47 protein-coding genes (1 of these 47 running past the window's edge) are annotated in these 57671 nt (G+C 61.5%); 41 read left to right on the top strand and 6 right to left on the bottom strand.

Annotated elements, in window-relative coordinates:
• The 20 genes from ACUH78_RS13410 to ACUH78_RS13315 form a co-directional block, all read left to right on the top strand.
• Window positions 1-2493, top strand: partial view of an SDR family NAD(P)-dependent oxidoreductase gene (locus ACUH78_RS13410; protein WP_445333664.1) — the 3' portion only. 5049 nt of this gene lie to the left of the window's left edge; the window shows 2493 of its 7542 coding nt (coding positions 5050-7542); its start codon lies off the left edge, out of view; the stop codon is at window positions 2491-2493.
• Window positions 2490-3806 carry an aminotransferase class I/II-fold pyridoxal phosphate-dependent enzyme gene (locus tag ACUH78_RS13405; protein ID WP_445333665.1) on the top strand — a complete coding sequence of 439 codons (1317 nt, stop codon included), beginning with the start codon at window positions 2490-2492 and terminating at the stop codon, window positions 3804-3806. The genes ACUH78_RS13410 and ACUH78_RS13405 overlap by 4 nt, the downstream gene beginning before the upstream one ends.
• Before the next feature lie 34 nt (window positions 3807-3840).
• On the top strand, window positions 3841-4251 hold the full coding sequence (locus ACUH78_RS13400) for an RT0821/Lpp0805 family surface protein (protein WP_445333666.1): 411 nt from the start codon (window positions 3841-3843) through the stop codon (window positions 4249-4251).
• Window positions 4251-5963 carry a polysaccharide biosynthesis/export family protein gene (locus tag ACUH78_RS13395; protein ID WP_445333667.1) on the top strand — a complete coding sequence of 571 codons (1713 nt, stop codon included), beginning with the start codon at window positions 4251-4253 and terminating at the stop codon, window positions 5961-5963. Before ACUH78_RS13400 ends, ACUH78_RS13395 begins: the two co-directional genes overlap by 1 nt.
• Window positions 5964-5987: 24 nt before the next feature.
• Entirely contained in the window at window positions 5988-6803 is an 816-nt protein-coding gene (locus tag ACUH78_RS13390) for an ABC transporter permease (RefSeq protein WP_445333668.1), read from the top strand.
• Window positions 6800-7510, top strand: a complete 711-nt coding sequence (locus ACUH78_RS13385; protein WP_445333669.1) for an ABC transporter ATP-binding protein — start codon at window positions 6800-6802, stop codon at window positions 7508-7510. Before ACUH78_RS13390 ends, ACUH78_RS13385 begins: the two co-directional genes overlap by 4 nt.
• Before the next feature lie 10 nt (window positions 7511-7520).
• On the top strand, window positions 7521-8603 hold the full coding sequence (locus ACUH78_RS13380; RefSeq protein ID WP_445333670.1) for a KpsE/RkpR family capsule polysaccharide export protein: 1083 nt from the start codon (window positions 7521-7523) through the stop codon (window positions 8601-8603).
• A gap of 58 nt (window positions 8604-8661) precedes the next feature.
• Window positions 8662-10719 carry a coiled-coil domain-containing protein gene (locus ACUH78_RS13375; RefSeq protein WP_445333671.1) on the top strand — a complete coding sequence of 686 codons (2058 nt, stop codon included), beginning with the start codon at window positions 8662-8664 and terminating at the stop codon, window positions 10717-10719.
• Window positions 10716-12332: a coiled-coil domain-containing protein gene (locus ACUH78_RS13370; RefSeq protein ID WP_445333672.1), complete on the top strand. Its 1617-nt coding sequence runs from the start codon at window positions 10716-10718 to the stop codon at window positions 12330-12332. The genes ACUH78_RS13375 and ACUH78_RS13370 overlap by 4 nt, the downstream gene beginning before the upstream one ends.
• Before the next feature lie 12 nt (window positions 12333-12344).
• Window positions 12345-13931, top strand: coding sequence for an O-methyltransferase (locus tag ACUH78_RS13365; RefSeq protein WP_445333673.1), 1587 nt, complete (start codon window positions 12345-12347; stop codon window positions 13929-13931).
• A gap of 23 nt (window positions 13932-13954) precedes the next feature.
• Window positions 13955-14653 (top strand): hypothetical protein, encoded by a 699-nt coding sequence (locus tag ACUH78_RS13360; protein WP_445333674.1) that lies wholly within the window; start codon window positions 13955-13957, stop codon window positions 14651-14653.
• The gene (locus ACUH78_RS13355) at window positions 14650-16305 is read left to right on the top strand and encodes an MBL fold metallo-hydrolase (protein WP_445333675.1); all 1656 of its coding nucleotides are present in this window, start codon (window positions 14650-14652) and stop codon (window positions 16303-16305) included. The genes ACUH78_RS13360 and ACUH78_RS13355 overlap by 4 nt, the downstream gene beginning before the upstream one ends.
• 14 nt (window positions 16306-16319) lie before the next feature.
• On the top strand, window positions 16320-17024 hold the full coding sequence (locus tag ACUH78_RS13350; RefSeq protein ID WP_445333676.1) for an acylneuraminate cytidylyltransferase family protein: 705 nt from the start codon (window positions 16320-16322) through the stop codon (window positions 17022-17024).
• Window positions 17021-17959 carry a phosphoglycerate dehydrogenase gene (locus ACUH78_RS13345; RefSeq protein WP_445333677.1) on the top strand — a complete coding sequence of 313 codons (939 nt, stop codon included), beginning with the start codon at window positions 17021-17023 and terminating at the stop codon, window positions 17957-17959. The genes ACUH78_RS13350 and ACUH78_RS13345 overlap by 4 nt, the downstream gene beginning before the upstream one ends.
• 48 nt (window positions 17960-18007) lie before the next feature.
• Window positions 18008-18406: a hypothetical protein gene (locus tag ACUH78_RS13340; RefSeq protein WP_445333678.1), complete on the top strand. Its 399-nt coding sequence runs from the start codon at window positions 18008-18010 to the stop codon at window positions 18404-18406.
• The gene (locus ACUH78_RS13335; protein WP_445333679.1) at window positions 18403-19884 is read left to right on the top strand and encodes an ImmA/IrrE family metallo-endopeptidase; all 1482 of its coding nucleotides are present in this window, start codon (window positions 18403-18405) and stop codon (window positions 19882-19884) included. The genes ACUH78_RS13340 and ACUH78_RS13335 overlap by 4 nt, the downstream gene beginning before the upstream one ends.
• A 2-nt stretch (window positions 19885-19886) precedes the next feature.
• On the top strand, window positions 19887-20291 hold the full coding sequence (locus ACUH78_RS13330) for a nucleotidyltransferase domain-containing protein (protein ID WP_445333680.1): 405 nt from the start codon (window positions 19887-19889) through the stop codon (window positions 20289-20291).
• A 192-nt stretch (window positions 20292-20483) separates the two neighbouring features.
• The gene (locus ACUH78_RS13325) at window positions 20484-22292 is read left to right on the top strand and encodes an ATP-dependent nuclease (protein ID WP_445333681.1); all 1809 of its coding nucleotides are present in this window, start codon (window positions 20484-20486) and stop codon (window positions 22290-22292) included.
• Between the two features lie 52 nt (window positions 22293-22344).
• Window positions 22345-25641 carry a glycosyltransferase gene (locus tag ACUH78_RS13320; RefSeq protein WP_445333682.1) on the top strand — a complete coding sequence of 1099 codons (3297 nt, stop codon included), beginning with the start codon at window positions 22345-22347 and terminating at the stop codon, window positions 25639-25641.
• A 162-nt stretch (window positions 25642-25803) separates the two neighbouring features.
• Window positions 25804-26841: an IS5 family transposase gene (locus ACUH78_RS13315; protein ID WP_445333683.1), complete on the top strand. Its 1038-nt coding sequence runs from the start codon at window positions 25804-25806 to the stop codon at window positions 26839-26841.
• 116 nt (window positions 26842-26957) lie between these two features.
• Here the strand turns inward: ACUH78_RS13315 and ACUH78_RS13310 are convergent, their stop codons facing one another.
• On the bottom strand, window positions 26958-27200 hold the full coding sequence (locus ACUH78_RS13310) for a hypothetical protein (RefSeq protein ID WP_445333710.1): 243 nt from the start codon (window positions 27198-27200) through the stop codon (window positions 26958-26960).
• Between the two features lie 68 nt (window positions 27201-27268).
• On the opposite strand from ACUH78_RS13310, the gene gmd reads away from it, so the two are divergent.
• From gmd to ACUH78_RS13235, 15 genes are all read left to right on the top strand, one after another.
• Window positions 27269-28387, top strand: a complete 1119-nt coding sequence (gmd, locus tag ACUH78_RS13305; protein ID WP_445333684.1) for a GDP-mannose 4,6-dehydratase — start codon at window positions 27269-27271, stop codon at window positions 28385-28387.
• A gap of 60 nt (window positions 28388-28447) precedes the next feature.
• Window positions 28448-28702 carry a type II toxin-antitoxin system CcdA family antitoxin gene (locus tag ACUH78_RS13300; protein WP_445333685.1) on the top strand — a complete coding sequence of 85 codons (255 nt, stop codon included), beginning with the start codon at window positions 28448-28450 and terminating at the stop codon, window positions 28700-28702.
• The gene (locus ACUH78_RS13295; RefSeq protein WP_445333686.1) at window positions 28690-28980 is read left to right on the top strand and encodes a CcdB family protein; all 291 of its coding nucleotides are present in this window, start codon (window positions 28690-28692) and stop codon (window positions 28978-28980) included. Before ACUH78_RS13300 ends, ACUH78_RS13295 begins: the two co-directional genes overlap by 13 nt.
• A 5-nt stretch (window positions 28981-28985) precedes the next feature.
• Complete coding sequence (gene fcl / locus ACUH78_RS13290; RefSeq protein ID WP_445333687.1) at window positions 28986-29948, top strand: GDP-L-fucose synthase; 963 nt, start codon at window positions 28986-28988, stop codon at window positions 29946-29948.
• A complete protein-coding gene (locus ACUH78_RS13285) occupies window positions 29945-30415 on the top strand; it encodes a GDP-mannose mannosyl hydrolase (RefSeq protein ID WP_445333688.1) in 471 nt (156 codons plus the stop codon). The genes fcl and ACUH78_RS13285 overlap by 4 nt, the downstream gene beginning before the upstream one ends.
• A gap of 12 nt (window positions 30416-30427) precedes the next feature.
• Window positions 30428-31195, top strand: a complete 768-nt coding sequence (locus ACUH78_RS13280) for an SDR family NAD(P)-dependent oxidoreductase (protein ID WP_445333689.1) — start codon at window positions 30428-30430, stop codon at window positions 31193-31195.
• 91 nt (window positions 31196-31286) lie between these two features.
• Window positions 31287-32732 carry a mannose-1-phosphate guanylyltransferase/mannose-6-phosphate isomerase gene (locus tag ACUH78_RS13275; protein ID WP_445333690.1) on the top strand — a complete coding sequence of 482 codons (1446 nt, stop codon included), beginning with the start codon at window positions 31287-31289 and terminating at the stop codon, window positions 32730-32732.
• Window positions 32733-32800: 68 nt separating this feature from the next.
• Window positions 32801-33694 carry a glycosyltransferase family 2 protein gene (locus ACUH78_RS13270; RefSeq protein WP_445333691.1) on the top strand — a complete coding sequence of 298 codons (894 nt, stop codon included), beginning with the start codon at window positions 32801-32803 and terminating at the stop codon, window positions 33692-33694.
• A 63-nt stretch (window positions 33695-33757) separates the two neighbouring features.
• Window positions 33758-35206, top strand: coding sequence for a phosphomannomutase (locus tag ACUH78_RS13265; RefSeq protein ID WP_445333692.1), 1449 nt, complete (start codon window positions 33758-33760; stop codon window positions 35204-35206).
• The gene (locus ACUH78_RS13260) at window positions 35203-37146 is read left to right on the top strand and encodes a glycosyltransferase (RefSeq protein WP_445333693.1); all 1944 of its coding nucleotides are present in this window, start codon (window positions 35203-35205) and stop codon (window positions 37144-37146) included. The genes ACUH78_RS13265 and ACUH78_RS13260 overlap by 4 nt, the downstream gene beginning before the upstream one ends.
• Before the next feature lie 8 nt (window positions 37147-37154).
• On the top strand, window positions 37155-38528 hold the full coding sequence (locus tag ACUH78_RS13255) for an alpha/beta fold hydrolase (protein ID WP_445333694.1): 1374 nt from the start codon (window positions 37155-37157) through the stop codon (window positions 38526-38528).
• A 9-nt stretch (window positions 38529-38537) separates the two neighbouring features.
• On the top strand, window positions 38538-40799 hold the full coding sequence (locus tag ACUH78_RS13250; RefSeq protein WP_445333695.1) for a glycosyltransferase family 2 protein: 2262 nt from the start codon (window positions 38538-38540) through the stop codon (window positions 40797-40799).
• Window positions 40800-40889: 90 nt separating this feature from the next.
• On the top strand, window positions 40890-41138 hold the full coding sequence (locus tag ACUH78_RS13245; RefSeq protein WP_445333696.1) for a type II toxin-antitoxin system Phd/YefM family antitoxin: 249 nt from the start codon (window positions 40890-40892) through the stop codon (window positions 41136-41138).
• On the top strand, window positions 41135-41548 hold the full coding sequence (locus tag ACUH78_RS13240; protein WP_445333697.1) for a type II toxin-antitoxin system VapC family toxin: 414 nt from the start codon (window positions 41135-41137) through the stop codon (window positions 41546-41548). The genes ACUH78_RS13245 and ACUH78_RS13240 overlap by 4 nt, the downstream gene beginning before the upstream one ends.
• On the top strand, window positions 41536-42621 hold the full coding sequence (locus tag ACUH78_RS13235) for a glycosyltransferase family protein (RefSeq protein WP_445333698.1): 1086 nt from the start codon (window positions 41536-41538) through the stop codon (window positions 42619-42621). The genes ACUH78_RS13240 and ACUH78_RS13235 overlap by 13 nt, the downstream gene beginning before the upstream one ends.
• Before the next feature lie 10 nt (window positions 42622-42631).
• On the opposite strand, the gene ACUH78_RS13230 is transcribed toward ACUH78_RS13235, so the two are convergent.
• Complete coding sequence (locus ACUH78_RS13230; RefSeq protein WP_445333699.1) at window positions 42632-44188, bottom strand: PD-(D/E)XK nuclease domain-containing ATP-binding protein; 1557 nt, start codon at window positions 44186-44188, stop codon at window positions 42632-42634.
• Between the two features lie 66 nt (window positions 44189-44254).
• Complete coding sequence (locus ACUH78_RS13225) at window positions 44255-46288, bottom strand: capsule polysaccharide biogenesis protein (RefSeq protein WP_445333700.1); 2034 nt, start codon at window positions 46286-46288, stop codon at window positions 44255-44257.
• 199 nt (window positions 46289-46487) lie between these two features.
• On the opposite strand from ACUH78_RS13225, the gene ACUH78_RS13220 reads away from it, so the two are divergent.
• Genes ACUH78_RS13220 through ACUH78_RS13210 form a run of 3 tightly spaced genes read left to right on the top strand, consistent with a single transcriptional unit; the run spans window position 46488 to window position 49982 of the window.
• On the top strand, window positions 46488-47711 hold the full coding sequence (locus ACUH78_RS13220; RefSeq protein ID WP_445333701.1) for a capsule polysaccharide biogenesis protein: 1224 nt from the start codon (window positions 46488-46490) through the stop codon (window positions 47709-47711).
• Entirely contained in the window at window positions 47708-48475 is a 768-nt protein-coding gene (locus tag ACUH78_RS13215) for an SDR family NAD(P)-dependent oxidoreductase (protein WP_445333702.1), read from the top strand. Before ACUH78_RS13220 ends, ACUH78_RS13215 begins: the two co-directional genes overlap by 4 nt.
• Before the next feature lie 34 nt (window positions 48476-48509).
• Window positions 48510-49982, top strand: a complete 1473-nt coding sequence (locus ACUH78_RS13210) for an LTA synthase family protein (RefSeq protein ID WP_445333703.1) — start codon at window positions 48510-48512, stop codon at window positions 49980-49982.
• A gap of 21 nt (window positions 49983-50003) precedes the next feature.
• On the opposite strand, the gene ACUH78_RS13205 is transcribed toward ACUH78_RS13210, so the two are convergent.
• Window positions 50004-51734 (bottom strand): SLC13 family permease, encoded by a 1731-nt coding sequence (locus ACUH78_RS13205; protein WP_445333704.1) that lies wholly within the window; start codon window positions 51732-51734, stop codon window positions 50004-50006.
• Between the two features lie 63 nt (window positions 51735-51797).
• Entirely contained in the window at window positions 51798-52580 is a 783-nt protein-coding gene (cysQ, locus tag ACUH78_RS13200; protein WP_445333705.1) for a 3'(2'),5'-bisphosphate nucleotidase CysQ, read from the bottom strand.
• Between the two features lie 925 nt (window positions 52581-53505).
• On the opposite strand from cysQ, the gene cysD reads away from it, so the two are divergent.
• Together cysD and cysN are read left to right on the top strand one after the other, a co-directional pair.
• Entirely contained in the window at window positions 53506-54420 is a 915-nt protein-coding gene (cysD, locus tag ACUH78_RS13195; protein ID WP_445333709.1) for a sulfate adenylyltransferase subunit CysD, read from the top strand.
• A 1-nt stretch (window position 54421) separates the two neighbouring features.
• Window positions 54422-56326 (top strand): sulfate adenylyltransferase subunit CysN, encoded by a 1905-nt coding sequence (gene cysN / locus ACUH78_RS13190; protein ID WP_445333706.1) that lies wholly within the window; start codon window positions 54422-54424, stop codon window positions 56324-56326.
• A gap of 246 nt (window positions 56327-56572) precedes the next feature.
• Here cysN and ACUH78_RS13185 read toward each other — a convergent pair whose 3' ends face one another.
• Complete coding sequence (locus ACUH78_RS13185; protein WP_445333707.1) at window positions 56573-56848, bottom strand: H-NS histone family protein; 276 nt, start codon at window positions 56846-56848, stop codon at window positions 56573-56575.
• Between the two features lie 404 nt (window positions 56849-57252).
• On the opposite strand from ACUH78_RS13185, the gene ACUH78_RS13180 reads away from it, so the two are divergent.
• Window positions 57253-57621 carry a hypothetical protein gene (locus ACUH78_RS13180; protein ID WP_445333708.1) on the top strand — a complete coding sequence of 123 codons (369 nt, stop codon included), beginning with the start codon at window positions 57253-57255 and terminating at the stop codon, window positions 57619-57621.
• Window positions 57622-57671: the final 50 nt, after the last annotated feature.

Below are 57671 nucleotides of genomic sequence, written 5' to 3'. Positions count from 1 at the left end.
GCCGCGGTATGGGGCTTCGGGCGGGTCGTCATGAACGAACACCCCGCGCTCGGCTGCACGCTCGTTGATCTGCGATGCGCATGGGATGCAGGTTCCACGCCCGCCAGGCTTGCGAATGAGCTGCTGCGCCCGGATGGCGCCCAGGAAATCGTGCTCTCCGAGCACGCTCGGCATACGCTGGTCATGCGCGAGGATGCGGGGTGCGCGAGCTTTGATGAGCAGCACATCGACCGCTTCCAGCTCGACTTCCTCGTCCCTGGCCAGCTTCGCAACCTCCTCTGGCTGCCTCAGCCCGAGAAAGCCCTGCAAGCGGGCGAGGTCGAGGTGCGCACCCACGCCACCGGCCTCAACTTCCGCGACGTCATGTACCTCATGGGCCTGCTGCCCGATGAAGCGGTGGAAAACGGCTTTGCCGGCGCGAGTCTGGGGCTCGAGTTTGCCGGCGTCGTCAGTCGGGTCGGCCCCGGCGTCGACGACCTGCAGGCTGGCGACAAGGTCATGGGCTTCGGTTCGGCCTGCTTCGCCAGCCATGTGGTCACCCGCGCAGATGCGCTCGCGCGCATGCCCGAGCCCTGGTCCTTCGCAGCCGGGGCGACGGTGCCGACGGTCTTCCTCACCGTCTATTACGCGCTCAAGCAACTCGCGAACGTCGAACCCGGCGAGCGTGTGCTCATCCACGGTGCCGCTGGCGGGGTGGGACTTGCGGCGATCCAACTGGCAAAGCATCTCGGTGCCGAGGTTTTCGCCACCGCCGGCAGCGACGACAAGCGCGACTTCGTGCGCTTGCTCGGCGCCGATCACGTCTTCGACTCACGCAGCCTCGCCTTTGCCGACGACATCCTGGCCGTCACGGGCGGAGAAGGTGTCGACGTCATTCTCAACTCGCTCGCTGGCGAAGCCATTCGCCGGAACCTGCGGGTGCTGCGTCCGTTTGGTCGTTTCCTCGAGCTCGGCAAGCGCGACTTCTTCGAAAACACGCCCATCGGGCTGCGCCCGTTCAAGGACAACATCAGCTATTTCGGCATCGACGCTGACCAACTCCTCACCGGCCGCCCGCAACTGGCTGCGCGCATGTTTGCCGAAGTCATCGAGCTCTTCCGCGAGGGCGTGCTTGCCCCGCTGCCGCATCGCGTCTTCTCGGCTGATCGCGTTGTCGACGCCTTCCGCGTCATGCAGCAGGCACGCCACATCGGCAAGGTCGTGGTCCAGATGGACACGGCGCGACCGCAGGTCAGATCTCCGGCCCCCCTACGCCACACCCTACAACTGGCAACGCAAGGTACCTGGCTCATTACCGGCGGTTTGTCCGGCTTCGGCCTCGAGTCGGCGCGCTGGCTGGCGAGACAGGGTGTACGCCGTCTTGTGCTGGTGAGCCGCCGTGGTGCGGACGCGCCGGATGCGGCGCAGATCGTGGAAGAGTTTGAAGCGCGGGGTGTCCAAGTCCTGGCACTGGCCTGCGACATCACCGACGCGCACGCGGTGAAACAACTCATCGCGCAGATACACCGCAGCAGCACCCCGCTGGTCGGTGTGCTCCACGCCGCGATGGTCATCGACGACAAGCTCATCGGCAATCTCGATGCAGCCAGCATCGAAGCCGTGATGCAGCCCAAGCTCGTCGGCGCCTGGAACCTGCACCAGGCTACGCTCGATCTGGCGCTCGAACACTTCGTGCTGTACTCCTCGATCACCACCTATATCGGCAACCCGGGCCAAGCCAACTACGTTGCTGCCAACGCTGCGCTCGAGGGGTTTGCCGAGATGCGTCGCAGCATGGGGCTACCCGCCACCGCCATCGGTTGGGGGCCCATCGGCGATGCCGGCTACCTCACCCGCAACACCGCAGTGCGCGACAGCCTTGCACAACGCCTGGGCAAGCCCCCGCTGTCGGCCGAGCGGGCGCTGGCACAGCTCGACGCGGCCATGGCCGAAGGTGGCTGCATGGCCGTGGCGAATTTCGACTGGAACGTGCTCGCCCGACTGCTGCCATCTGCCGACTCACAGCGCTTCGCCATCCTCAACCGCAGCCGCAAGACGGCCAGCCTTGCCGACGAAGACACCGACTTCCGCGCGCTGATCGCAGGCAAGCCGCCCGACGAAGTCGCTACCCTCGTGCAGCAACTGGTCATCCAGGAGGTTGCCGAGATCCTCGCCATTGGCGCTGATCGCATCGACCCCGCGCGCTCGCTGCACGATCTCGGCCTCGACTCGCTCATGGCGGTTGAGCTTGCGCTTGGCCTCGAGCAGCGCCTGGGTATTCCGCTGCCGGTGATGATGCTCAACGAGTCGCCGACCGCCGAAAAGGTCACCCAGCGCATCCTCGACAAGCTTGTTGGCGAGACGGACCCCGACGCCAGCCCTGCAGGCAGCACCGCAGCGGTGGTACAGGATCTTGCCCGTCAGCACGGCGAGGCGATGGGCGAGGAGGAGGCCAAACAACTCGCCGAAGACGCACGGGCGCTGACCAAAAAGGGAGTGGGGCTCACGTCATGAGCAAAGAATCGCTCGGCAACAAGGCCAAGGCCCAGCTCATCGAACGCTTCTTGCGCAAAAAGGCGGGTGGAGAGGGCGCCCCAGCGCCATCGGCACTCAGCCGTGCCGTCCGCCGCAGCAGCGTGCCCGAGGCCTTCACCCGCTTCGACCGCCATCCGGATTACGAGCGCATGCTCGTCTCCAAGGCCGCAGCCGACCGTATTCGCCTGCGCAACCCCTTCTTCATCGCCCACGACGGCGTTGCCGGAGCCGTCACGTACATCGACGGGCGCGAGTACATCAACTTCTCGAGCTACAACTATCTGGGACTGGCCGGTCATCCCCGCGTCGACCAGGCGGCCAAGGACGCCATCGACCGCTACGGCACTTCAGCCTCTGCAAGTCGCCTCGTGGCGGGCGAGCGTCCCATCCAGCGCGAACTCGAGCGATCCCTCGCCGACAACTACGGCGTTGAAGACTGCCTGGTCTTCGTCAGCGGGCACGCCACCAACGTGTCGACCATTGCCACGCTGTTCGGCCCCAAGGATCTCGTCGTCCACGACGGCCTCGCGCACAACAGCATCATCGAGGGCATCAAGCTCTCGGGCGCAGCGCGGCGCAGTTTCCCTCACAACCACGCCGATGCGCTCGATACCCTGCTGGCTGAGGTCCGGGGGCAGTTCGAGCGGGTGCTCATCGTCATCGAAGGGCACTACAGCATGGACGGCGACATCCCCGACCTGCCTGCCTTCGTCGACATCAAGCGCCGCCATGGCTGCTTCCTCATGGTCGATGAGGCCCACTCGCTGGGTGTGCTCGGCGCCACCGGAAAGGGCATCCACGAGCACTACGGTGTCGCGGGCAAGGACGTCGACATCTGGATGGGCACGCTCAGCAAGACGCTCGCAGCATGCGGCGGATATGTCGCGGGCGAGCGCGCCTTGGTCGAACACCTCAAGTATTCGGCTCCGGGGTTCGTTTACAGTGTTGGCATCTCGCCGCCGGTGGCGGGTGCCGCACTCGAGGCGCTGCGCATCATGAACAGCGAGCCCGAGCGCGTCGCGCGCTTGCACCAGCGTGCACAGCGGCTGCTGGCTAGGGCGCGTGATGCCGGCATCGATACCGGGCATTCGCAAGGCTATGCAATCGTCCCGGCGCTTGCGGGCGGCTCGCTCAAGGCGACCAGATTGTCCAACCAGCTATTCGAGCACGGCATCAACGCGCAGCCGATCATCCACCCCGCCGTGGAAGAGAAAGCTGCACGGCTGCGCTTTTTCGTCAGTGCGGACCACACCGATGAACAGATCGAACGACTCATCGCAGCGCTGGCCTAGTGCCGCGAAGCGCCCGAATCCAGAGGATTTATCGATGCACCGTCACTCAAGGTTTTTCAGCACGCGCTCGGGCAGGCAGCTCGGGCTGTTGCTGTGTCTTGCCGCCATGCTTGGTGGTTGTACCCTCCCGATCCGGCCGGTCTCCGAGTCGTCCGGTGTCGTCGTTGGCGAGGGGGCGGGTGTGCAGCTCGATGCAGCGCTCGGCGGCTTCCTCTCGCAGGCGCCGGTCGGCGCGGTGTATTCGGTAGCCGACAGCCCTTGGGGCAGTCAGGTCGAAGTGATCGTCGAGGACGCCTACCTCGCAGCCAGCGGGCGCGAATGCCGCAAGTTGAAGGTTCTGCGCGCTGGCGCCGGCGGCGAGAGCCGTGAGCTCGCCTGCCAGAACGCCCAGGGTTGGGATACCCGCCGTCTCGTCACCGAGGTCGTCACCGGAGCGCAACGCTGATGAGCACCATCAAACAACACGCCGCACGAGCCCTCGCCGCGCTGGTTTTTAGCAGCTTCGCTGCACCGACGATGGCGCAGAGCCTCACGCTGCCTTCCACCATTACTACGCAGCAACAGCAACCCGAAACTGCCATTGACGACACGCCGCGCGCCAACTGGAACAACGCCAATTACGCGCCACCGTCTCAGCCGAAGACCAAGCCCAAGGCTGAAGCGAAGGTCGATGGGTTGCCTCCCTTTGGCGGCAACCTTTTCGAAGGCGGCTTTCGTGCTGCGATGGCCCAGGGCCTCAACCCGAGCTACAAAGTCAAGCCGGGTGACCAGATCACCCTGCGGGTGTGGGGTGCGGTCGAGATCGATAGCGTGCTCACTGTTGACGCCCAAGGCAACGTCTTCATCCCCGGCATCGGCCCCATGGCGGTTCAGGGGCAGAACAGCCAGCAGATCGACGGCACGCTTCGCAGCGCCATCCGCGCTGTCTATCCGGAAGAGGTGCAGGTGTACACCAACCTCCAGGGCGTGCAGCCAGTCGGTATCTACGTCACCGGCTACGTCAAAAACCCTGGCCGCTACGCCGGTACGCCCAGCGACTCGCTGCTCTACTTCCTCGATCAGGCAGGTGGCATCGACAAGGATCTCGGCAGCTACCGTCAGGTCCGCGTCGTGCGCGACGGCCGCACGGTAGCCACCGTCGACCTCTACAACTTCCTGCTTCACGGCGAGATCGCACGCCCGCAGTTCCGCGACGGCGACACCATCGTCGTGCAGGAGCGCGGCCCGGCCATCGCGGTCACCGGCGACGTGCATCGCGAGTATCGCTACGAGCTCATCGGCGACCGTCTGACCGGTGCAAAGGTCAGCGAGCTCGCCCGACTCAATAGCGGCGTGTCGCATGTGCTCTTGCGCGGCACCCGCGCTCAAGGCCCTGTCGCGCAGTACTTCACGTTGGACGAGTTTGCCAGGCAGCAAGTGCAAAGCGGCGACGAGCTCACCTACAGCGCAGACCAGCGCGGCGAAACCATCGTGGTGCAGATCGAAGGCAGCTACTACGGCCCCTCGCGCTACGCGCTGCCGCGCGATGCCCGCCTGGGCGAGTTGCTCGACGCCATCGCCGTACCCAAAGGCATGACCGCCGTGGAGAGCATCTCGATCCGCCGCGAAAGCGTGGCCATCCAGCAGGCCACCGCACTGCAGGACAGCCTCAACCGGCTCGAAACTGCATATCTCGGCGCCCAGTCCTCCACCAACGACGAAGCCCAGATCCGTGTGCGCGAAGCCGAGCTCATCCAGAAGTTCGTCGAGCGCGCGCGCCAGCTGCAGCCCAGCGGTCGCCTCGTCGTGGCCCACGACGACCGTATCAGCGACATCCGCCTGCAGGACGGCGACCTCATCACCATCCCCGAGGTCAGCGACTCCATCCTCATCAGCGGCGAGGTCGTCGTGCCGCAGGCCGTGGTCTTCAAGCCCGGTCTGAGCGCGAAGGACTACATCGAAGGCGCTGGCGGCTTCACCCAGCGTGCGGACGAAGATCACATTCTGGTGGTCCGCCAGAATGGCGCTGTGGTCAGCGCCAAGGATGTCGCGCTACGCACGGGCGACGAGATCCTGGTCATGCCCGAGGTGCCGACCAAGAACCTGCCGCTCGCTACCGCCATCAGCCAGATCCTGTTCCAGATCGCAGTGGCCACCAAGGTCGCGCTCGACCTCTAAGCCAGGTTGGTGGAGAACCGCCTCATGAGCCAAGCATCCAATCCGCCCCTGTCGAACGGTGTGCGCACCTCCTGGCAGGTCACGCGCAGCGTGTGGTACGCCATGTTCATGCGCGAGGCCATCTCGCGCACCATGGCCGACCGCATGGGCTGGTTCTGGATGATTGCCGAGCCGATGGCGTTCACGCTGATCATGCTGCTGCCACGCTCGTTTGCAGGTGGTGATGCATTGGTAGCCAATGCCGAGTTCATCCCCTGGATGATTACCGGGATGATGGGCTACTTCCTCGTCCGCGACGGCATGCTTCGGAGCATGGGAGCGGTGGACGCCAATAGTGCGTTGTTTGCCTATCGCCAAGTACAGCCCGTGGACCCCGTCCTGGTTCGAAACGCTGTGGAAGGGGTTCTGCACACCTTCATCTTCTTGCTGTTCGTTCTCGGGGCGCTGTTCTTCAATATCGATCTGGTTCCCGATAACGCGATAGCAGCCATTGGCTGGTGGATTGTGCTTTGGTGCGTTGGAGTGGCCTTGGGCCTGATCGCCTCTGTGGCCGGTACGCTGGTGCCCGAGCTTGCCACCGTGTTCCGTATGAGCACGATGCCGCTGATGATCCTCTCAGGGGTCATTCTCCCGCTCAATCATCTGCCCCACACAGTGCTCGAGTACCTCATGTACAACCCGCTCGTTCATGGCGTCGAGTTGCTGCGAGCAGGGTTTTTCGATGGCTACAAGGTCGTACATGGAACCAGCGCGATTTACTTTGGGCTGTTTACGCTTGCAACGCTCGCCCTGGGGCTGGTGATGCATGTGCGCTTCAAAGAAAAGCTGAAGACGCGATGATCGAAATCCGGGGGCTTTACAAACGCTACCACCGCCAGCACAGCGTGTCGGACTGGGTGCTGAGGGACATCAATCTCAGCATCCCAAAGGGCATGAGCGTTGGGTTGCTAGGACGTAACGGAGCCGGCAAGTCCACCCTGCTACGGCTCATCGCCGGCATGGACACACCCGACCGCGGCGAGGTGCAGCGCAACTGTCGCATGTCGTGGCCAATCGGCTTGTCCGGGGGCTTCCAGAGCAACATGACCGGCCGGCAGAACGTCAAATTCGTTGCCCGCGTGCATGGCGGGCAATACGCGGTCGAGCAGATCGTCAAAAAGGTGCAGGACTTTGCCGAGCTGGGCAGCGCGTTCGACGAGCCGATCAAAACGTATTCGAGCGGTATGCGTGCGCGGCTCAATTTCGGGCTCTCGCTCGCCTTTGATTTCGATGTCTATCTCTCCGACGAAGCCACTTCGGTCGGCGACCGCGGCTTTCGAGCCAAGGCGACCCAGGCATTCAAGGAACGCGTCGGTCGCGCCAGCCTGATCATGGTCAGCCACTCCGAGGGCATCCTCAAGGACTTATGCCAGGCTGGCATCTACCTCAAGGGTGGGCAGGCTACCTGGTACCACGACATCAACGAGGCCATCGCGGCCTATCACACCGAAACGGATGCGGCACCTGGCCGCACTCCAGCAAGCTCCACCACGGACGAGGACGACTAAGCGCCGCGCCATGAAACACTTCATCAAATCACAACCGCATTGGGCGCTGGCGTTCGCCGCCATCATCCTGGTCAGCTTCTATTGGCTCGTCCTCGCGCAAGACCGCTATCTGTCCCGTGCCATCGTCGTGCTGGAAAGCCCACAGATTGCCGCGCCCGAGATCAGCTTTGCCTCCATGCTCACCGGCTCGAAGAACGACCGCGATCTGCTGCTGTTGCGCGAGCACCTCCTTTCGGTCGACATGCTGCGCCAAGTGCAGGACAAGCTCGACTTCCGGCGGCATTACAGCGAAAACGGCGACCTCTTTGCCAGCTTGTTCGATGCCGAAGCGCCCATCGAAGATCTGCACGAGTACTACCTGAGCCGCGTCGAAGTCGAGATGGACGAGTACGCCGGCGTGCTCAATATCGAGGTGGAGGCGTTCACTCCAGAATTCGCGCGCGACATGGTCGCCCTGCTGCTCGAAGCCGGTGAAGCGCACATGAACGAGATGGGGCGCCGTCTTGCCGAAGAGCAGGTGCGCTTTCTCGAGCAGCAACTCCTGCGACTCGAAGAGCGTCTGGATCAGGCACGCGCAGACATGCTGGCGTTCCAGAACCGTGAAGGCCTGGTCTCCCCGACCGGCACGGTCGAGAGCCTGAATCACGTCGTGGCTGGACTGGAAGGTGAGCTCGCGCGGCTTCAGGCCCAGCGTCAGGCACTCGCCAGCTTCCAGAGCAATCAATCACCCGAGATGCGCAAGGTCCAGGCCGAGATCACCGCGCTGCGCGACCAGATCACCCGCCAGCGCGACCGCCTTGCCCAGGCAACCGGCAAATCGCTCAACCTCGTGTCGTCCGAATACCAGACGCTCGAGCTCAAGGCCCAGTTCGCGCAGGAGACCTACTCCCGCGCACTCGCCGCCCTCGAGAACACCCGGCTAGAGGCCGCACGCAAGCTCAAGCAGGTCAGCGTCCTGCAGAGTCCGCTGCTTCCGGAGTATTCCACCCGGCCCGAGCGCCTCTACAACACCGCGGTGTTCGCCATCGTCACCCTGTTCCTTGCGCTCATCCTCAGCATGTTGATCCTCATCGTCCGCGACCATCGCGATTGAGTCGTTTGCTACGTTCGTCCAACCGTTTTCTGTATCTACTCCGCTCGTTACTCACACCATGAAAATCCTCTGCATAGCCGGCGCACAAACGCCTGATTTCGAACGCATCAGCGCAGTCCTGTTCGCTGGCGGACTCGAGAAAGCGCGCCCGGTGAACCGAGAGGTCACCATCGACATGGAGGCGTGGCACCGCCACGTCGCGCCTCAACTGGCGCAGCAGCGGGCACCCGGCAGGTTGTGGGAGCAAGTTGCAGGGGATCTGCTGCTTGCCAACCTGCAGCAGGCACAGTGGGGCTGGGCTGGAAGCCACACGATTGCAGCGCTCGACTTCTGGGCCGATTTCGAGCCCGGCATCCACTTCCTGCTGCTCACCTGCGATCCCCAGGACTATCTGGCGTATCGCCTGCTTGGCGAAGAGGGGGATTCCATCGAGGACGAGACCGCTTACCTCAAGCAATGGCAGATCGAGCACGAGAAGATGCTCGCTTTCTACCTTGCAAATCCCGAGCGCTGCCTGCTTGTCAACGTCACGCAGGCCGCCGCCAACCCGACCGCGCTGGCCGACCGATTGGCCGAGCGCTGGCATTTCACCTTCGATACCCGCAAGGCTTCGTTCCCCGCACTTCCCGGCAACCATGCAGTTACGGACGTGGCGCCGGTCGTCCTGGCCCGCTATGTCGCTGCGCAGGCCTGGCAGCAGCACGCCAGCCCGCTCACGCCGCTCACGCAAGAGCTGCAGGCAGCGCAGCACCCTTTGCCGGAGCCCGAAACCCAGGTTGATGAAGAAGGCAACGTTTTCTCGACCGCCAGGCCTTCATTGATTTCGGTGCTCAAGGACTACCAGCGCCGCTGCGCGCAGGACCTCACCGAGAGCGAGCGCCAAGCCCTTTCAGCGCTCGAGCAGCAGAACGCACAACTGTTGCAGCAACTGCGTGATGTGCAGGAGGCGCTCGAGCAAAGCACCCACGAGCAGCGCCAACTCAAGCAGGCCCTGGAGGCAGCCAAGCGCCTGCCACCGCCCGAATACGAGCAGACGAAGGCCGCACTTGCCGAGAGTAAGGAGGAAGGCGAGCTGCTGCTGCTTCAACTGCACCAGGTGCAGGAAGAGCTCGAGAACGTTTTCCTGAAACACCAGGAGGGCGAGAAGACCATTGCTCACCTGAAGCAACAACATTCGACGGCCATCACCGAGCGCGATGCCGCGCGGCAGCAGGCAACAGCACTCACGCAAGAGCGCGACAAAGCGGGTCAGCAGATTGCGGCCCTGACTCAGGAGCGGGACAAGGCAGTACAGCAGATCACCGTGCTTACCCAGGAGCGTGACAAGCTTCGCAAGCAAGCGGACGAACAAGAAGGCAAACTCAAAGTGCTTATGTCGGAGCACGAGCAGGCCAAAAAGCTGAGCGAAGAGCAGGCGCGTGCGCTAAAGGAGAGCCAGGAAGAGGGCGAGCTGCTACTGCTTCAACTGCACCAAGTGCAGGAAGAGCTCGAGCACTACTTCCTGCAGAACCAGAAGCTCAACCAAGAGCTCGACCAACAGAAGCGCCAGAACCGCCAGCTCAAGCACCGATGCCGGCAACTGGAGCATCGACCCGTTGCACCAAACGGCTTGCTCGCGCGAGTCCTGGGTGCCAAGGAAAAGACAGCGTCGCCGCATCTCGACTTCGAGGGCCTGCAACTTCGCCAGGAAAAAGTGAACCCGGATTACGAACACCTCTGGATCACGCTGCAGTCACCCAGTTTCGGCGACAAGCTGGTCGACGAATGGCACTTCCGCCTCTCGTGCGCAGGTGTCAAACCGGGCCAGTTCGGCCAACAACCCAAGCTCGAGCTCCCCGAGCAGCAAGCGCAACTTTTAGAGGCCTGGTTCGCCGAAAGCGAGAGCGAGAGCGGCCGCAAGCTCGAGCTTCGCTTCGCGTTGCCGAGCGCCATGGACGCTGCGGTCTGGAAGCAGATCCAGACCGCGGACCAGGCATTCGTCTCCCAGTTGATCGAGCAACTACCGAGCATGCTCGACACCCTGAAAGGGCAGGGCGCGCGCATCTCGCGTGACTGGGCCGATTGGCAGCGCCTGGCCGCCGACATGCGCCGCATCCACCAGCTGAAAGCTAAATGACGACGATGCGCTACCGCACCCTCATCCACATCGGCTGCGGCGCCCAACCCGACCTGGCCGCCTACCGTCTTCTGGCCGACCAGGTTTGGCTGGTCGAGGCCGACGCCGACGCGGTGGCCGCGCTCGAGCCGCTCGTGCAGGACGATGGCCAGCTTCAGGTGCGCCACGCCGTAGTCGATGTTAGCGCCCGCGTCGTGCCCTTCTACCGCTACAGCCTGCCGTGGGCCAACGGGCTGGTGGCGCTGGACGAGGCGACGCAGCGCCTCTACCCCAGCCTGCGCTGCCTGACTGATGACGAGGTGAAGACCGAGGCAGTGGATGCGCTCGTCAGCGCCTGCTTGGGACAAGCCGCCAACGCGTCTCTGGGATCAGCGGAGGAGAGTGGGGCAGGGGAGGCCCACCTGCTGATTCTGGACGTCGGCGGCCACAACGCCGCACTGCTGCCGGCGCTAGAGCACAGTGGGGCGCTCGCCCGCTTCTCCACGGTGGTCATCATTCCCGCCCACCGACGCGATACTCAAATAGATGTGCCGCCTAGCTTGTACGGGCCGGTCGATACCCCGGCAGGCCTCAACCTGCCCGACAACACCCAAGTCCTGGCGCGGCATCCGCTCCTCAAGGCACTAAAACATGCTCAGGCCCATCTCGGGGCGCTGACCGCCGAACACCAGCAGCTCACCGCCACCCGCGACACGCTCACCAAAGAGAAGTCCGCGCTGACGGCCGAGCGCGACGGCCTTGCCAAGGAAAAGCAGGCGCTCAGTGCCGAGAAGCAAACGCTTACCACCGAGCGCGACACGCTCACCCAAGCCAAAGCCGCGGCCGAGCAGCTCGCCGCCGAGCGCCAGGCGCAGCTCGAGACGCTCACCGCCCAGCACCAGCAGCTCACCGCCCAGCACCAGCAGCTCACCGCCACCCGCGACGCACTCACCGAGGAGAAGTCCGCGCTGACAGCCGAGCGAGACGGTCTCGCCAAGGAAAAGCAGGTGCTCAGTGCCGAGAAGCAGACGCTCACCACCGAGCGCGACACGCTCACCCAAGCCAAAGCCGCCGCCGAGCAGCTCGCCGCCGAGCGCCAGACGCAGCTCGAGGCGCTGACCGCCGAGCGCCAGCAGCTCACCGCGGCCCGCGACACGCTCACCAAGGAGAAGTCCGCACTGGCGGCCGAGCGCGACGCCCTGGCCAAGGAAAAGCAGGCGCTCAGTGCCGAGAAGCAGACGCTCACCACTGAGCGCGACACGCTCGCCCACGCCAAAGCCGCCGCCGACAAGCTCGCCGCCGAGCGCCAGACGCAACTCGAGGCGCTGGCCGCCGAACGCCAGCAACTCACCGCCACCCGCGACACGCTCACCAAGGAGAAGTCCGATCTGACGGCCGAGCGCGACGGCCTGGCCAAGGAAAAGCAGGCGCTCAGTGCCGAGAAGCAGACGATCACCGCCACCCGGGACGTGCTCACCAAGGAGAAGTCCGCACTCACGGCCGAGCGCGACAAGCTCAAGCAAACCATCGCCGAAGGACAGCAACGGCAAGTCCTGTTGGAGGAAGAGCTCGTCAAAGCCAACGCACAGATCGAACTGATCAAGGACCTGCTGCTGCGGGAACCCGGGCTGTAACGGAGGCGCACGATGAAAAAACGACGCCGTTCATCCCTTCGCAAACCATCCCAGCTTCCGAGAACGGTGCAGCATTCGCCCGCGTTGAAACGAGAAGCGCCAAGCCAAGCGCTCGACCCCATGGACGACGGCGTCGCAAAGCTCGTCCCCTACGACGAAACCCTCCTCGACCGCGCCCGCACGCAATGGCAATTCGGCGACTGGAACAGCCTCGCCACCATCGACCGCGACACCCTGCAGCACCACCCCGACCGTGCCAAGCTCGCTCTGCTGGCTGGCGCGGGGCGGCTTCAAACCGGATTCGCCGACGAGGCCCGACAGTTTCTGAACCTTGCAAAGGACTGGGGCATCAGTAAAAAGCTCCTCAGCCAGGTGCTCATCGCCGGGGTCCACAGCAGCCTCGGTCGCGCGGCAGCCCTCAGCACACGACCAGACCGCGCTCAGCTGCACTTTGAAAAGGCCATCCAGATCGGCACGCCGGGTGCGGACGTTCGCTTGTTGGCACCCGCGCTGGCGCGGAATCAACTTCAACAGAATGCATGTCCTCGCTCGGCGGCCATTTCTAACCGCAGCGACACCGCCGAAAAGGCCATGGATGCGCAAGCGGACCAGCTGCTGCAGCGCTGCCTCGCAAGCCGAGACCTCCATGCTGCAACCGATGCCGTGCTCGATGACATCACGCTGCAGCCGGGCCTCCACTGCTTACTGATGTTGAAACTGGCTGAGACCTTTGCCGCAAAGAAAGACAATCTCACCGCTATTCACTACCTGAGGCAGGGGCGGCACTACTTCGATGGCGCTTCCATCACGACCCAGGTGCAATTTCTCAAGCTACTTGTGCGAATCGGTCGAGCCGACACCGCGGCGGATATCACCATGAGTCGCGCACTGCAGGGGCAATCGGCGGTGCCCGTCGATGACGCAACCGCGAAAGCGATCCAGCAAAGCTACGAGCAGGTACGCGCATTGCAGGAGAAGAAGTCCGAGCACGGCCATGATCTGCTGCTCGACTGGCTCCAGCACAACCTCTCCAAATTCGCACCAACCGACACCAAGAGGGTGGTGATCGAAATCGGCACCACCCGTGAGGATGTCCCGGGCCAGGGCTCGACGGCAAAGATCGCTGACTTCTGTGCCACGCACGGCCTCGACTTCATCACGGTGGACATGGACCCACACAATTCGCACATGGCGCAGGTGATGTTCGCCCGCAACGACATGCCGTTTACAGCAGTCACGCAAAAAGGTGAGGACTTCCTGCGCGCCTACACCGGACGAATGGATTTCGTGTTCCTTGACGCCTACGACTTCGATCACGGCAAGCATAGCGAGCTGCGCCAAAGCCGCTACGAGCGCTTCCTGGGGAGTCGTATCGATGAGCAGGCGTGCCACCAGATGCACCTCGATTGCGCGGAATCCGTACTGAAGAAGCTGGCAACGGATGGCATCGTATGCATTGACGACACCTGGCGCGACGAGCACCACCGATGGACAGCAAAAGGCACGCTCGCCATGCCCTACTTGCTCGACAACGCTTACACCCTGATCGAAGCCCGCAACCGCGCAGCCTTGTTAAAACCACCGGCCGTGCGTGCTTGATGCGCGCAGCCCTGGCAGCCCTCATGCCCTCCCGCCTCCAATCCCTCCACAACCGCCACCACGGAGAAACCGTCGTTCTTGTGGCGAATGGCCCGTCGCTCAATCGCATGGACCTCAGTCCCTTGCGGCGGGAGAACGTGATCGGCATGAACAAGATCTTCCTCGGGTTCAAGCGCTTCCGCTTCTATCCGCGCTATTACGTCGCGGTCAACGCCAAGGTCATCGAGCAGTCGGCCGAGCAGATCAAGGCATTGAACTGCGTCAAGTTCATCAGCAAGCGGCGTGGCGATCTGGTTCCCGAGGACGGACTCACTTATCACCTCGACACCAAGAATCCGCCCGCGCGCTTCTGCCATGACATTTCGCAAGGCCTGCACGAAGGCTGGACGGTAACCTACGCAGCGCTTCAGATAGCCTATTTTCTCGGCTTCACAAGGGTCGTCATCATCGGCATGGATCACCGCTTCAAGTACAGCGGTGCCCCCAATGAAGCGCGCGTAGTCGTTGGCCCCGATCCGAATCACTTCAGCCCGGATTACTTTGGTCACGGACAATCCTGGGACAACCCGGATCTTGTTCGGTCCGAGGAGTCCTATCGCGTCGCACGCACCGAGTTCGAGAAGGACGGCCGCAGAATCATCGATGCCACCCTCGACGGTGCCTGCACCATCTTCGAAAAAGCGGACTTCACCACCTTGTTCAAAACCCACGAAGCGTTATGAGAATTCCCGTAAGGATGCTCGGCCAGTCCGGCTGTCGTCTCGAGCTGGCAGGCCAGGTCCTCTACATCGACCCCTATCTGTCGCACTCTGTTGAAGCCCTCGACGCCCCCGATCTGGTGCGCAAGGTGCCGCTCAGCCTCAAACCGGAGCAGGTCACCGATGCCGACTGGGTGCTGCTCACCCACGAGCACATCGACCACTGCGACCCCCACACCCTCCCCAAGCTGGCCCAGGCCTCGCCGAATGCGCGCTTCGTGGGTCCGCAGCCCGTGCTCGACGCCTTGACCGGCTGGGGCATTGCGCCGGATCGGCTTGTAAAGGCGCCCCAGGGGTGGCAAGCGCTGGCCGAGGGGCTGGAGGTGATGTCTGTCCCCGCGGCACACCCCGAGCTGGATCGCTGTGAGGACGGCTCCTTCCGCTTCGTCGGCTACTTGCTCAAGACCCCGCGCGCCACGCTCTACATGGCGGGCGACACCCGCCTGTGCGACGAACTCATCGATGCCCTCAAGGCGGCTGGCCCCATCCACACTGCCTTCCTGCCGGTCAACGAGATCAACTACTTCCGCAACCGGCGCGGCATCATCGGCAACATGTCGGTCCGCGAAGCCTTCGGGCTGGCGCAAGAACTGGGTTTCGAGCAGGTCGTCGCGGTTCACTGGGACATGTTCGCCATCAACGAGGTGTACCCGGAAGAAATCCGCCTCGTGCATCAAAAGATGGGCTGCCGCTTCAACCTGCTGCTCAACCCTGCCTTCATCAACCTCGGGCACGCCAAGGCCAGCGTCGTCATCCGTACCCTGAACGAGGCCAAGTTCCTCGGCGAACTGCTCGAAGGTATCGGGAAACAGGAGATCAACGGCCTCGATTGCGAGGTCGTGCTGGTCGATTCCGGTTCCACGGATGGCACGCTCGAGATCGCCGAGCGCTACGGTTGCCGCATCCTGCACATCACCCGAGAGGAGTTCTCCTTCGGGCGCTCGCTCAACATGGGTTGCGAAGCCGCAGATGGCGATTTGCTGGTCATCACCAGTGGCCACTGCGTGCCCACCGACCCGCACTGGCTGCAGCGGCTGTGCCAGCCCATCATCGACGGGCACGCCCAATACAGCTATGGTCGGCAACTCGCCGGACCCGAGAGCCATTACAGCGAATCGCGAGTCTTCGAGAAGTATTTCCCGGGCCAATCCCGCATCCCGCAGGAGGGCTTCTACTGCAACAACGCCAACGCCGCGCTGCTCAAGCAGACCTGGGCCCGCTACCGCTTCGATGAAGAGCTCACCGGCCTCGAAGATATGGCCCTTGCCCAAAAGCTGGTGCAGGACGGTGGCAAGGTGGCCTACGTAGCGGATGCCGCGGTCTACCACCACCACGCCGAGACCTGGAAGCAGGTCAAGCGCCGATTCGAGCGCGAAGCCATCGCCTTGCAGCAGATCATGCCGCAGCTCCATGTTGGCCCGTTCGACACCGCCCGCTACATCACCCGCAGCATCTGGCGTGATGCCTGCGCCGCCGCCCACGATGGCGTGCTGGCCAGCAAGGCGGTCGAGATCGCCCGCTACCGCTTCTACCAATACACGGGCAGCTACTGGGGCAATCACCAGCACCGTAAGCTGTCCCACGCCGAAAAAGACAAGTACTTCTACCCTGCCTGAACAAGGACCCATTCATGCTTAACGGACAAAAGATCGTTGCCCTGCTGCCGATGAAGGCCAACAGTGTGCGCGTCAAGGGCAAAAACTTTCGCGACTTCTGCGGCAAGCCCCTGTTCCGCTGGATCCTCGATACCCTGCTTCAAGTCGAGGAGATCGACCAGATCATCATCAACACCGACGCCCGCCACATCCTCGCCGAGAACGGCCTGGTCGACACCGACCGCATCACCATCCGCGACCGCAAGCCCGAGATCTGCGGCGACCACGTGTCGATGAACCTGGTCCTGGCCGACGACGTGGCCAACGTGCCCGCCGATCTGTACTTGATGACGCATACCACCAACCCGCTGATGAGCGCCGACACCATCCGCAAGGCCATCGCCGCCTTCATTGATGCCAAAGCCGCCGGCACCGCCGACTCGCTGTTCACCGTTGACAAAGTGCAGACCCGCTTCTACCGCGCCGATTGCAGCCCGTTGAACCACGACCCGGACAACCTCATCCCCACGCAAAACCTCGAGCCCTGGTTCGAAGAGAACTCCAACCTCTACCTCTTCACCGCCGACAGCTTCGCCAAGACCAAGGCCCGCATCGGCAAGCAGCCCATGATGTACGAGGGCCCGTACTTCGAATCCATCGACATCGACACCCCTGCAGACTGGGACTTCGCCGTCGTCGCCGCCCGCTTCATGCAAGAACAACAGAAGGCCGCCCAATGAAGATCCTCGTCACTTGCCCCCCCATGCTGCGCATGATCGACAGCTTCCGCCCCCTGTTTGCGGAGCACGGCGCAGAGATCACCACCCCCGACGTCGTGCAGACGCTCAGCGTCGAGCAACTCAAAGAGCTCGTTCCCCAGCACGACGGCTGGATCATCGGCGACGACCCCGCGACGCGCGAAGTTTTCGAAGCCGGTAAAGCCGGCAAACTGCGCGCCGCCGTCAAATGGGGCATCGGTGTGGACAACGTCGACTTTGCCGCCTGCAAGGACCTCGACATCCCCATCACCAACACCCCCAACATGTTCGGAGGCGAAGTAGCGGACATCGCCGTCGGCTACGTCATCGCTCTTGCGCGCCAGACCTTCGAGATTGACCGTGGCGTGCGTGCCGGCGACTGGCCCAAGCCGCGCGGCATGTCGCTGGCCGGCAAAACCGTCGCATTGGTGGGCTATGGCGACATCGGCAGCAACGTCGCCCGCCGCCTGCTGGCAGCAGACATGAACATCATCGCCTACGACCCCTTCGCCCCCGATCAGCCCAGCATGCCGCAAGTGCAGCGTGCCGCCTGGCCCCAGCGCATCGGCGAAGCCGACTTCATCGTCATCAACTGCGCGCTCACGCCCAGCAGCCACCACATGCTCAACGCCGCAGTCCTGGCCAAGTGCAAGCCGGGCGTGCGCGTGGTCAACGTGGGCCGCGGCCCGGTCATCGACGAACCGGCACTCGAAGCCGCGTTGCAGAGTGGTCAGGTCTTCTCCGCCGCGCTGGATGTGTTTGAAGTCGAACCGCCTCCGATGAACAGCCCCATCCGCTCGCACCCGCGCTGCGTGCTGGGCTCGCATAACGCCAGCAACACGGCCGATGCGGTAGCGCGGACGAGTGAGATTGCCATTGGCAAGCTGATGGGCTATCTGCAAGCGCAGAAAAACTAAAGCTCATTACATTCCTCAGTCTTACGGCGCTGTCGCACAACCTTACCCATGGACACCTACCGCGGCTCTCCCAAGCACAAGAACCGCCCAGGCACCGGGCGCAAAGGCACGCTGTGTCCCGAGTGGACGCATGCGGCAGGTGACCTGGAATTCAGTGGTGACCCATTTGCTCACCCCTGGAAGGAGACCTGCGCCCACGCGCTGTTTGCCAAAGCTACCCCCACGGCCGACGACCGACGGTACGCGACGGCACGTGGCATTGCTTTCGAAGCGAAGCCGACCGGTGACGGTTCCTGGCACGGTTATCCAGTGCCTTGGGAAAGTGTGCCACCTGCGGTGGTTAATCAATGGCTAAGCGAGGGTAAGGTCACGCGCCGCGAGCTGCGCCTGAACCGGCGCCATGAGGCGTCAAACATTCACTGGGCCTTGGGAGCAGACGAGCCATGACAAACAGCCTCATCCCTTTTGGCGATCCGGCCCAGTTCGAGATTGCCGCCCGGTGGTCCTCAGACCCAGAAGTACGCGAGCGGTTGCCGCTGACCGAAGGCTGGTCAACGGGCGAGCTTCGCATCACGGTCTGCGGGCAGGTGCTGACCGCGCACCGGCTGCACGGCGAAGCGCACGATAGCCTGTCCTGGTATTTGTCACCGGTCGTGGATTGGCTGATCGGCAACTGGACATGGCTGCTGCATGAAGAGCGTTATGCTTGGCACGACAAATACGGGCAGCCCGCTGCGGTCGCCACACTTTCTGCCCTGGATCGTGCCCTCAGTGCTGCGGACCAAGGCGAAGGCAGCTATCCGGCGGTGCATGCCTGGTGGGCGCGGCATGCCTTGCGCGCAGCCGATGCCAGCGCGGTCTATCCAGATATCTACATCCGGCGTTTGGCGGACGACATCGAGATTTCATGGCTATCGCGCCAACCCGAGTTTGCGCCCAACGGATTTTCGCTGATGCTCGCGCCGGGCTGCGTGTTGCTGCCGGTCCACGCCGTGGCTCAGCCACTGTGGCAGTTCCTGGAGTGGGCCACACAAACCGCGCCTGCGGCCACGGAGGCCGACCGCCAGTACACTACCAAGCTTGCAACACGCTTCAGCACCTTGTGCGCAACCCCGCTGAGTCAACTCGAACAAGCCTATGTGGGCGAGTACGTGGAAAGCATGTTGGTAGAAGCGCGCACCCAGACTCACAACGCCAGCCACAGCGTTCTTTCTGAAGGCATACCAGCCATCGAATCGCTGGATTCTGCCGTGCTGATGTTTGGTGGGCTCAATGTCGACCTGGGCAAAGCCGATTTTGACCGCTTGTTGGGTTTTCTCAGCCAGCAAGGAGGTGGTGCCGATGCGCGCGTGCTGGCCGAGATGGTCCAGACCCCCGAGAGCGACGCATGGCTGCCGCCTTATGAGGAAGGCTACCGCCTTGCCGAAGAATGCCGCGAGGCGCTTGGAATTGCACCCGACCAGCTTCGGGTGGACATGGTGGCTGTGCTGGCCAAGCTGCAAATTCCAGTGCGCGAAGAAGCCCTCGACACCGCCACGATCCGCGGTGTGGCCGTCGCAGGCCAAGCCTACGCTCCAGCCATCCTGGTCAATACCCGCAGCGTGTTCAACAGCAACGACGTGGGGCGACGGTTCACGCTGGCCCATGAGCTGTGCCACATTCTTTACGATCGCACGCGGGCGCGGAAGCTGTCGCATTTGAGCGGACCATGGGCATCGGCGCGCACCGAAAAGCGTGCCAACGCCTTCGCCGCCATGTTCCTGGCACCGCCCTCAGCCATCAGGCGACGGCTGTCCGCAGTGACGCCCGATGCGGTTCGCAGTCTGGCAAGAGATGTAGGCATGGGCACGACGGCGCTGGTCGAGCATCTGTACAACGTCGATCTGATCAGCGACGCCGAGCGTGAAGCGCTGCGGCAAGGTTAACCATGCGCCTGACTCAACAACAAATTGCATCCATCAAGCAAACAGCACACGCCGTGCTGGGTGACGACGCAAGGGTCATTCTGTTTGGCTCGCGCGTGGATGATGCAAAAAAAGGCGGGGACATCGATCTGCTGTTTGAAACCGACCAACGGGTCAAAAACCGTTCCGCTGCTGTCGGGGCCATTTATGTGGCACTGATTCGCCAGTTGGGCGACCGCAAGATCGACATCCTGCTCAAAGACAGCGCCCCTCCCAGCCCCTGTGCTGGACATTGCACGACAAACCGGTATCCAGCTATGAGCCTCAAGTACCAGCCCGAACACACACAACCGGTCGGCACCGCAAGTTATCCACCGTCGCGCGCTCTGCCTGCGTATGAGGCGCCGCAGGCGCGCGCCCGTGGATAACTTGCTGCCGCAGTGCCCTTGATGGCGTCCATCAAACGGGGACAGCTTCACCAGACTTTTCTGGACAGCCTGCTGGCCGCACAACAAGCATGCGACATGTTTTTGAAGTCATTGAAAACGTTCAAGCCGAAGTCGTACGCCTTGGGCTACAACAGACCATGATGCACTCTGAACCCCGTGCCTAAGCCTCCCATGCACACCCTCACCGCCATACCCATCCGCAACTTCCGCTCCTGCGAGTCGGTCACGCTGGACCTGGCGCCCTACACCCCTTTTGTCGGCTACAACAACGCCGGCAAAAGCAACATCCTGTCGGCGATCCGCTGGCTGGTGGCCCCCTTTGCGCTCACGCCTGCTGACTATCTGCAGGCCGACCACCCCATCCAGGTCGATGGCACCATCAACGGCATCACCCCGGCGCTGCTCGACCGGCTGGACGCACGCCACCGCAGCAAGGTGCAGCCCTTCGTCACGGATGAATCCATCCAGATCCGGCGCGAACAAACCCAACCGGGTACCTCGAAAAACAGCACGCTCCACGTCTTCGACCCTAGCCAGCCCGCAGACCCCTGGCGCGTCAACCCTGCGGGCATCCCGGAAGCCCTCAAGGCGCTCTTCCCCGAGCCCATCGTCATCGGTGCGATGGAAGACGCGGTGGAAGACGCTGCCAAGGCTAAAACCACTACCACCATTGGCAAGCTACTGGCGGAATTCACCGGCGCGATCGAAGACGCCCACGCCCACGAAGTCAGCCAGGTACTGCAGCAACTGCGCGGCCGCTTCAGCGCCAACGGTGCGCAACGGTCTGCCGCGCTGCGACGCTTTGACGACGCAGCCTCCCGCCTGGTGCATGACTTCTTTCCCGGCGTGCGTCTGCACCTGGAAATCCCGGTGCCCGACATGAGCACGATGCTCAAGGGCGGCACCATCAAGGTCAGCGAACGTGAAGGGGCGGTGCGCGACTTCGAAACCCTGGGCCACGGCGCGCAGCGCAGCATCCAGATGGCCCTGGTGCGCTACTTGGCGGAAGTGCGCCGCACTGATGCGACCGATCAAGCCCCACCGGCACAACGCCTGCTGATCATCGACGAGCCCGAGCTCTACCTGCACCCGCAGGCCGTCGAGCAATTGCGCAGTGCCCTGAACGCACTGGCCAGCAACGGCTACCAGGTGCTCTTCAGCACCCACTCGCCGATGATGATCGGGCGCGACGCCATCTGCGACACCCGGCTGGTGCGCAAAAACGAGCACGGCATCACCCACATTGCACCCAGCGTGCAGCACACGCTGCAGCAGTTCAGCGACGACCCCAAAAGCCAGCTGAGCACCCTGCTGGAGTTGAAGAACGCCAGCGAATGGCTGTTTGCCGACCGCGTGCTGCTGGTGGAAGGCAAAACTGAGCGGCGCATTCTGCCGCGCTGGATCGAACACGCCACCGGTCAAAGCCTGGCGGCGCGAAAAATGGCGCTGGTGGAAATGCAAGGCGCTGGTGCCTTGCCCAAGTGCATAGCGGTGCTGAAGGCGCTGGGCATTCCAAGCTTTGCCATTGCTGACCTGGATTTTGCGCTGACCCATGCCGCGCACCTGCCCGAGCCCGAAGCCTTGGCGCCGTTGCTGCTGGAAGCCAAACAGCAACTGGCGGCACTGGCGCAAGCCGATCCGCTTGTGTTGCTGGGCGACAATGGCTTGCCCCGGAAACCACAAACCAACCTCACCCCGCGTGAACAAGGCTACAAGCCATCGGAAACCGTCAAGCGATGGGCGGCTACGCCTGCGGGCAAGGCAACCGCCCGGCAGTTGGTAGAAAGGCTGCGTGATCATGGCGTCTGGCTGTGGCCGGCGGGTGACATTGAAAGTAACTTTGGCTTGGACGACAAAGACGAGGCGGCCTGGCATCAGTTTGTGGCGCAGCTTGCAGAGGTAGATGACTGGCGTGCTTGTGTTACTGATGTTGAAACAGCAGACGCATTTCTAAGATGGCTTCAGAGCACTGCTGCGTAGAATAACCTATATTTTTTTTAAACTCACCCTAAAGCTTTACTTCAAAAAATCTATGGAACCTAAACTCTCCATTATCATCTGCACACACAATCGATCTGCACTGGTTGCCTCGCTGGTCAGTGAATTGGATTTGCAAAATTCAAATAACTCAATAGATACCGAAATTATAGTGGTTGCAAGCGGTTGCAACGATGACACTGTAGCTAAGCTTAAAGCCCTTCAGCCGACAATTCGGACGTCTTTGATCGTTATTGATGAACATGAGCCTGGGCTTAGCCTTGCGCGGAATCGTGGCTTAGAGATTGCACGCGGTCAATTTATAGCTTTCCTTGACGATGATATTCGCGTGTCTACCGGCTGGGCCGATGGCATTATCGGTGCTTTTCATCGACATAATTGCGATGTTGTTGGAGGCCGAATCGAACTCTGGTGGGATAAGATAATCGAGCCAGAGTGGATGCATTTCTATCATAAAAGATTACTTGGCTTCAATGAGCATGGGGAAAGTGAGAAAAGTATTGGGTCAGGGAATGTGTTTGGTGGGAATTTCGCTATTACAAGAAAAATTTTTGAAAAGGTTGGATATTTTTCTACAAACCTTGGCCGCCGCGGCGGTGAGCGCCTCGCAGGTGAAGAGGCTGACTATTTCCTTCGAGCACAGCGACACAATGCCAAGTTTTTTTACACCCCTCACGCTACTGTCGAGCACCTCGTCAATGCTGAACGGGCGACAATCGAATACTTAACACGGTCAGCCTATGGCGTCGGCCAATCCAGAGTCCTACTACCAGATCAGGTTCATAAGATAAATTTTCCATTTCTTTTTGAAAAATTATCTCGCTTGCTTCAGGAAACGCGTGCTGAGTATGAAAAAAAAGGAGGTTCAGCTGTCGATCACTCCTTTCACAAGACACGTAGATTCGATCTGCTTGGTGAATGCATTGGAGTTCTTCGTTATCTTTTTGGTGAAGTAGAGCACGCACCGTTGCTGACGTCTGATGTAGAAAAGCTTGGTCGATTTGAGAGCTTGGTTGACGAAGCGCACAAAAAGGCGATTAGTGTCTGGACGGCGAAGCCTCAAGATTCTGCAGGCAATAAGCAGCCAGCAGTTTTTTCTAAAATTTCAATTGTCATTCCAGTATTTAATGCCTGCAACCACATCGCCCAGGCACTTGAATCTATACTTTCTCAAGGCGTCGATTCCAGCACCTTCGAAATTATCTGTGTGGACGATTGCTCCACAGACAACTCTGCTCAAATTATTGAGCAGTACATGAGAGCGCACAACTGCGTGCGTTTGTATCGACAGCCACGCAATATGAAACAAGGTGCTGCGCGTAATGTTGGCATTCAGATGGCTAACGGTAGCCACATTCTTTTTCTTGATGCCGACGACAAACTCCGAGACGGTGCGCTCACCCTTGCGATAAAAGCTGCTCAGCGTGGCGGTCTATCTGTTTTTCAGCACATCAATTTCGATGCGAGTACTGGGCAAGAGCTAAAAAGGAGCCGTCGGCATATTACCGACAACGATGGCTTCTCATCGGCGCTACGTGGGACAATAGGCTGGTGGCCATTCGGTTTGATTATACCGCGCAGCTTACTTACTGAAAATAGCATTTTGTTTCAGGAGGGTGTTTTCTTCGAAGATATTGAGTTTGTTGTACGTCTTGCCAAAGTTGCGCCTCAAGTAAATGTCTATGATGAAGTACTCTACACTTACGTTGTACACGAAGCATCAACCGTCAACTCACTCGATGAAAAGAAACTTGTCGATTCTGTAGAAGCAGTACGACGTATCTTCCACTATATTCCAAAAACAAAGACGCAAGCTGAACACTGGCGAAGGGCTGCATCGAACTGGCTTATCTATCAGTTTCAGCGTATCGCAGAGCAGGCTAACAATCAAGAAAATAAAAATAAACTTTTTGATATTTTATTTTCTGAAATAAGTGCGCACAATCTTTGGTCAGACCTTGATAGCGATACGCTTCATAAAGTGTTTAGAAGACTCATTGATAGTGGTGCCGAAGGTGTACAAGAACCCGCCATTTTCGATTTAAATTCTGTAGATCAATTACGGATTGCCAATCAGTTGTTTCGCAAGAAACTGTTCGGTGCTTCTAATTTTTTGTATCGAAAATGCTCCCATAGCTCCCCATCCATTTCATTCAATATTGAAATTTCAAACAATAAAGCGCCGAACAGAATTTGGAGAAACCACTCTCAAGATAATACTCAAGACTACTGTTCTGTGGATTACCTATTTATCCCTCACAATCGCTACCATGCATTAACTTGCCTCAATCTTGCTAAGACTCTTGAGGCTGCGGGACTCCGCTGTGCCATTTTGCGGACGACACCACCACATCCTGATGAAGGCTCATACATTTGGCAGGATCGTAAGTATTACGTAGATTTAGAAGCCTTTTGCAACGGAGAAATTTTACCCAAAGGTGTTGTGTGTTTGAATGACTGGGAGCCGCACGTGGCAGCCCGCATTGTCCGCTGGGCTAACCGTCACGGTATTGCAACGTATGGCATCGTCGAGGGCGTTAACGACTTTTACGATGTTGATACAGGTCTTGACAGAAAAGCTTATCAGAGAGTAACCAATCTATTGCTTAATGGTGAATTTGATCGACGTTATTTTTCCAACTCTAAGCAACGCATTGAAGTTGTCGGCATTGAGCGCTTAGATGGATTATTTGAGCGCAGCAGAGCGATAACTGACCAGCCACGCCTCCGACGAATCATTATTAATTGCAATTTCACATATGGTGTACTCAACAAAGAAGCCAGTCAATGGATTAACTCTGTTGCGGAATGTTGCCAATCAATTGGTTGGGACTTTGCAATATCTAAACACCATGCAGACCGCACCGATGTCGGCGATCTGCCGCTCACCACGAGACCGCTTTATGATGAATTGCTTTCGTCAGAAATTTTCATCACGCGCTTTAGTGGTGCTGTGTTTGAAGCCATCATTGCAGGTGCCAAAGTCATTTACTTCAATCCTGGGGTAGAGCAGATCGATAAGTTTAAAGAGCCGCTGGGTGCCTATCTTTATGCGAGTTCAAAAGATGAGCTTGTCGCTGCGCTACGGAGAATTGAGGCCGGCTGGTCTCCTCAATCAAGGCAGTTCTTAGAGTTACACACCGGTTTCTCATATGAAAAAAATAGCTTGCCATCTGAATTATCATCTAATCGTACCCGTGAAATACTTTTGACCGACAGTGCTTTTAATAAGAAAAAGCAGGAAAAAGATATTGCTGGCGGCCACAAATACTTTGATCCTGATTTTAAGAAATGGACTGAAGATCTTATTCAAAAAATAAATCTAAAATAAAATACCAAACAATAAATCTACCAGCAACTAAAAATATAAACCATTGGAATCAAACCTCATGATAAAGCCTGCGCTCGTTATCATATATGGGCGCCACGAAAAACCTCCGCCTCGCCCGCCCTTGGTAAAATTACGACGTCCTGAACCCCGCAGCCTGCAACGATGAAACCGCGTAGCGCCATCAAGACCGACCTGTTCGCCGACGAGCATCACCGCAAGAAGATCGATTCGCTGGGCGACCCGCTGGCCGACATCGAGTTGCACATCGACTTTGCGGCGCTGGCCGCCGAGGTCGATCGGGTCGCACCGCGCACGGTCAGCGCGCAAGGCGGCCGTCCGCCTTACCCGACGGAGACGATGGTTCGGATCCTGGTGCTCAAGCGCCTGTACAACCTGTCGGACGAGCAGATGGAGTACCAGCTGCTCGACCGCATGAGCTACAAACGCTTCTGCGGGCTCGCGAACGCAGCCAATATTCCGGACCGCACCACGGTGTGGACCTTCGAGAACCGGATCGGTGAGCTTGGCGCGAAGGCGCTCTTCGAGGGCGTCTCGGCGCAGCTGCTCAAACGGGGCTTCATCGCGCGTGGCGGGCAGATCATCGACGCCACCTTGGTGCCTGCCCCCAAGCAGCACAACAGCCGAGGGGAGAAGGCGCTGATCGACCAAGGCGCGATGCCTGCCGACTGGAAGCCGGCCAAGCGCCGGCAGAAGGACGCCGACGCCACCTGGACGAAGAAACACGGCAAGAGCCACTTCGGCTACAAGCTCTCGATCAACGTCGACAAGAAATACAAGATCATTCGCCGAATCGAGACCGACACGGCGAGTACGCACGACAGCCAGCACTTCGACAACGTCTTCGATGCAGGCAACACGAGTCGGGACGTCTATGCCGACCGGGGCTACCCGTCCGAGGCGCGTGAAGCCTGGCTCAAAGAGAAGGGCTTCCGGAATCAGATCCAGAGGAAGGGCAAGCGTAACAAGCCGCTGTCGGAGTGCCAGCAGCGGCGTAACCAGCGCATCGCCAAAACGCGCGCCCGGGTCGAGCACGTGTTCGGTGCCCTCGAGCAGATGGGTGGCAAGTTGCTGCGCACCATCGGTCAGGCGCGGGCGAACTTTGCGATGACGATGATGGCGGCCTGCTACAACCTGAAGCGGCTGGTCTACTTCCGGAAGGCCGGAATCGAGGCCTTCTGACGCCCGAAATGGGCCGAATCGCCGCCGCCCGGGGCGACTCGAGGCAAGAACGGGGCAACTCCGCCGAGAAATGCGGTGGGTTGCCAGAGAAATTGGACCGAACGCGGTCGCCGTCATCATTGCGCGGTGGGATTCACTGAAAAGCTCGGGTTATTCGAGGTGCCCAGCAGGTAGTCGCCCGTCTTCGCAACGATCTGTTTGGCAGTGCTTTTCTGGCGGCCCATGGCGTCGATCGTGACCAGCAGGCCCTTGATCAGGGAAAGTGCATTCCGAGTCCGGAGGTCCTGCTCGTCACTACCGCACTTGGCCTGCAGCCGCCTTTGGGGGCCGAGCCGGGTATCTGGGCGTCCATGGTTCAAGCCTTAGTGCGCGCTCTTGATGGGGTGCCAAGTGTGAACCGGAACGTAGCGGGCAAATGAGGAAAGTTATGAAGAAAGTACTGGTCACTGGCATCACCGGTCAGGACGGTTCCTATCTGGCGGAGTTTCTGCTTGAAAAAGGCTACGAAGTCCACGGCATCAAGCGCCGTGCCTCGAGCTTCAACACCCAGCGGGTCGATCACATCTACGAAGACCCGCATGTATCCAATGCGCACTTCAAGCTGCATTACGGCGACCTGACGGATTCCAGCAACCTCACCCGCATCTTGCAGCAGGTGCAGCCCGACGAGGTGTACAACCTGGGCGCGCAAAGCCATGTCGCCGTGAGCTTTGAAGCCCCCGAATACACTGCCGATGTGGACGCTATCGGTACCCTGCGTCTGCTCGAAGCCATCCGCTTCCTGGGCCTGGAAAAGAAAACCCGCTTCTACCAGGCCTCCACCTCCGAGCTCTACGGCCTGGTGCAAGAGATCCCGCAGAAGGAGACCACCCCCTTCTACCCGCGCAGCCCCTACGCGGTGGCCAAGCTCTACGCCTACTGGATCACGGTGAACTACCGCGAGGCCTACGGCATGTACGCCTGCAACGGCATCCTGTTCAACCACGAGAGCCCGCGCCGCGGCGAGACCTTCGTTACACGCAAGATCACTCGCGGACTGGCCAACATCGCCCAGGGCCTGGAAGGGTGCCTCTACATGGGCAACATGGACGCACTTCGCGACTGGGGCCACGCCAAGGACTATGTGCGCATGCAGTGGATGATGCTGCAGCAGGACCAGCCCGAAGACTTCGTGATCGCCACCGGCGTGCAGTACAGCGTGCGCCAGTTCATCGAATGGTCGGCGGCGGAGCTGGGCATCACGCTGCGCTTTGAAGGGCAGGGCGTCGATGAGCACGCCGTGGTGGCGGCGATTGCGGGGGATAAAGCGCCGGCACTGAAGGTGGGCGATGTGATCGTGCGTGTGGACCCGCGCTACTTCCGCCCCGCCGAGGTGGAGACCCTGCTGGGCGACCCGTCCAAGGCCAAGCAGAAGCTGGGCTGGGTGCCGGAGATCACCGTGCAGGAGATGTGCGCCGAGATGGTGGCCGAAGACCTGAAGGTGGCGCAGCGGCATGCCTTGCTGAAGGCGCATGGGCATGATGTGGCGGTGTCGCAGGAGCGGTGAGCTGAAGCGCTCCGGCTTGAATGGCGGTATAGTTTTGCGGTATTCAAAAGGAGCGCTTTTATGGTATCCACAACGAAACGCAAAACATCTCTGACGCTCGACGCCGAAGTGCTTGATTGCGCAAAAGCCCTGGAGATCAACGTGTCTGCTGTGGCCGAGGCAGCGCTCAAGAAGGCGGTGGCCGAAGCCCGACGCATGCAGTGGCTCACCGAGAACGCCAGGGCCTTTGCTGCCCAAGCGGCCTGGCATGAGCGCCAGGGCCACCCGCTGGCCGACATCATCTGTGCGCCTGGAGGTTCGTCGTGGAACGCCTGACGCGTTATGACGTGGCGGAATACAGCGGGGTGAAGATGGTCGTGGTCGAAAGTGAGCTCTTGCCACCTGACCCGGCGATTGTTGTCATTCCTCTTCTTGCTGACTACCCGGCAGTGAAGGATTTGAATCCCGAAGTCATGCTCGATGGCGAGCGCTGGATTCTGGCAACCCGACTGATTGCTGCCGTGCGACGGTCAAGTTTGCGCCGCGCCGGTAGCGTGGCGGACCAGGGTGATCAAATTAATCGTGCCATCGATATTTTGATGGCGGGGGTGTAGTTGAAATGGCGCAAAGAATCTATGTGGCCGGCCACCGGGGGATGGTGGGGTCGGCCATTGTGCGGCGCTTGCAGCGCCTCGGGGGTGTGGAAATCGTCACCGCCACCCATGCCGAGCTGGACCTGACCAACCAGGCGGCGGTGCAGGCCTTTTTTGCCGCACAGCGCATCGACGCGGTGTATCTGGCCGCAGCCAAGGTGGGCGGCATTCATGCCAACAACACCTATCCGGCCGAGTTCATCTTCGAGAACCTGATGATCGAGGCCAACGTCATCAATGCGGCACACACGGCCGGGGTGCAGAAGCTGCTGTTCCTGGGTTCGAGCTGCATCTACCCCAAGCACGCCGCGCAACCGATGACCGAGTCCGCGCTGCTGACCGGCGTGCTGGAGCCCACCAACGAGCCCTATGCCATCGCCAAGATCGCCGGCATCAAGCTGTGCGAGAGCTACAACCGCCAGTACGGGCGCGACTACCGCAGCGTGATGCCCACCAACCTGTACGGCCCGCACGACAACTTCCACCCCGACAACAGCCACGTGATCCCGGCGCTGCTGCGGCGCTTTCACGAGGCGGTGCAGCGCGGTGACGGCGAGGTGGTGATCTGGGGCAGCGGCACGCCGATGCGTGAGTTCCTGCACGTGGACGACATGGCCGCCGCCAGCGTGCATGTGATGAACCTGGACGCCGACACCTACTGCGCCCAAACCCAGCCCATGCTGAGCCACATCAACGTGGGCACCGGCGTGGATTGCACCATCCGCGAGCTGGCCGAGACGGTGGCGCGGGTGACCGGGTTTTGCGGCCGGCTGGTGTTCGACGCCAGCAAGCCGGACGGCACGCCGCGCAAGCTGATGGACGTGTCGCGCCTGGCGGCGCTGGGGTGGAGGGCGAGCATTTCGCTGGAGGACGGGCTCCGGGATGCTTACGGGTGGTTTGTAAAGAATCAGGAGCGGTACCGGGGGTGAGCGCGACGCTGCTTGACGAGGCGACCTTCCGCACTGTGCTCGCTGCGACACCGCTGGTGTCCATCGACCTGGTGGTGCGGCGAGGGGATGGAAAGATTCTGCTGGGGCTGCGCAACAACCGCCCGGCGCAGGGGTTCTGGTTCGTGCCGGGAGGCCGCATTCGCAAGGGTGAAACGCTGGATGTGGCCTTTGCGCGCCTGACGCGAGCTGAGCTGGGGGTGGAGATTGCCCGCAGTGATTGCCGCTTGCTGGGCGTGTACGAGCATCTGTATGAAGACAGCGTGTTCGGTGAGGGTGATGGTGCACCCAGCACGCACTATGTGGTGCTGGGGTACGCGGTGCCTTATGTGCCCGCGGCAGAGCTGCCCTTGGAGCAGCACGCGCGGTACGTCTGGTTCGAGCCGGCAGAGGTGCTGCGCGCGGATGCGGTGCACCCGAACACCAAGGCGTATATGCAGGATTTGTGAGAGAGGTCCAATGTGATCGAGAATGGCCCCAAGGCTTTAAACCGAATTGCGGTGATTACGGGGGCGGCCGGCGGGATCGGTGCTGCGCTCGTGAAAGCCTTCACTGCGTGTGGCTATCGCGTCATTGCTTTGGACAACGCGCCGCAGCCCGCCAGCCTCGTCTGTTGGCAGTATTTGCAGACGGATCTGCAACGCCTGGTGGCGGACCCTGCGTGTGCGGCTGAAGCCCTATCCGCCATTTCCGGACTGGTCGCCGATGGCGGGCTGGGCGTGCTGGTCAATAACGCGGCCATCCAGGTGCTCGGCGGAGTGGAGTCGCTGAGCGTGGCGGACTGGCGCAGCACGCTGGATGTAAACCTGCTGGCCCCTTTCGTGCTCACTCAGGGTCTGCTGCCTCAACTCGAGGCGGCCGACGGGTGCGTGATCAACGTCAGCAGCATCCACGCCCGCCTCACCAAGGCAAACTTCGTGGCCTATGCCACCAGCAAGGCCGCGCTGAGCGGCATGACGCGCGCGATGGCGGTGGACCTGGGCGGGCGTGTGCGGGTGAATGCAATCGAGCCCGCGGCTATCGCCACGGAGATGCTCAAGGCCGGCTTTGCCAGCGAGCCCGAGCGCTATGAGCAATTGGAAGGCTGTCACCCACAAGGGCGCGTCGGCACCCCGGAAGAGGTGGCGGCGCTGGCCGTGTCGATCTCTGATGGCGCGCTGCGCTTCTTGCATGGGACGTGCATCGGGATGGATGGGGGGATCAGCGGGCGGCTGCATGATCCGGGATAAGGATTGATGAATTTGCTGTGGCAACAGGCGTGTCGGGTGAGGGCGTTGGTGCCGCAGGCACGCATGATCAGAGTTTTGGGCGAGGTTTGATGTGATTTTGCAGGCGGTGGTGTTGTGTGGGGGATCGGGGACGCGCTTATGGCCCTTGTCGCGTGAGGCGTTTCCGAAGCAGTTGCTCGCGCTCGACGGGGCGCAGTCCATGCTGCAGGTGACGGCGAAGCGCCTGGATGGCTTGGCGAACGAGGCAGCTGCGATCGAGGCCCCGATCCTGGTGGGGAACGAGGAGTACCGCTTCCTGATCGCCGAGCAGCTGCGTCAGGTGGGCGTCAAGCCAGCGGCTCTGGTGCTCGAGCCCTGCGGCCGCAATACGGCGCCGGCGCTGACGCTGGCTGCCCGGGTGGCGCGGGCCAAGGGTGCGGACCCGGTGCTGGTGGTGATGCCGGCCGACCATGTGATCAAGGACGGGGCGGTGTTCCAGCAGGCGGTGGCGCGTGCGGCCGAGCTGGCCGAGGCGGGCAAGCTGGTCACCTTCGGCATCGTGCCGCAGGGGGCCGAGACTGGGTACGGCTACATCCGTCTGGGCGAACGCCTGGGTGATGCCGCCAGCGTGGTGGAGCGCTTCGTCGAGAAGCCCGACCTGGAGACGGCAAAGGCCTATGTGGAGAGCGGGCAGTACCTGTGGAACAGCGGCATCTTTGTGATCAAGGCCTCGGTGTGGCTCGACAAGATCGCCCACTGCCGGCCGGACATTGCCACCGCGTGCGGGCAGGCGTTCGACGCAGCCACCCATGACGCCGACTTTTTGCGCCCGGGTCGTGAGGCTTTCGAAGCCTGCCCATCGGACTCCATCGACTACGCGGTGATGGAGCGGCTGACCGCAGATGGGGCGAACCACGGTGAGGTGGTCGTGGTGCCGCTGGATGCGAAGTGGTCGGATGTGGGGGCGTGGAGCGCCCTGTGGGAGATCGGCGACAAGGACGCGAGCGGTAACGTGCTTGCTGGCGACGTGATCGCGGTGGACACCGAGAACACCTATGTGCGCGGCGAGCGCCTGATTGCCACCGTGGGGCTGAAGGACACCGTGGTGGTCGAAACCGCCGACGCCATCCTGGTCGCCGACCGCAACCAGATCCAGAAGGTGAAGGACGTGGTTGGCCGCCTGCGGGCGGAGAACCGTACCGTGACCAACCTGCACCGCAAGGTGTATCGCCCCTGGGGTTGGTACGACTCCATCGACTTCGGGCCGCGATTTCAGGTAAAGCGCATCGTGGTGAATCCGGGCGGGGTGTTGTCGCTGCAGATGCACCACCACCGTGCCGAACACTGGATCGTGGTCTCCGGCACCGCGAGGGTGACCAAGGGCGATGAGAGCCTCCTGCTCGCGGAAAACGAGTCAACCTATATTCCCTTGGGTGTGACGCATCGCCTGGAGAACCCGGGCAAGCTTCCGCTGGAGCTGATCGAGGTGCAATCGGGGAGCTACTTGGGGGAAGACGACATTGTGCGGTTTGAGGATAACTACGGCAGGGCGAAGTAGTTGGGGTGGGTCGGCTGGCGCATCTCACGATACGGGCAGAGAACACGGTTAACGACTTGGTAGCCGACATGCAGAAAATCGCAGCGAGAATGCCCCTTGTCTCGGTCGTGATGCCTTCGCTCAACCAGGGGCGGTTCATCGAAGCGTCGGTCGACAGCGTGCTCGGCCAGGGCTATCGGCGACTCGAACTGATCGTTGCCGACGGCGGTTCCACGGATGGCACGCAGGCCACTCTGGTGCGCCTGCAGTCTGGTGATAGCCGACTTCGGTGGTTTTCCGAAGCGGATGATGGGCCTGCCGACGCCTTGAACAAGGCACTGCTGCGCACGCGGGGCACTCTGATAGGTTGGCTGAATTCGGATGACCTGTACGTGCCTGGCACGGTGGCGCGTGCGGTCGCTGCAATGGAGGGGGCACATTCGCCTGTGATGGTTTACGGGCATGGTCAGCATATTGACGAAGGCGGAACGGTTCTGGGCGCGTATCCGACGGAACGACCCGAGGGCGCCATCGAGCGCTTTCGAGATGGTTGCTTTATCTGCCAGCCGACGGTGTTTTTCAAGCGCACGCTCTGGCAACTGCTCGGTCCGCTCGACAGGACGCTTAAGACCGCGTTCGACTTCGACTACTGGGTGCGGGCTTTTCTAATGTTCCCGGGGCGTATTGGATTTGTCGATGCCTTACAGGCGTCGTCACGGCTGCACCATGGCTGCATCACCATGAAGATGCGTCGTACCGTGGCGATGGAGGGCGTGCGGGTAATTGCGAAACATCTGGGAAACGCGCCAGCCCACTGGGTGCTGACTTATGCGGATGAGCTGCTGCGGATGGATTCTGCATCGCGGCCCTTGCAAGACCTTCGAGCGCATCTTGAACAAACAGTCGCAGAGCTGGCGGATTGTTTTGGCGCGGATGAGCTGCAGCAACTCCATATCGCGATGCGTGCGGATCGTCGGTTCTGACGCGTAGCGAATCGATGCATGCCAATCGGGGAGGCATCAGCCCCTATTTCTTGGTTTTTGAACATGCAATTTTCCACTTCAATGCAGCAGTTGGCGTTTGAGTCTGGCGTCGCGTTTGGCACATCCGGGGCACGTGGTTTGGTATCGGCCCTGACCGAGGCGGTGTGCCAGGCATACACCACGGCATTCCTCAACGCAGTGGTGCCGCAGGCGCCGAGGATTGTGCTGGGCTGCGATTTGCGGCCCAGTAGCCCGAGCATTATGCGTGCGTGCGCGAAGGCGATTCACGCCGCGGGGCGCGAGGTGGTGTTTGCCGGTGCGTTGCCCACGCCTGCACTGGCTTTCTATAGTTTGCAGCAGGGTTTGCCGGCGGTGATGGTGACGGGCAGCCATATCCCCTTTGACCGCAACGGCATTAAGTTTTACCGCGCCGATGGCGAGATTTCGAAGGCGGACGAGGCGGCGATGATGGCGGCGACGGTGCCCGCCGAGACCTGGTCTGCGGCGGGTGATCTGGTGCCGGATGTTGAAGTGCTGGGAGCCTATCTGGCGCGCTACCGGGCGTTTTTCCCGGCGGGCTTTCTGGCTGGGCGCCGGATTGGCGTGTATGAGCACTCCAGCGTGGCGCGCGATGCGCTGGGCGAGCTGCTGCGCAGCTTTGGCGCCACGGTGGTGTCGCTGGGGCGGACCGACGCCTTTGTGCCGGTGGATACCGAGGCAGTAAGCGCCGCGGACCGGGCGCAGGGTCTGGCTTGGGCGGCACAACATAGGCTGGACGCCATCCTGTCGACCGACGGCGACGCCGACCGCCCCTTGATTGCCGACGAGCGCGGCCAGTGGCTGCGCGGCGACATCGTCGGGCTGCTGTGCGCGCGGTATCTGGGTGCGCGGGTGGTGGCGACCCCGGTGAGCTGCAACACTGCCATCGAGCGTTGCGGCGCGTTTGGCCAGGTGCTGCGAACGCGCATCGGCTCACCGTATGTGATTGCGGCGATGGAAGTCGCCCTGGCTGCGGGGGCAACTGGCGTGGTGGGCTTTGAGGCGAATGGTGGCTTTCTGCTGGGGGATGCAATCGAGCGCAATGGCCGCAACCTGGCCGCCCTGCCAACGCGCGACGCCGTGCTGCCGATGCTGGCCTTGCTGGCGATGGCGGCCGAGCGTGGCGTGTCGCTTTCCGCACTAAGCGCAGATCTGCCGGGCCGCTTCACAGCGAGCGACCGCGTTCAGAATTTTCCGGTTGAGCGCAGCCGGGCGCTGTTGTCAAAACTGCAGGGCAGCCGTGAGGCAATCGGGAGTTTGGTAGGCGCCATCTGCGGGGTGGTGGCGTCGGAGGATTTGACCGACGGATTGCGCTTGAGCTTTGAGAATGGCGAGATCGTTCATCTCCGGCCGAGCGGGAATGCGCCCGAGTTGCGCTGCTATGCAGAGGCCGACAGTGAGGCTTGGGCAGGGGAGCTTGTACGTAAGGTGCTGGGGCGGGTCACGGCGACCGGACAAGGAGTCCCTTTTTGAGCTCGCGCGCTGCCGTGCAAACTGGTGTGCGGGGAGGTCAGGGTTATTGCGCGCCGGTAGTGCTTCCGATCAACTTGCCGACCCGAATCTACGGCGGAATGCTGGTGGTGTGGCTGCTCCGGCCAGCGCTGCGGCGCCGTTTTCCGCTGCATCTGGGGCGCGAGAAAGACTTTTTAGATTTTCTCGCCTGGTGCGTTGCGGTCGGACGACGGCAGTACCGCTTGTTGCGCGAAATCGAGGCTTGGAATCAGGAGCTTGGTCGGCCCATGCCGATGCCTGCCGTTCCGGGCTGTCGCTGGCAGGGCAGCTTCAGCGTTGCCATGCATCTGGTGGGCTTGCATCGTGCGAAGTATTGGCGCGGCCAGCTCCTGTGCAATCGCAAGATGCGGCACCGTGCAGCACGCTGGTTTTTTCGGGATGGGCGCGCACTTCTTGGGTTGCCTCAATACCCTGATTGGCAACGGAGTGCATTGGCGGCGAGCTTTGATGGCCCGGAGTCTTTTGTGCAGGCCTTGCTGCTTCCTAAGGATCGGCAGCAAGCGGAGGGCGAGCAGCGGGTTCGCGACGGGGTGGGCGACTTGGTGGAGGGCTGGGGCTCTGCGATCAAGGAGCTGAAGACGGCGGATGAGATGACGCCACCCGCCGTTGGCCTTGCTCGTCGCGCCTTGGCGCGTATGTTGCCGGTGGAAGCGAACGAAGTTGTGTCTGCCTTGGCTGCGGCGAGACGCTATCTATTGCCCCCGCGTCGGGCAACGCTGGGTGAAATTGGTGCGCTTATGGAGGCGGTGTCGGTTCCTCATGGCAAATCGACCGGCGATGCGTGGCGGTCTCGTCCGTGGGGCGTCAACTTGATTGGCTACGCCCGCGGTGAGTTGGGAATCGGCGAAGACGTTCGCATGCTGGCGCGTTCGTTGGAGGCGGCCGGGGTGCCGTTCGGCATCGTCAATGTCGAGCTGGGGGCGAACGTGAGTCAGGCGGACCGCTCCGTCGAGCACTGGATATCGACAGAGCCGTTCTACGGCATCAACATCTTCTGCATGACGGGCATCGAGATGGCGCGCCTGACCTTGGAGCGGGGCGCTGGATGGCTGGAAGGCCACTACAACATCGGGCTGTGGCCTTGGGAGCTGCCCGCCTGGCCCAAGCCATGGGAGCATGCCTGGAGCCTGGTGGATGAACTGTGGGGGATCAGCCATTACACGGCTGCGGCGTATGGCAAGGCGCCGGTGCCAGTTGTGCCGATGCCGTTGCCGGTGATGCTCGGCCCCATCGCAAGCAAAAGCCGTGCGGACTGGGGCTTGCCGCAGGACGCCTATCTGTTCGTGTTTTCGTTCGACATGAACTCCACTTTGGCGCGCAAGAACCCGACGGCGGTGATCGCGGCGTTTCTCGAGGCCTTTGGTGCCGAGCCCGACGCGAAGGTGGGGCTGGTGATCAAGGTGAGCCACCTGAACGAGAAGGCACCGGCGTGGAAGGCGTTCAAGGCGATGATTCGGCGCGATGCCCGAGTGCATTTGATCGTGGGGGAACTGCGTCGTGATGAGGTATTGGCGCTCTATCGCGCCTGCGACTGTTATGTGTCGCTCCATCGCGCGGAAGGTTTCGGCCGAGGACTGGCCGAGGCGCAGTTGCTGGGCATCGACCTGATCGCGACGGGGTATTCGGGGAACATGGATTTTTGTGCAGACAATGCGACTCGCCTAGTCGACTATCGATTGGTTGCGGTCGAGGAAGGGGAGTACTTCTTCGGGACGGGGCAGCAGTGGGCCGATCCGGATGTGTTGCACGCGGCACGGCATATGCGGGCTTGCGTCGAGGGCGCGCCACGGACTGAGGCGCTGGACTATCCGGTGGAGCGGTTCTCGCTTGGGTTTTGTGGGCAGGCTTATAGCAAGCGGCTCGAGTCGCTTCGACGTGTTGATGGAGCGGCGGCCAACTGATGCTGGGGTTGAACAAGATTCTTGGGGGTGCGGCAGACGTCTTGTTGGGCCGGTGGCGACGAGAAAAAGGTGTTCTCGATAGTGGAGAGCAGGGCTTTGCCGGGTATGAGCTGAAGGTCCAGCCTGGGACGGGCAGCCGGCTGATCGTGGCGTTTTCGGGTGTTGGCGATGTCGCCAGGAATGAGGTCAGGTTCGAGTGGGGGAATTCGCTGGTCAACGCGTGTCCAGATGCCCATGTGATCTACGTGAAGGACAACCTGCGCCATTGGTACACGGACAAGCCTGGGCAGGCGCAGGTGGTCGCCTATCTGGAGGCGTACGTCGCGGAGCACGGGATCAATCGCTCCTTGGCCTTTGGTTTGAGCATGGGCGGCTATGGTGCCTTGGTGTTTGCGTCCTTGATGCGCTTCGATCATGTGGTTGCACTGGCTCCGCGCTCGTGCGTAGGCCGACATGCAGACTTCGACACGCGCAACAAGACGCTGATGAGCGAGATCGAAGACGGCGATTTATCGCGCATTGGTCCGGCGCTGATTCGCCCGGAGACGCGTTATACCTTCGTTGCGTCGCGTGACCAGATCAATGACCTCAAGCATATGAGCTTGCTGAGGAAGGCGTGTCCGGACGGTGATTTCTATTTCAGCAGGGGAGATCACAACATCGGGCACGAGATGGTCCTGCGCGGGGAGATGAGTTCATTCCTGCAATGGGTTGCGTCTGGTTGTGAAAACGCGCCTCCCGCGGGCGTGATGCGCGCTTATGAACCGCTCTTCGAGGTTCCGCAGCATTTTCTCGAGGAGGGGTTGCACGGTGTTGGGCAGAGGGCCTGGAAAGCGCGCTTTTCAGAGTTTCCGGTTGAGGAGCTGCCGATCTTTTTGCTTGAGCATAAGGTTCAGCAGTTGCTGAGTGAGAACTCCGCACTGTGCCACTATCCGTGCCCGCTCTTTACGTCGATTGGGCCTAATTGGATCAGGCACTACCTGGGGGCAGGGTGGTACGCACCGGACCAGAGTGGGGTGTGGTCGCAGGGGTTGCTGCACCAACTGCGTGGCGGATTGGTTGAGTTTGGCACCCCGGAATGTAGGTACGCGATACGTTTCGACGTGGAGTTGTACCCCGATGATCGAGACGATGAGCCGCTTTATCTTGAGTTTTTCCAGGGGCTGCAGCCGTCCAAGCGCGTTGCGCTGGATCGAAAACAGAAGGCTGCTCGGTTTTCGGTGCCCTTGTGCGTGGATGCAAAAGGGCACTTCGACCTGCTCATCAGCACGCCGTTCGCCTCGATGCCTGCAGCCAGGGGAAAGTCGGAAGACAGCCGGGAAATCGCGCTCTATCTGAAGAGCTTTATCGTGGTCTCGACAGACCAGGCCCCCAAGGTTTGATAACAAGAAATGGTCTTGCGCTGGCTTGGTTACGGCTTTGAGAAGACGCCGCTTGTATGGCGGACCAGTCGCCTGCAGCGCGAGCGGGTCACCTCTGCCGGTACTACGCCGGCTGTCGATGAAGTGGGTTTGGTCGATGACGCTGAGCTGACTCACTGGGTGCCGGCAGGGCGCTTGATGCTGCCCGGGTGGCACATGCTCGAGCTCGCAGTTACCCATGAGCGGGCGAGTTTGATGGTGTGCATGAGCCTGGATACTGGGTCGGGGTTTGTAGATGGACTGCGTATCCAGTTGCCGGTGAGGCAGGGCCGCGTGGCCAAGCGCCTCTTCTTCGTGCCCAAGCGCTTGCGTGCAATACGCTTCGACAAGATTGAAGGCGGCGCTGGTCTGACCGTGACGCACCTGAGGATCGCCTGGCTGACCCCTTGGTTTGCCCAAGACCGCTTGGTCCGGCGGCTGGTCAGCGTGCACCATCTCTGGCGTGATCGCGCCCACGGTGAGGTGCGTGCTGCCTTGAAACGGGAAGCGCGCGAGCAGGGGGTTAAGTGGCGGAGTCTGGCGCTGGCGCATTACGAGGCGACTTTCGAGCGACGCAGCGGTCAGCGTAACTACACGAAGTGGCTCGAGACGCGTAGAGAGTTGTCGCCTGATCACGTTGCAAAGGTGATCGGCATGCTGCCGCGCCATCCGAAGATTTCGTTGCTGCTATCCGTTGAGTCGGTCGGGGTCGAATGGCTGCGGGGGTGTCTGGACTCGGTGCTGGGGCAGCTATACGGGGATTGGGAGTTGTTTGGTCTTGCTGATGCAGCAAGGGCGCCGGATGCCTGGGGCCTCCTGCAGGCTTACGCAGCACGTGACGCACGCATCCGGCTTGTTGCGGGAGCCGCGTTATGTGAGGCGTTTGACCGGGTGAGCGGTGAGTTCGTCACTTTGATTGGTGCGGATGATGCGCTCTCGCCTCATGCACTGTTCCACGTGATCGAAGCGCTTCACCGCCATCCGGATGCCGGGTTGCTGTACGGGGATGAAGACCGGATCGATGGGCGAGGGGTGCGACGAGACCCGCACTTCAAGCCACAGTGGAATCCGGACCTGCTTCTGGCGCAGAACTACATCGGCCGGTTGGCGGTTTTCAGAACCGAGTTGCTGCGCGTACTGGGTGGTTTTGATGTCGAGGCTGGGCAGGTCTGGACGGAGCACGAACTGGCGCTGCGGGTAACTTCCAGATTGTCGGCGGCCCAGATTGTGCATATCCCTTTTGTGATGTATCACCGACGGATCGAAGCGGAGCAGGCTGCAGCGAAGCAGGGTGAAGACCGGCAGACGAGTCCGGGCCAACTGACGGTTGTCGGTGCGCACGTTCGCGCCCAAGTGCCGGAAGCCGAGGTGATGACCGGAACTCTGCCGCATACCTGCCGTGTGCGATGGCCCCTGCCAAGGCGCCTCCCGCTGGTGAGCCTGCTGATTCCCACACGTGATCGGGTGGAAATCCTGAAGCCTTGCGTGGATGTGATCCTCGAGCGTTCGGGGTATCCGAAGCTCGAGGTGCTGATTCTGGACAATCAGAGTGTGTGTGCCGAAACGCTTGCGTACATGCGCGAAGTGTCGGCCCGTGATGAGCGGGTGCGTGTGCTGCGCTGGGATAGGCCGTTCAACTACGCGGCGATCAATAACTTTGGCGCTTTGTACGCGAAGGGCGAGATCCTGGGCCTGGTGAACAACGACATCGAGCCCATCAATGCCGACTGGCTGGACGAGATGGTGCGCCACGCTTGTCGGCCGGAGATCGGCTGCGTAGGCGCCAAGCTGTATTACCCGAACGACACGATCCAGCATGCAGGGGTGATCCTGGGGATCGGCGGGGTGGCAGGGCATGCACATAAGCATTTCAACCGAAAGTCGCCGGGCTATTGCGGACGCTTGCAAGTGACGCACAACGTGTCTGCGGTGACCGGTGCCTGCATGCTGCTTCGTAGATCAGTGTTCGAGGAGGTTGGCGGGCTCAATGAGAAAAGTTTGGCTGTGACCTACAACGACGTGGATCTCTGCCTCAAAGTGCGTCAAGCGGGTTATCGCAACGTGTGGACGCCTTACGCGGAGCTTTATCACCACGAGTCGATGTCGCGAGGCACGGCGGACACTTCGGCCAAGCGTGGTCGCGCTAAAGCGGAGGCAGCGTACATGCGGCGCACCTGGGGGCGGCTACTCGACCACGACCCGGCCTACAACCCGAATCTGACGTTGGTGCATGAGGACTTCTCGTTGCGGTGAGGGCAGGCCTGCCTTTGCAAGGTTGGCTTGATGGACGGTTGGCTTGCTTCTAGACTACTGACTAGTCTGGTCAGAATAAGGATTCGAGTAATGCACACATGGCAAATGCAGGAAGCCAAGGCGCGCATGTCGGAGCTGGTCAAGCTTGCCCAAGCTCAACCGCAACAAATTACCTCGCACGGCAAGCCAGTGGCTGTAGTGCTGTCGCGCGAGAGCTTTGACCGTCTTTCGCAGGCTCAGGGCTCGTTGGTGGATTTCATGCGGCGTTCGCCGCTCTTTGGTGCGGACGACGTTGTCTTTGAGCGCGACTCGAGTCTGACGCGTGAGCTTGTGTTTTGAGCTACCTGATTGATACCAACGTTCTGTCCGAACTGCGGCGCAAAGCGGCCGACACGGGGGTGGTCGAGTGGTTCTCGGACCGGTCACCCGCGACGCTGCATCTTTCCGTGTTGACACTGGGCGAGATCCGCAAGGGCATCGAGGGTATCGGGAACGAAAGGCGCCGGCAGTCGCTGGTTGATTGGTTGGAAACTGATCTGCGGAGCTTCTTCACCGGGCGCATCTTGAGCGTCGATGAGAGCGTGGCAGATCGCTGGGGACGATTGGTTGCTCAAGCGCGGCGGCCGCTCCCTGCTATCGATAGCCTGCTCGCAGCGACGGCGCTTGAACACGACCTCGTTTTGGTCACCCGCAACGTCAAGGATTTTGCCGGTTTGCCTGTCCAGGTCTTCAATCCTTGGTCGCACTGAGCACCAACAGCCTTTCGCGCATGGGTGCGAGGCCTTCGTGGCTTGTGCTGAGCGATGGCGCGCGGCCGACTGAGGACATCTACTTTCTCGCGTCGGTTGAGCCGCTGCTGCGGCGCCAAGGTGCCGATGTGCGATGGTTGGACGTGCGCGGGTGGCGGTGGTTGTTTGCGCGGGGGGCACTCGCACGATGCACGGGGGCCAATCTGCTGCTGTGTCGCAGTCTGCCCGAGCGGGCACTGGCGTGGCTGGAGCGGTCGCGCGCTCGGTTCGGGCAGATCGTTTATCTGATCGACGATGATCTGGCCGCGGCCGCGGCTGACCCCACACTGCCTGCCGCATACCGTGCGCGCATGGCGCTTGCAGCGGGACGAGAGTCGCGGCTGCTGGCGGTGGCGGATGCGGTGGTGGCAAGCAGTGATGCGCTGGCAGCACGCTTTGACGGTGTGCACGGCGCGGTCTCGGTGATGACGCCGCCTTTGATTGCGCCACTGCCCGAGCGTGCTCACTTTGACGTAGCCCCATCGGTGCGGCAGCCCTGGCGGATAGGCTTTCATGGTACGCGGGCGCATCTGGCGGACTTGGTGCGGATTGCACCGGCGCTCGCTGCGGTGCAGCGGGGGCGTGACGACACCGAACTCGAGCTGATGCTGGGGGCGCATGTGCCAGAGATGCTCGCGGGGCTACCGCGTCTCTGTACGCCGGCGCCACTTCCTTGGGATCAGTTTCGCGCCTACCAGGCGAGCCGGCGGGTGCACATCGGCCTGGCGCCGCTGCTCGACACGCCCTTCAATCGGGGCAAGTCGTTCATCAAGTTTCTGGATATCGCGGCGATGGGCGGTGTGGGGGTGTATTCGCGGCGAGCGCCCTACACCGGCATCGTGGAGCACGGGGTGAATGGCTTGCTCGCGGGCGATGATCCGGCCGAATGGTATGACTGCTTGCGGCGCTTGCTGGATCGCCCGGATGAGGCTGCGCGGATGGCCGCGGCGGCGGCCGACAAGGCACGTGTGCTTGTGCTGCGCCGTGTTCCGGCCGTGTTCGATGTGAAGGCAGTGAAGCCGCCCGACACTTGAGTGGCGAGCATCAAGAGGCTTCGATGCTTTGCACCTCGAACCCCACGACGCTGCGGCTGTCTCGGCTGAACTCGATGCCGACCAGGTGGATGGGCTCGCCGCGCGCGCGGTATTTGTCTGCGTAGCCGCGGTCGCGAAGCTGCTGCAGGGCCTTGCCCTCGGGGGCGAGCTCGACGACCTTGAACTCGAATAGGTACACGTGGCCGTTGAAGAGCACCGTCATGTCGATGCGGCCCTTGTGGGTCGTGTCTTCGAGGCGGATGTCGAGCCCGAGCGCGGCGAAGTGGCTGTAGAAGACGCTGGCGTAGTAGCCCTCGTACTGGGCGATGGGGTTGTTGCGGTACCAGTCGTGGGGGATGCTGGCGAAGAAGGCGGTGAAAAGCCGCTGCAGGCCGGCGAAGTCGTTGGCGCGAAGCAGGCGGTGGAGTTGCCCGGTTTGTTGTGCTGGCACCGATGGATCGCCCGTCAAGCCCTCGAGCAGGGCACCGTTCAGGCTGGCTTGCACTTCGAGGTTGGGGTACTTGAGCGTGTATTCCACGCGCGCGCCCATCCTCATCAGGCTGTCGATGGTGAGATACCCGGTCTGGAACATCAGCGCCTCGACGGACATGCGGTCTACATCGAAGCTCGACAGCAATGTCTCCATGGCCGCAATGCGGCTCAGGTCGGGCGTGAAGATATGGCGCGCGACGAGCTGTTCGACGAGAAAGGTCGGCGTGCCAGTCTCGAACCAATAGGGGCGGAATTCTCGCTTGTCGAAGAGCAAGAGCAGATCGAAGGGGTTGTAGACCGAGGTGCCGGTCCAGTTATAGCCGTTGTACCAGTCGCGGATGGCCTGGCGATCCAGCCCGGTCAACTCGGGCGCGAAGACGGTGTCGACGTCCTCGTCGGTGTAGCCGCAGATGGCGGAGTAGCGGGCGTCGAGGGTGATGTCGTTGAGGTTGTTGAGGCCGGAGAAGATCGACACCTTGCTGAACTTGGAGACGCCGGTGAGGAAGGCGAACTTGATGTGGGCGTCCTGCCCCTTGATCACCGAATACAGGTCGCGCAGCCCGTCGCGCATCTGCCGCGCCACCTCTGGCCGGGTCAGGTTATCCAGGATCGGCTTGTCGTACTCGTCGACTAGCACCACCGCGCGCTGGCCGTGAAGCAGTCTCGCCTGTTCGATCAGCGTGCTGAAACGGCTGGAAACGGAGCCTTGAACGAGTTCGCCGATACCCAAGCGGTGCGCGTTGTGGGCGAGTAAATAGTCGATTCGCTCATCGAGCGCGGCCCGACTCTCCATCACCCCTTCGGCGAAGCTGATGCGGATCACCGGGTAGTTGGCCGTCCAGTCCCACTTGTCGTGCACAGCGAGGCCGCGGAACAGCGCTTCGTTACCCTCGAAGAGCTCGGCCAGCGTGTCGAGGAACAGGCTCTTGCCGAAGCGCCGCGGGCGCGAAAGGAAGTAGTACTTCCCTTCGTCGATCAGCCGCAAAGCGATGCCCGTCTTGTCGACGTAGTAGTGGTCTTCCTCGCGGATCTCGCGGAAGGTCTGAATGCCGATGGGGAGCTTCTTGCGGGACATGGAGGTGGATGCCTGAGCGTGACTCACGTGCCCGATTGTAGCCGCAGCGGCTGCTGTGAGTTGCCGTCAGCGCCGGCGAACGAAGGCGTTGCGGTACCAACGGTAAAGGCGGTGCTGGAGGCCGAGGCCTTTCCCGGCTTCGATTTGCTGTTCGAGCAAGCGCACTGCCGTCTCGACGTCGATGATCTGGCGGCTGCCTGGGGCGACGTAGGTAGGGTAGAGGATCAGCGTGCCCACAACCAGCTCGTCGATTGACAGTTTGCGTGTGCGCCGCGGACAGGGCGGGGCGTGGTCGCTGGTGAGGCCCCAGCCGGCGTAGAACGGGGTGCCCCACGTGTGCACCGAGACGCCGCGCAGCAGGGCCTCGAAGCCCGCCAAGGAGCTCATGGTGTGCAATTCGTCGACCTGCCCGAGCAGCGCGGTGATGCCGAGCGCGGTGACCTCCTGGTCGTAGAGCGTGCGAGCCGTGGTGTCGAGCTGTCCGACACGAGCGCCTGTGACGACATCGGGGTGGGGCTTGTAGAGGATGAAGGCGTCTGGATTTGCCTGCCGAACGTGGCGCAGGAGTTCGCTGTTGGTGGCAATGTGGGGTGCAGCATGCAGCACCGATGCGTCGGTCTCGACTTGGCCCACCACGAGCAGGATTGGTCTGTTCGTGGGAAGCGTGATCGCTTGCTGACCGCCGAGGTTGTATTTGGTGAGTCCGAGCTCGACGAGTTTTTGACGCAGGCGGCGCGCACGCGCCAGCAAGCCGGAGCTGAATTCGCTGCTTTCCAATAGATGCTCGAGATCGCTGGGGTGGCGCGGATCGTATTGGATGCCGCGGCTGTCGATGACGAGCGAGAGTGGGCGGACCAGGTCGACACCTAGGCCCACCGAGCGGATGAAGCCGTCTTCCATACGCCAGACGGGCGGGCAGTCGGGCACGGCCGCGAGGTCGTCGAGGACCTGCGCATTGCTCGACCAAGCGACGATGCGTGTGCCCGTGCCGGTGCCGACCGAGGGCTCGATGTCGCGGGGTGATTTCACGTGCCGGAGCTGGGCGCTGGTGCTCAGAAAGTCACCGATGAACCCGCGCTTCCAGCCCGAAAAGCCGACGCCAATCCAGTTGCCGGCCAGTTGGGTGTGGCGTCGCCGCTGTTCGACGATGAGGTTGATGGTGTCCTCCAGGCTGGAAGCCTCTCTCGTGTAGGGGTTCGCGTAGCGGCAATAGCGCAGGTAAGCGGCGGCGAACACTTGTTCGAGTGTGCGCGGACGGCCGCGGCGGTGGCACTGGATGCGGTCATCGGTGAGGCCCCAGCCAGCGTAGAAGGGCATGCCATGGCATACGACCCGCCGGCCGGCGAGAAGCGCCTCGAAGCCGAGTTGGCTGGTGACGACATGCACCGTGTCGACCGCGTCGAGCAGACTCCAGGGGTTGATGTTCTCGGTAATGACCCTGCAGCGTGGATGTGCTTTTGCGGAGTCGAGCAGATGCCCTTGCTTGTGGCCAGCGAGCACGTCGGGGTGAACTTTGACCAGAATTTCGGCATCGGGGTGTTCTGCAAGGGCTGCGTTGAGCATGTGCCGAAAGCGCGCGGCGTCGGCGAGGCCATGGCGAATCGAGGCATCCCCCGCGGTCTGGTCCACCACCAATACCAGAGGGCGATTGCTGCTTGGCAGGGGATGATCGGGGGCATGGTTGTACTTTGACAGCCGATGCTCCCGCAGCAGCGCCATGCACTGGCGGGCACGATGAAGTTCAGCCGCGGTGAAGTCGGCCGAGAGGATCAGGTTCTCGAGGTCCGACGGTCGGGACGCGTCGTAGTAGATCCCGCTGTGGTCCACGACCATGCTGTGCGGCTGATGGCCTTCCACGCCGAGCCCCCACGAGCGCAGGAAGCCGTCTTCCAGGCGGACATGCGGAATACCCCAGCGCCGGGCGCGTTGTTCTGCCTTCAGACTGGACGCCTTGAGTCCCCAGCCCAGGGTGACGTCCGGCCGCCGCCACAGTTGCAGCGGCGAAAATCCGCGGTACTCGGGGAGGATGGCAGGGAGAATCGCGAGGCGGGAGATGCCGCTTGTGGCACAGGCGGCGGTGAGATTCTTCGTATCTTGCAAGTTTTACAGGTGCTTATGGACGATTCGGGGGATCCGGACGCTTGGTTGGGAGACGATGTCATGCGTGCCGAATCAAGCGCTGTCCGCGATAATAGACGCTTTGCTATCGATCTCTCATCGGTGGCTTCCGCGCCAGCCCTCGAGATGAGCGTTAAGACTCTGCCGTCCCCCATTGCTAGTCACTGATAAAGGAAGCTGGATGCGTCGCAGTTTCCTGTTCCTGCAAGGCCCCTGTACTCCATTTTTTGCCCGCCTCGCTGACCGGCTCGCCGGGGTGGGGCACGCTGTGCACCGCGTGAATTTTTGCGCTGGGGATGCCGCCTACTGGCGTGGTCGGCCTGCGCATCGCTATGCGGGTGACGTCGCCGGGTTGCGCGATTATCTGGACGATTGCTACCGCCGCTGGGACATCACCGATCAGGTGCTGTTCGGTGACCGTAGGCCCGTGCATCGGCCGGCCGTTGCGCATGGTGAGGCTGCTGGTGTGCGCACGCATGTGTTCGAGGAGGGGTACTTCCGTCCTTTTTGGGTGACGCTCGAGCGGGAAGGCGTCAACGGTCACTCCTTGCTGCCCCGTGACGTCGACTGGTTTCGTGAGGCGTCCGAGCGGGTAGGGGCATTGGCGAAACCGGTGCGCTTTCGGTCGCCCTTCCGGGTCCGGGCTAAGCACGATGTGGCTTATCACGTGGCGGGCATCCTCAATCCACTTCTGTTTCCCCGCTATCGAACGCACGCGCCCATCGCGGCCCCAGTGGAGTATGCGGCTTATGTTCGGCGCTTTACGCGCTTGCGCTTGATCAGGAAGCGTGAACATGAGCGGGTCAAGATGTTGGTTGAGTCGGGCCGGCCTTACTTTGTGCTGCCCTTGCAGCTCAACTCGGATGCACAGATCCGTGACCATTCGCGCTTCGAGCACATGGGCGAAGTGATCGAGTACGTGCTCGAATCATTCGCACGCCATGCCCCGGGTGATGCACTGCTGGTGATCAAGAACCATCCGCTGGACATGGGGCTGATGGACTACACGCGCATCATCGCCGACTGTGAGAAGCGTCTTGGTTTGGCGGGACGAACGGTGTACCTGGAGGATGGAAATCTGGACACGCTTCTGAAGCACGCCTGTGGGCTGGTAAACGTGAACAGCACTACCGGGATGGTGGGACTGGATCTCGGGGTGCCGACCCTGGCGCTGAGTGATCCGATCTATAACCTGCCCGGGATGTCGGCGCAGGCGGGGATCGATGCGTTCTGGCGTGCTCCGGAGCCTCCGGATGGGGAGCTCTTCGAGTGTTTTCGGCGTGTTGTGATGTATGCGACGCAGATTAACGGGGGCTTCTACTGTGGAAAGGGCATCGAGCTGGCGGTGACGAATGCCAGCCGGGTGCTGACAGCGGATCGCTCGCCTCTGGAGCATCTCTTGTGACTGCGCCGCTCCGCGTTTTGATTACGGGTGCCACGGGCGCCATCGGTGGGGCGCTGGCGCTCGAGTACGCGCGGATGGGGAACAAGTTGGTGCTGATGGGACGCGCTTTGCCCCAGCTGGCGGCGCTGGCGGAACAATGCCGTGCGTTGGGGGCGGATGTCACAACGCACGAGCTGGACGTACGCGACCGCGCGGCGCTCCGAAAATGGTTGGCGCAGGTGTGTGTGGATGGGGTCCCGGACTTGCTGATCGCCAATGCTGGCGTGAACACCAACACCGGACCGGACCAGGCCGGCGAGCCTTGGGATGAGGCCGAGGCGGTAATCGAGGTCAACCTGCTTGCGGCAATGGCGATGGTCGACGTGGTGCTGCCGGCGATGCGCGCGCGCGGTAGTGGGCAGATTGCGCTTGTGAGCTCGCTCGCGGCGTATTTCGGTTTGCCCGTGACGCCGAGTTACTGCGCGAGCAAGGCAGGGTTGAAGGCGTACGGCGAGGGCTTGCGGGGCTGGCTCGGTCCAGAGGGGATCCAGGTGAGCGTGATCATGCCGGGCTACGTGAAATCGCCGATGTGCGATGGCATGCCGGGCCCCAAGCCTTTCCTGTGGTCACCTGAGCGTGCAGCGCGGGTGATTCGGCGCGGGCTTGAGCGGGACAAGGCGCGAATCAGTTTTCCGTTTCCCTTGAACTGGGGTACCTGGTGGCTGGCGGTACTGCCGGCTGCTGTGTCGGTGCGGATCGTTCGCTGGCTGGGTTATGGCGACTGAGGGCGCCTTTGTTGCCGTAGGCGTGGCAGCAGCGATGGGCCTTCTGCTCTCCGTGCTGATCGAGGGCTTGATGCGACCGCGTCCTGCATTTTTTCGCCCTTGGGCGGCGTGGGCTTTGCACGGTGGCTTGTGGCTGCTGGCTCACGGCGCACTGACACTTCTGCTGGGGCGGCCCTGGTTTGCTGCAGCAAGTGCTTCGGCTTTCTTGTTGATGCTTGTGCTGGTGAACAACGCCAAGTACAAGGCACTCCGCGAGCCCTTCGTGCTCCCGGATTTCGAATATTTCACCGATGCCATTCGGCACCCGCGTCTCTATATTCCTTTCCTGGGTTGGGTGAAATTTCTGCTGTCGGCCCTTGGCTTCGGGGCGGCGGTGGCTTTGGGCTTGTGGGGCGAGTCCGTGCCGGACGAGCGGCTCACGTGGCCGGGGCAGCTTGGTGCGCTCGTCGTGGAGGCCGTGCTGGCGGTCGCGCTGATCATTGCAGGCCAACGTGGGCGCTTGAGGGTCGACTTCGATGCCGAGCGTGATGTGTCGACGCTGGGGTTACTGGCCAGTTTATGGCGCTATGCCGCCGAGAGTCGCACCCTCCCGGCTGTGGGCTTGCCCGATGCTGTGCCCGCCGTGCCGTTTGCGCGCGAAGACTTACCGCACCTGGTCGCTGTGCAAAGCGAGTCATTCTTCGATGTGCGGGATTTGTTTGCGGGGATTCGTCCCGAGATCCTCGCGGCGTTCGACCAGCTAAAGGCGGAGGCGCTGTCGCACGGCAAGCTCGAGGTACCGGCCTGGGGGGCAAACACGGTGCGTAGCGAGTTCGCCTTTTTAAGCGGGCTGGGTGAGGCGGATCTGGGCGTGCATCGTTTCAACCCATACAGGGCCATCGCAAAAGGCTGGGGGGTGGCGAGTCTGGCGAGGCTGTTGAAGCAGTTGGGGTATCGCACCGTGGCGATTCATCCCTATCCGGCGAGCTTCTACCTGCGTGACCGGGTGTATCCGCGCTTGGGGTTCGACGAGTTTCTCGATATCGAGTCTTTTGCCGATGCACAGCGCGCGGGCCCGTATGTAAGCGATCTTGAGGTGGCGAGGAAGATCGATGAGATCATCGGGCGTGCCGATGGGCCAGTCTTTGCCTTTGCGGTGACCATGGAGAACCATGGGCCCTTGCATCTGGAGAAGTTGGTGGAGGGGGACGAAGCAGGGCTCTACGGTAGCGAGCCGCCGGCGGGCTGCGAGGATTTGACGATCTATCTGCGTCACGTGCGCAACGCCGACCGGATGATGCACGCGCTGCGCACGACGCTCCAAGCCTGTAGCCGGCGCGCCGAGCTGTGCTGGTACGGAGACCATGTGCCGATCATGCCGCGGGTTTATGAGGCACTCGGTACGCCATCTGGCGAGGTTGACTACTTCTTGTGGAGCAGCAGGCTCAAGCGCCAGGATCAGCCGGCTCGAAATACGGCGGCAAGCGCGCTCGCGAATCTGTGGTTGCACCAGGCTGGATTGCGCTGACGCGGCTGACTTCGTGAGGCGTCAGAAGAAGGGGAATAGCTGGGGTACAAGCGTCAGGGCGATGAGCGAGTAGGTGATGCTGACTGGCAAGCCCACCTTGACGAAATCGGTCATTCGATATCGCCCCGGCGAATACACCATCAGGTGTGTTTGATAGCCGAACGGCAAGAGGAAGCCAGCGCTCGCCCCGTAGCAGACGATGAGGATGAAGGGCGTCGGATCGGCATCGAACGCACGCGCAGCAGCGAGCGCAATCGGAAAGCCCAGTGCGGCTGCGGCGTTGTTGGTGATGACCTCGGTGAGCAAAAGCGTGGCCAGATAGACGCCGACGAATGCGCCCCATACGCCATAGCCGTCGAACACGTGCTGGATGACGCGGACCACAAGCTCGGCCGCGCCGCTCGTCTCGACGACGCGCGCGATGGTGAGGGCCGACCCGATGATGACGATGAGTTCGAAAGGGAAGCGACGTCGGATCTCGGAGAGGGTGAGCAGCCCGCTGACGACGAGCCCTGTGGCAAGCAGGACGAGTCCGGTGAAGAGCGGGACCAAATCCAGTGCGGCCGATCCGATTACCAGAGCGAAACTGCCGAATGCAAGCGCGCTCTGTCGATGGGTGAGGCGCGGGCGAATCGGCGCACCGCTGACAACGACGAAGTTGCGGTCAAGGTTGCGGTGCTGTGCGAAATCCGCACCGACGGCGAGCAAAAGGCAGTCGCCTGCCTTCAGCGTGATTCGGCCGAGGTGCCCCGAGAGTTGCTGGTCGCCGCGACGGATACCGACGACGCCCGCATCGAACATGGTGCGGAAGTCGACACTGCGAAGCGTCTTGTGCACGAGTTCGGATTCGTTGGTGACGACGACCTCGACGAGGTTGGAGCGGAGCAGTGCGTTGGCCTGATGGCCAAAGAACTGCAGGCCTTCGAAGCGCTGCAGGGCCGAGATCTTCTCCACAGCGCCGGTGAAGATGAGGACGTCGCCCTCGTGCAATACCTCGCTCGGGCCGACCGGTGAAATCAGACGCCCTTCGCGCGCGATCTCGAGCAAGAAGAGACCATCCAGATTCCGCAGCTGGTTGTATTCGATGCTACGCCCGACGAGAGGTGAGTCGGGTGTAATGACCGTCTCGAGAAAGTAGCGCTGGACGTTCTCGTGCTGAGCGCTGGCATGCGCAGGCAGCATCTTGCTGGCGATGACGAGCACGAGCAGGCAGCCCATCGCGATGGGGATACCGGCCCAGGCCAGTTGAAACATGCCGATTGGGGGCAGGCCCGCCTCGATGGCAAAGGAGTTCACCACGAGGTTCGTGGAAGTGCCGACCAGTGTGGTGATACCCCCAAGCACCGCGGCGTAGGAAAGCGGCAGCAACACTTTGGATGCCGGGAGCTGTTGCTGCCGGCTGAGTGGGCCGAGCAGGCTGCCCACGACGGCGGTGTTGTTGAGAAAGCCTGACAGGGCTGCAGCAGCCCCGGTGAGACGCAAAAGGGCGAAGTCTGGCCGCCCTTTGAGCAGGCGCTGCATGATGCTGTCGAGCAGGGGCGAGCGCTCGAGCACGAGCGATACCATGAGCAGCACGACGAGCGTAGCAAGTGCCGGGTTGACGAAGCCGCCAAGCAAGGCCTTCTGATCGATCAAGCCGGACACATGGTAAGCGAACGCCCAACCCAGGAAGAGGGCTGCGGGTGCGACGCGCCCGGAGACGAGCAGCGCCAGCAGCAGGCCGACTGAAGCGAGAACGAGGTAGGCAGTCACAGTGCGTGAGGGCTGGCTGGGCCAGTCGGCAGACGCGCTGCTCGCGCGGCTGGATCCAGCGACTCAGGCATCCTCACCCCAGGCAGCAAAGTGCGGGTTGTCGAACCCAGGTTTGCCGTAGCGCAGCGGGGTGTGATCGGCCACGGTCTCGATGCGCCCACCTGCGGCGGCCAGCACGGCGTGCCCGGCCGCAATGTCCCATTCCATGGTGCGGCCAAGGCGGGGGTAGACGTCAGCCTCCCCGCTTGCCACCAGGCACAGCTTGAGGGAGGACCCAGCACTGCGCGTGTGCGCGACCGAGCGCCCGGCGAGGAATGTCTCGAGCGCGGCCGCATCGCCGTGCGAACGGCTGGCGACCACGGTGAGCCCTTCCTCGGGAGGGCGACGGCAGGTGATCGGGCGGCGCTTGCCGTGTTCGTCCACATAGGCGCCATTGCCTTCGGATCCGACGAACATGCGGTCCAGCGCGGGCGCAAAGACAACACCCAGCGCGGGACGTCCGTCGACGATCAGGGCGATATTCACTGTGAATTCGCCGTTACGGCTGATGAATTCCTTCGTTCCGTCCAGCGGATCGACGAGCCAGAACACGCGGTCGATCTCGGGCACACGACCTGCGGCGACCTCTTCTTCGGCGACGATGGGGATGCCGGGGGTCAGGTTGCGTAATCCAGCCAGGATGATTGCCTCGCCGCGTTCGTCGGCAGCGGTGACGGGCGAAGCATCCTCCTTGCCACGCACTTCGAAATCCGAACCGTAGACCTCGAGGATGGCTGCGCCAGCCTGACGGGCGATCTGTTCAATGGCATGCAGGATATCGAGTGGCGAAAGCGGAAGTTGGGTCATGAGTCTTGGCGCCCATGGCGCTGCGGAGAAATAAACGCGCACATTGTAGCCTTGAGTTTTATAATCCGGCACTCGCCGTCAAATGTTTTACTCCTCCATGCCAAGTCCGCACACCGACAGCCGTCGCTTGAACACCGAGGCGCTCAACGAGCGCCGTCGGCTCGCAGTGCGTTTGCGCCTGTCGGGCATGACCTTGCAGGCGGTCGCCGACGCCGCCGAGTTGAGCGTGCCAACGGTTCTTGCGGCCATGCAGGCCTTCGAGCGCGGTGGCTGGGAGGGCGTGGCGGTGCGCAAACGCGGCCGGATCGCAGGTAGCGGCAGACGCTTGTCACGCGACCAGGCGCTCAAGACGCTTGCGCTGCTGGATGACCCGGCTGCTGGCGTTTGGTCGGACGATGCGGTGCGCTCAGCGATACTCAAACATTTCGATGTCGAGATGGGTGCGCGAACGGTGGCACAGTATCTGGGCGAATGGGGTATCTCGCATAGCGTCTGGCGTCACGAGCGTGGCGTCTGCGAGGGCGCACTGTTCACGGCCGTGCCGCATGAGATTGTTTATGCGCCTGAAGCGGGTTGCGAGGAGGTCTCGCGACGCTTTCTGGTGGCACGCGACGTTCGGCAGCGCCTTGCCTTCGTGAGCCTTGCGCAAGCTTTGGGGGCTGCGCTCGAAGCCCTCGCGGATCATTTCGGGCGTGCGGCCGAAGGGCGCTCCGTAACGGCGTGTCTGGGTGGTTTTGACCTGCGCCGAGTTCAGCCTGCCGGGTTGCCGCACGGCCTGCAGTTGATGGCGGTGAATCTTGCGGCTACCCGAACCCTGCTACCTGTTGATGACAGCGCTTTGTCGCGGCCGACGGCCAGCTCGACAAACAAGGACGAGCGAGCGACGCGTCGCTCGGCCCCCGAACCCTTTGTTCATGAGTTCAAGATGACACACGACGCGAACACATTGACGCACCTTCAGCGGCTCGAAGCCGAAAGCATCCATATCCTGCGCGAAGTCGTCGCCGAGGCCGACAACCCGGTGATGCTTTACTCCATCGGCAAGGACAGCGCGGTGATGTTGCATCTGGCGATGAAGGCTTTCTACCCGGCGGTGCCGCCGTTTCCGCTGCTGCATGTCGATACGCGCTGGAAGTTCCAGGACATGTATCGTTTCCGCGACAAGATGGCGCAGCAAACCGGCATGGATCTGCTGGTACATATCAACCCCGAGGGCGTGGAGAAGGACATCAACCCCTTTACCCACGGTTCGGCGATTCACACCGACATCATGAAGACCGAGGGCCTGAAGCAGGCGCTCGACCAGTACGGTTTCGATGCGGCCTTTGGCGGCGCACGTCGTGACGAGGAGAAGTCCCGCGCCAAGGAGCGGGTGTTCTCCTTTCGCAGCGCGCAGCACCGCTGGGATCCGAAGAGCCAGCGCCCCGAGCTTTGGAAGCTCTACAACGCCAGAAAGCACAAAGGCGAGTCGATCCGCGTGTTCCCCCTGTCGAACTGGACCGAGCTCGATATCTGGCAATACATCTATCTTGAGAACATCCCCATCGTGCCGCTGTATTACGCGGCCGTGCGCCCGGTGGTTGAGCGCGACGGTACGCTGATCATGGTCGACGACGAGCGCATGCCGCTGAAGCCGGGGGAGGTGCCGATGATGAAGAAGGTGCGCTTCCGTACCCTGGGTTGCTACCCGCTCACCGGCGCAATCGAGTCCGAGGCCGACACGCTGCCCGCGATCATCCAGGAGATGCTGCTCACCCGCACCTCCGAGCGCCAGGGCCGGGTGATCGACCACGACTCGGCGGCTTCGATGGAAAAGAAGAAACAAGAGGGGTACTTCTGACATGGCACACGTTTCCGACCTCATCGCCACCGATATCGAGCAGTACCTCACGCAGCATCAGTACAAGAGCCTGCTGCGTTTCATCACCTGCGGCAGCGTGGATGACGGCAAGAGCACGCTGATCGGGCGCCTGCTCTTTGAGTCCAAGATGCTCTTCGAGGACCAACTCGCCGCGGTGGAGGCCGACTCGAAGAAGTACGGAACCCAGGGAGAGGCCATCGACTTTGCGCTGCTGGTCGACGGCCTGGCGGCAGAGCGGGAGCAGGGCATCACCATCGACGTGGCCTATCGCTTCTTCTCCACCGACAAACGCAAGTTCATCGTTGCCGACACCCCGGGACACGAGCAGTACACCCGCAACATGGTCACCGGTGCATCGACGGCCGATGCTGCGATCCTGATGGTCGATGCGCGCAAGGGCATCCTCACCCAGACGCGGCGCCACAGCTATCTGGTGAACTTGCTGGGGATCCGTCATATCGTGGTGGCCATCAACAAGATGGACCTCGTCGATTATTCGGAAAAGGTTTTCCGTCGGATCGTAGAGGAGTACCGCGACTTTGCGAACCGCATCGGTATCACGGAGGCCACGTTCATCCCGATGTCGGCTTTCAAGGGCGACAACATCACCGCCCCGAGCGACAACATGTCCTGGTACCACGGCACTACGCTGATGGGCTATCTGGAAACGGTCGAGGTGGATGAGATGCGCATGCAGCGCGCGCCCTTCCGGCTACCCGTGCAGTGGGTCAACCGCCCCAACCTGGATTTTCGCGGCTTTGCGGGAACGATTGCGAGCGGCGTGATTCGGCCGGGCGACCGCATTCGCGTGCAACCCTCTGGCAAGGAAAGCACCGTGGCGCGTATCGTCACCAAGGACGGTGACCTTGCGCAGGCGGTGTCGGGTCAGTCGGTGACGCTGACGCTAGCTGACGAGATCGATGTTTCGCGTGGCGACATGATTTCCACGGCTGATGCGCCGGCCGAAACAGCGGACCAGTTCGAATGCACGATCACTTGGATGCATGACGAGCCGCTGCTGCCAGGTCGTCCTTACCTGATGAAGATTGGCACGAAGACGGTCACGGCTTCCATCACCGACATCAAGTACCAGGTGAATGTGAACACGCTCGAGCACATCGCCAGCAAGAAGCTCGAACTCAACGCCATCGGGGTGTGCAACCTTTCGCTTGACCGCCAGATCGCGTTCGACGCCTACAAGGACAATCGCGACACCGGCGGCTTCATCCTGATCGACCGTCTGTCGAACAACACCGTGGGCGCGGGCCTTCTGCACTTCGCGCTGCGGCGCGCGCACAACATCCATGTGCAACATGTGGATGTCGACAAGGCGGCGCGCGCGGCGATCAAGAGCCAGCGTAGCTGCATCCTGTGGTTCACCGGCCTGTCGGGTGCGGGCAAGTCTTCCATCGCCAACCTGGTCGAGAAGAAGCTGCTGGCCTTGGGGCGCCACACCTATCTGCTCGATGGCGATAACGTCCGCCACGGCCTGAACAAGGACCTCGGCTTTACCGACGCTGATCGCGTGGAGAACATCCGCCGCGTGGCGGAGGTGGGCAAGCTGATGGTCGATGCAGGATTGATCGTGCTGACGGCTTTCATCTCGCCCTTCCGGGCCGAGCGGGAGATGGCGCGGAGCTTGGTCGATGAAGGTGAGTTTCTGGAGATCTTCGTCGATACGCCGCTGGAGATTGCAGAGCAGCGCGATGTGAAGGGGCTCTACAAGAAGGCGCGTCGTGGGGAGTTGAAGAACTTCACCGGTATCGACTCGCCCTATGAAGCGCCGGAGTCGCCGGAGATCCACTTGAGAACCGCAAACGAAACAGTCGAGTCCGCAGCGGAGCGCGTGATCGAGATTATCCGCGAGAAGGGCTTTATCGCTTGACCGTTGCGGGGTTTTGTCTGGAGCGCTCGGTCACACGCAAGGTTTGATCGAGCCCTACCGGCGTCCCATCCGATGAGGTGAGAGTCTCCGACTTTTATCCCGCACAGCATCGTAGTCACGCATATCCAGCGTGCCGTTGAGCGGAGAGGGCTGGCTCCTCATAGAAGTCGCGCTAGTGTAGAGCGCAGCCGCCCTTCCGTAAAACTATCGTCGGCCAGATTGTGCCTGAGCACGACAAGAAGCTTTTTAAACCGCAAAATCTTCGCGGTTCTTTCCGTCAAGCCAGCGCGGGGCACGACCTCGCCCGCTCCAGGACTCCCCCGTCTCAGGGTTGTGGTATTTGATCGCAGCGGTCTTGCCGGACGCCTTCTGCTTTCCGAAAAGATCCTCTACTGTGAGTTTGTATGTCTCGACAAGGTGCCTTGCTTGTGACAAAGCGCCGTCGCGTTCAGCTTTCAATACTCGTTCGATCTGGAGTTCGAGCGCCTTCTTTTGTTCAAGCAGTTCCTGCAGTGACGTCATCGTAGTCTCTCAAAATGTCCCAAAGGCGGCTCCACGTCTAGCAGTGAGCCACCCAGAACGATAACACGTTACTTGTTTGGAGTCCTATCCGAGCTACTCGCCGCAAGGAAACCGCACGCTCGAGTTCCCTATGCGTGGCAAGCGAGCGTCTGCTGTGTTGGCTTCCGCCGCAGCCACGGAAGCGCTCTGAGCGAAAACCGCCACGCTGCTTTCCATCGACGACATCTCGAGGAGGGTGCGGGCGTTAGGGAGTACGGAGTTCAAGAGTTTTTATTGTCTAATTTAGGCGGCCTAAAAACTCAGTGCAAATAAATGCTTTTTCTTCGTGAGTTCTCGTTTCCTGTTTCGTGATTTTGGCTATACATCTATGGCAACCAGCCACTATTAGATGAGGAAATCTGCGTATGTTTGAGCGAACGAATAGAAATGCATACCTTCACGCAATGCTGAGGTTCTTGCGGGTTAAGCGCAACGCCTTTGAGATAAATGAGAGGGTCGATAGCCTTCTGGGGAGGCGCTTCCGTAAGCCCATTACAGATGAGCTTTTGGAAAAAGTGGAGGCTGCAGTTAATAGGAAGAGTGCGCAAGCTGAGAGTGCTGCGGGGAGTTTTGGTAGTCGATATGAGCTTGCTCGTGACTACATGGGTTTAAAGGACTCGGATGTTGCAGGAGCAGTTGGCGTCTCGCGTGAATCGATACGGCAGTGGCGTAAAAGTTGCGTCTTGCCCAAAAAAGAGCGCGCAAAGAAGCTTGCCGTTATTCTTAATGTGTGAGAATGCGACGTCTCTCCCACTTTGCAGTCACCATGGTCACATCCGAGCGA

Source organism: Thauera sp. ZXT1-4 (assembly GCF_052598215.2).
Note: the sequence above shows the minus strand (reverse complement) of the source record. Positions and strands in the feature narration are given on the sequence as shown.

Excerpts from the sequence above, each read along its gene's own strand:
- fcl (WP_445333687.1), top strand. The coding sequence starts at position 28,986 with ATGGCGCAAAGAATCTATGTGGCCGGCCACCGGGGGATGGTGGGGTCG.
- ACUH78_RS13345 (WP_445333677.1), top strand. The coding sequence starts at position 17,021 with ATGAAGATCCTCGTCACTTGCCCCCCCATGCTGCGCATGATCGACAGC.
- ACUH78_RS13210 (WP_445333703.1), top strand. The coding sequence starts at position 48,510 with ATGGGCCTTCTGCTCTCCGTGCTGATCGAGGGCTTGATGCGACCGCGT.
- ACUH78_RS13390 (WP_445333668.1), top strand. The coding sequence starts at position 5,988 with ATGAGCCAAGCATCCAATCCGCCCCTGTCGAACGGTGTGCGCACCTCC.
- ACUH78_RS13330 (WP_445333680.1), top strand. The coding sequence starts at position 19,887 with ATGCGCCTGACTCAACAACAAATTGCATCCATCAAGCAAACAGCACAC.
- ACUH78_RS13375 (WP_445333671.1), top strand. The coding sequence starts at position 8,662 with ATGAAAATCCTCTGCATAGCCGGCGCACAAACGCCTGATTTCGAACGC.
- cysQ (WP_445333705.1), bottom strand. The coding sequence starts at position 52,580 with ATGACCCAACTTCCGCTTTCGCCACTCGATATCCTGCATGCCATTGAA.
- gmd (WP_445333684.1), top strand. The coding sequence starts at position 27,269 with ATGAAGAAAGTACTGGTCACTGGCATCACCGGTCAGGACGGTTCCTAT.
- ACUH78_RS13265 (WP_445333692.1), top strand. The coding sequence starts at position 33,758 with ATGCAATTTTCCACTTCAATGCAGCAGTTGGCGTTTGAGTCTGGCGTC.
- ACUH78_RS13320 (WP_445333682.1), top strand. The coding sequence starts at position 22,345 with ATGGAACCTAAACTCTCCATTATCATCTGCACACACAATCGATCTGCA.
- ACUH78_RS13180 (WP_445333708.1), top strand. The coding sequence starts at position 57,253 with ATGTTTGAGCGAACGAATAGAAATGCATACCTTCACGCAATGCTGAGG.
- ACUH78_RS13300 (WP_445333685.1), top strand. The coding sequence starts at position 28,448 with ATGGTATCCACAACGAAACGCAAAACATCTCTGACGCTCGACGCCGAA.
- ACUH78_RS13360 (WP_445333674.1), top strand. The coding sequence starts at position 13,955 with ATGCCCTCCCGCCTCCAATCCCTCCACAACCGCCACCACGGAGAAACC.
- cysD (WP_445333709.1), top strand. The coding sequence starts at position 53,506 with ATGACACACGACGCGAACACATTGACGCACCTTCAGCGGCTCGAAGCC.
- ACUH78_RS13315 (WP_445333683.1), top strand. The coding sequence starts at position 25,804 with ATGAAACCGCGTAGCGCCATCAAGACCGACCTGTTCGCCGACGAGCAT.
- ACUH78_RS13380 (WP_445333670.1), top strand. The coding sequence starts at position 7,521 with ATGAAACACTTCATCAAATCACAACCGCATTGGGCGCTGGCGTTCGCC.
- ACUH78_RS13355 (WP_445333675.1), top strand. The coding sequence starts at position 14,650 with ATGAGAATTCCCGTAAGGATGCTCGGCCAGTCCGGCTGTCGTCTCGAG.
- ACUH78_RS13245 (WP_445333696.1), top strand. The coding sequence starts at position 40,890 with ATGCACACATGGCAAATGCAGGAAGCCAAGGCGCGCATGTCGGAGCTG.
- ACUH78_RS13400 (WP_445333666.1), top strand. The coding sequence starts at position 3,841 with ATGCACCGTCACTCAAGGTTTTTCAGCACGCGCTCGGGCAGGCAGCTC.
- ACUH78_RS13395 (WP_445333667.1), top strand. The coding sequence starts at position 4,251 with ATGAGCACCATCAAACAACACGCCGCACGAGCCCTCGCCGCGCTGGTT.
- ACUH78_RS13405 (WP_445333665.1), top strand. The coding sequence starts at position 2,490 with ATGAGCAAAGAATCGCTCGGCAACAAGGCCAAGGCCCAGCTCATCGAA.
- ACUH78_RS13370 (WP_445333672.1), top strand. The coding sequence starts at position 10,716 with ATGACGACGATGCGCTACCGCACCCTCATCCACATCGGCTGCGGCGCC.
- ACUH78_RS13270 (WP_445333691.1), top strand. The coding sequence starts at position 32,801 with ATGCAGAAAATCGCAGCGAGAATGCCCCTTGTCTCGGTCGTGATGCCT.
- ACUH78_RS13365 (WP_445333673.1), top strand. The coding sequence starts at position 12,345 with ATGAAAAAACGACGCCGTTCATCCCTTCGCAAACCATCCCAGCTTCCG.
- ACUH78_RS13385 (WP_445333669.1), top strand. The coding sequence starts at position 6,800 with ATGATCGAAATCCGGGGGCTTTACAAACGCTACCACCGCCAGCACAGC.
- ACUH78_RS13335 (WP_445333679.1), top strand. The coding sequence starts at position 18,403 with ATGACAAACAGCCTCATCCCTTTTGGCGATCCGGCCCAGTTCGAGATT.
- cysN (WP_445333706.1), top strand. The coding sequence starts at position 54,422 with ATGGCACACGTTTCCGACCTCATCGCCACCGATATCGAGCAGTACCTC.
- ACUH78_RS13250 (WP_445333695.1), top strand. The coding sequence starts at position 38,538 with ATGGTCTTGCGCTGGCTTGGTTACGGCTTTGAGAAGACGCCGCTTGTA.
- ACUH78_RS13340 (WP_445333678.1), top strand. The coding sequence starts at position 18,008 with ATGGACACCTACCGCGGCTCTCCCAAGCACAAGAACCGCCCAGGCACC.
- ACUH78_RS13230 (WP_445333699.1), bottom strand. The coding sequence starts at position 44,188 with ATGTCCCGCAAGAAGCTCCCCATCGGCATTCAGACCTTCCGCGAGATC.
- ACUH78_RS13185 (WP_445333707.1), bottom strand. The coding sequence starts at position 56,848 with ATGACGTCACTGCAGGAACTGCTTGAACAAAAGAAGGCGCTCGAACTC.
- ACUH78_RS13325 (WP_445333681.1), top strand. The coding sequence starts at position 20,484 with ATGCACACCCTCACCGCCATACCCATCCGCAACTTCCGCTCCTGCGAG.
- ACUH78_RS13220 (WP_445333701.1), top strand. The coding sequence starts at position 46,488 with ATGCGTCGCAGTTTCCTGTTCCTGCAAGGCCCCTGTACTCCATTTTTT.
- ACUH78_RS13350 (WP_445333676.1), top strand. The coding sequence starts at position 16,320 with ATGCTTAACGGACAAAAGATCGTTGCCCTGCTGCCGATGAAGGCCAAC.